At 39.6% G+C, this 54,579-nt stretch carries 46 protein-coding genes; 21 read left to right on the forward strand and 25 right to left on the reverse strand.

The annotated features are described in order from the left end of the window. Positions 1-120: 120 nt before the first annotated feature. The 3 genes from ACQ93I_RS15260 to ACQ93I_RS15270 form a co-directional block, all read right to left on the reverse strand. Positions 121-774, reverse strand: a complete 654-nt coding sequence (locus ACQ93I_RS15260; RefSeq protein WP_431699267.1) for a hypothetical protein — start codon at positions 772-774, stop codon at positions 121-123. Positions 775-946: 172 nt separating this feature from the next. Continuing rightward, positions 947-1,252: a hypothetical protein gene (locus ACQ93I_RS15265; protein WP_431699268.1), complete on the reverse strand. Its 306-nt coding sequence runs from the start codon at positions 1,250-1,252 to the stop codon at positions 947-949. Positions 1,253-1,566: 314 nt separating this feature from the next. Next, complete coding sequence (locus ACQ93I_RS15270; protein ID WP_431699270.1) at positions 1,567-2,433, reverse strand: AraC family transcriptional regulator; 867 nt, start codon at positions 2,431-2,433, stop codon at positions 1,567-1,569. A gap of 241 nt (positions 2,434-2,674) precedes the next feature. Between ACQ93I_RS15270 and ACQ93I_RS15275 the strand changes: the two genes are divergently transcribed. The 11 genes from ACQ93I_RS15275 to ACQ93I_RS15325 are packed head-to-tail and all read left to right on the forward strand — an operon-like array spanning position 2,675 to position 19,743. Continuing rightward, positions 2,675-5,746, forward strand: coding sequence for a SusC/RagA family TonB-linked outer membrane protein (locus ACQ93I_RS15275; protein WP_431699271.1), 3,072 nt, complete (start codon positions 2,675-2,677; stop codon positions 5,744-5,746). Positions 5,747-5,757: 11 nt separating this feature from the next. Then, entirely contained in the window at positions 5,758-7,251 is a 1,494-nt protein-coding gene (locus tag ACQ93I_RS15280) for a RagB/SusD family nutrient uptake outer membrane protein (protein WP_431699272.1), read from the forward strand. 14 nt (positions 7,252-7,265) lie between these two features. Next, the gene (locus ACQ93I_RS15285) at positions 7,266-8,204 is read left to right on the forward strand and encodes a hypothetical protein (RefSeq protein WP_431699274.1); all 939 of its coding nucleotides are present in this window, start codon (positions 7,266-7,268) and stop codon (positions 8,202-8,204) included. 18 nt (positions 8,205-8,222) lie between these two features. Then, positions 8,223-9,746: a hypothetical protein gene (locus ACQ93I_RS15290; RefSeq protein WP_431699275.1), complete on the forward strand. Its 1,524-nt coding sequence runs from the start codon at positions 8,223-8,225 to the stop codon at positions 9,744-9,746. 6 nt (positions 9,747-9,752) lie between these two features. After that, positions 9,753-10,946 carry a glycoside hydrolase family 26 protein gene (locus ACQ93I_RS15295; RefSeq protein WP_431699276.1) on the forward strand — a complete coding sequence of 398 codons (1,194 nt, stop codon included), beginning with the start codon at positions 9,753-9,755 and terminating at the stop codon, positions 10,944-10,946. Between the two features lie 25 nt (positions 10,947-10,971). Further along, entirely contained in the window at positions 10,972-12,024 is a 1,053-nt protein-coding gene (locus tag ACQ93I_RS15300) for a glycoside hydrolase family 130 protein (RefSeq protein WP_266069110.1), read from the forward strand. Next, positions 12,014-13,567: a hypothetical protein gene (locus ACQ93I_RS15305; RefSeq protein ID WP_431699277.1), complete on the forward strand. Its 1,554-nt coding sequence runs from the start codon at positions 12,014-12,016 to the stop codon at positions 13,565-13,567. Before ACQ93I_RS15300 ends, ACQ93I_RS15305 begins: the two co-directional genes overlap by 11 nt. Positions 13,568-13,578: 11 nt before the next feature. Beyond that, the gene (locus tag ACQ93I_RS15310) at positions 13,579-15,216 is read left to right on the forward strand and encodes a sodium:solute symporter (protein WP_431699278.1); all 1,638 of its coding nucleotides are present in this window, start codon (positions 13,579-13,581) and stop codon (positions 15,214-15,216) included. Positions 15,217-15,273: 57 nt separating this feature from the next. Continuing rightward, the gene (gene bglX / locus ACQ93I_RS15315; protein ID WP_431699279.1) at positions 15,274-17,457 is read left to right on the forward strand and encodes a beta-glucosidase BglX; all 2,184 of its coding nucleotides are present in this window, start codon (positions 15,274-15,276) and stop codon (positions 17,455-17,457) included. A gap of 7 nt (positions 17,458-17,464) precedes the next feature. Continuing rightward, positions 17,465-18,760 carry a glycoside hydrolase 5 family protein gene (locus tag ACQ93I_RS15320; RefSeq protein WP_431699280.1) on the forward strand — a complete coding sequence of 432 codons (1,296 nt, stop codon included), beginning with the start codon at positions 17,465-17,467 and terminating at the stop codon, positions 18,758-18,760. Positions 18,761-18,771: 11 nt separating this feature from the next. Further along, entirely contained in the window at positions 18,772-19,743 is a 972-nt protein-coding gene (locus ACQ93I_RS15325) for a type I phosphomannose isomerase catalytic subunit (protein WP_431699281.1), read from the forward strand. A gap of 242 nt (positions 19,744-19,985) precedes the next feature. Here ACQ93I_RS15325 and ACQ93I_RS15330 read toward each other — a convergent pair whose 3' ends face one another. The 6 genes from ACQ93I_RS15330 to ACQ93I_RS15355 all read right to left on the reverse strand — a co-directional run bounded on the left by ACQ93I_RS15330 (position 19,986) and on the right by ACQ93I_RS15355 (position 24,185). After that, complete coding sequence (locus ACQ93I_RS15330; RefSeq protein ID WP_431699282.1) at positions 19,986-20,294, reverse strand: DUF6730 family protein; 309 nt, start codon at positions 20,292-20,294, stop codon at positions 19,986-19,988. An 11-nt stretch (positions 20,295-20,305) separates the two neighbouring features. Beyond that, complete coding sequence (locus ACQ93I_RS15335; RefSeq protein WP_431699283.1) at positions 20,306-21,163, reverse strand: relaxase/mobilization nuclease domain-containing protein; 858 nt, start codon at positions 21,161-21,163, stop codon at positions 20,306-20,308. Next, positions 21,160-21,663 carry a mobilization protein MbpA gene (gene mbpA, locus ACQ93I_RS15340; protein WP_266069102.1) on the reverse strand — a complete coding sequence of 168 codons (504 nt, stop codon included), beginning with the start codon at positions 21,661-21,663 and terminating at the stop codon, positions 21,160-21,162. The genes ACQ93I_RS15335 and mbpA overlap by 4 nt, the downstream gene beginning before the upstream one ends. After that, positions 21,644-22,504, reverse strand: coding sequence for a toprim domain-containing protein (locus ACQ93I_RS15345; RefSeq protein ID WP_266069101.1), 861 nt, complete (start codon positions 22,502-22,504; stop codon positions 21,644-21,646). Before ACQ93I_RS15345 ends, mbpA begins: the two co-directional genes overlap by 20 nt. 182 nt (positions 22,505-22,686) lie before the next feature. Beyond that, positions 22,687-23,871, reverse strand: coding sequence for a VapE domain-containing protein (locus ACQ93I_RS15350; protein WP_431699284.1), 1,185 nt, complete (start codon positions 23,869-23,871; stop codon positions 22,687-22,689). A gap of 20 nt (positions 23,872-23,891) precedes the next feature. Beyond that, positions 23,892-24,185 (reverse strand): helix-turn-helix domain-containing protein, encoded by a 294-nt coding sequence (locus tag ACQ93I_RS15355; protein ID WP_431699285.1) that lies wholly within the window; start codon positions 24,183-24,185, stop codon positions 23,892-23,894. 306 nt (positions 24,186-24,491) lie between these two features. On the opposite strand from ACQ93I_RS15355, the gene ACQ93I_RS15360 reads away from it, so the two are divergent. The 4 genes from ACQ93I_RS15360 (at position 24,492) to ACQ93I_RS15375 (ending at position 26,500) form a co-directional block, all read left to right on the forward strand. Further along, entirely contained in the window at positions 24,492-24,698 is a 207-nt protein-coding gene (locus ACQ93I_RS15360; protein WP_431699286.1) for a type II toxin-antitoxin system Y4mF family antitoxin, read from the forward strand. Between the two features lie 3 nt (positions 24,699-24,701). After that, positions 24,702-25,037 carry a HipA N-terminal domain-containing protein gene (locus ACQ93I_RS15365; RefSeq protein ID WP_431699287.1) on the forward strand — a complete coding sequence of 112 codons (336 nt, stop codon included), beginning with the start codon at positions 24,702-24,704 and terminating at the stop codon, positions 25,035-25,037. Further along, positions 25,027-25,971 (forward strand): HipA domain-containing protein, encoded by a 945-nt coding sequence (locus ACQ93I_RS15370; protein ID WP_431699288.1) that lies wholly within the window; start codon positions 25,027-25,029, stop codon positions 25,969-25,971. Before ACQ93I_RS15365 ends, ACQ93I_RS15370 begins: the two co-directional genes overlap by 11 nt. Before the next feature lie 241 nt (positions 25,972-26,212). After that, positions 26,213-26,500, forward strand: coding sequence for a helix-turn-helix domain-containing protein (locus tag ACQ93I_RS15375; RefSeq protein WP_266069095.1), 288 nt, complete (start codon positions 26,213-26,215; stop codon positions 26,498-26,500). A gap of 333 nt (positions 26,501-26,833) precedes the next feature. Here the strand turns inward: ACQ93I_RS15375 and ACQ93I_RS15380 are convergent, their stop codons facing one another. Both ACQ93I_RS15380 and ACQ93I_RS15385 read right to left on the reverse strand, forming a co-directional pair. Beyond that, positions 26,834-27,553, reverse strand: a complete 720-nt coding sequence (locus tag ACQ93I_RS15380) for a hypothetical protein (protein ID WP_431699289.1) — start codon at positions 27,551-27,553, stop codon at positions 26,834-26,836. Continuing rightward, entirely contained in the window at positions 27,543-28,685 is a 1,143-nt protein-coding gene (locus tag ACQ93I_RS15385; protein WP_431699290.1) for a site-specific integrase, read from the reverse strand. Before ACQ93I_RS15385 ends, ACQ93I_RS15380 begins: the two co-directional genes overlap by 11 nt. Positions 28,686-29,023: 338 nt before the next feature. Here ACQ93I_RS15385 and ACQ93I_RS15390 point away from each other — a divergent pair, with 338 nt between their 5' ends. Continuing rightward, positions 29,024-33,601 carry a hypothetical protein gene (locus tag ACQ93I_RS15390; RefSeq protein WP_431699291.1) on the forward strand — a complete coding sequence of 1,526 codons (4,578 nt, stop codon included), beginning with the start codon at positions 29,024-29,026 and terminating at the stop codon, positions 33,599-33,601. 189 nt (positions 33,602-33,790) lie between these two features. Here the strand turns inward: ACQ93I_RS15390 and ACQ93I_RS15395 are convergent, their stop codons facing one another. Beyond that, complete coding sequence (locus tag ACQ93I_RS15395; protein ID WP_266069092.1) at positions 33,791-34,147, reverse strand: helix-turn-helix transcriptional regulator; 357 nt, start codon at positions 34,145-34,147, stop codon at positions 33,791-33,793. Between the two features lie 460 nt (positions 34,148-34,607). After that, a complete protein-coding gene (gene mnmE, locus ACQ93I_RS15400) occupies positions 34,608-36,056 on the reverse strand; it encodes a tRNA uridine-5-carboxymethylaminomethyl(34) synthesis GTPase MnmE (RefSeq protein WP_431699292.1) in 1,449 nt (482 codons plus the stop codon). A 347-nt stretch (positions 36,057-36,403) separates the two neighbouring features. On the opposite strand from mnmE, the gene ACQ93I_RS15405 reads away from it, so the two are divergent. Beyond that, positions 36,404-36,742 carry a DUF4870 domain-containing protein gene (locus ACQ93I_RS15405; protein ID WP_266069090.1) on the forward strand — a complete coding sequence of 113 codons (339 nt, stop codon included), beginning with the start codon at positions 36,404-36,406 and terminating at the stop codon, positions 36,740-36,742. A gap of 292 nt (positions 36,743-37,034) precedes the next feature. Here the strand turns inward: ACQ93I_RS15405 and dnaN are convergent, their stop codons facing one another. The 5 genes from dnaN to ACQ93I_RS15430 form a co-directional block, all read right to left on the reverse strand. After that, positions 37,035-38,153: a DNA polymerase III subunit beta gene (gene dnaN / locus ACQ93I_RS15410; protein WP_266069089.1), complete on the reverse strand. Its 1,119-nt coding sequence runs from the start codon at positions 38,151-38,153 to the stop codon at positions 37,035-37,037. A gap of 185 nt (positions 38,154-38,338) precedes the next feature. After that, positions 38,339-40,012, reverse strand: a complete 1,674-nt coding sequence (gene gldG, locus ACQ93I_RS15415; protein WP_431699293.1) for a gliding motility-associated ABC transporter substrate-binding protein GldG — start codon at positions 40,010-40,012, stop codon at positions 38,339-38,341. Between the two features lie 2 nt (positions 40,013-40,014). Continuing rightward, a complete protein-coding gene (gene gldF / locus ACQ93I_RS15420; RefSeq protein WP_431699294.1) occupies positions 40,015-40,749 on the reverse strand; it encodes a gliding motility-associated ABC transporter permease subunit GldF in 735 nt (244 codons plus the stop codon). 123 nt (positions 40,750-40,872) lie between these two features. Further along, positions 40,873-41,190: a putative quinol monooxygenase gene (locus ACQ93I_RS15425; protein WP_431699295.1), complete on the reverse strand. Its 318-nt coding sequence runs from the start codon at positions 41,188-41,190 to the stop codon at positions 40,873-40,875. Between the two features lie 153 nt (positions 41,191-41,343). Beyond that, positions 41,344-42,171, reverse strand: a complete 828-nt coding sequence (locus ACQ93I_RS15430) for an SAM hydrolase/SAM-dependent halogenase family protein (protein WP_431699296.1) — start codon at positions 42,169-42,171, stop codon at positions 41,344-41,346. 107 nt (positions 42,172-42,278) lie between these two features. On the opposite strand from ACQ93I_RS15430, the gene ACQ93I_RS15435 reads away from it, so the two are divergent. Then, the gene (locus tag ACQ93I_RS15435) at positions 42,279-43,232 is read left to right on the forward strand and encodes a PhoH family protein (protein WP_431699297.1); all 954 of its coding nucleotides are present in this window, start codon (positions 42,279-42,281) and stop codon (positions 43,230-43,232) included. 58 nt (positions 43,233-43,290) lie between these two features. After that, positions 43,291-44,238, forward strand: a complete 948-nt coding sequence (locus ACQ93I_RS15440; protein ID WP_431699298.1) for a phosphoribosylaminoimidazolesuccinocarboxamide synthase — start codon at positions 43,291-43,293, stop codon at positions 44,236-44,238. Positions 44,239-44,605: 367 nt separating this feature from the next. On the opposite strand, the gene ACQ93I_RS15445 is transcribed toward ACQ93I_RS15440, so the two are convergent. From ACQ93I_RS15445 to ACQ93I_RS15455, 3 genes are read right to left on the reverse strand one after another with little or no spacing between them, the layout of a single operon-like run. Beyond that, positions 44,606-44,941: a hypothetical protein gene (locus ACQ93I_RS15445; RefSeq protein WP_431699299.1), complete on the reverse strand. Its 336-nt coding sequence runs from the start codon at positions 44,939-44,941 to the stop codon at positions 44,606-44,608. Positions 44,942-44,963: 22 nt separating this feature from the next. Then, complete coding sequence (locus tag ACQ93I_RS15450) at positions 44,964-45,254, reverse strand: chaperone modulator CbpM (protein WP_431699300.1); 291 nt, start codon at positions 45,252-45,254, stop codon at positions 44,964-44,966. Then, on the reverse strand, positions 45,247-46,182 hold the full coding sequence (locus tag ACQ93I_RS15455) for a DnaJ C-terminal domain-containing protein (RefSeq protein ID WP_431699301.1): 936 nt from the start codon (positions 46,180-46,182) through the stop codon (positions 45,247-45,249). Before ACQ93I_RS15455 ends, ACQ93I_RS15450 begins: the two co-directional genes overlap by 8 nt. 174 nt (positions 46,183-46,356) lie before the next feature. Here ACQ93I_RS15455 and acs point away from each other — a divergent pair, with 174 nt between their 5' ends. Continuing rightward, entirely contained in the window at positions 46,357-48,261 is a 1,905-nt protein-coding gene (gene acs / locus ACQ93I_RS15460) for an acetate--CoA ligase (RefSeq protein ID WP_431699302.1), read from the forward strand. Positions 48,262-48,303: 42 nt separating this feature from the next. On the opposite strand, the gene ACQ93I_RS15465 is transcribed toward acs, so the two are convergent. The 4 genes from ACQ93I_RS15465 to ACQ93I_RS15480 all read right to left on the reverse strand — a co-directional run bounded on the left by ACQ93I_RS15465 (position 48,304) and on the right by ACQ93I_RS15480 (position 53,287). Then, entirely contained in the window at positions 48,304-48,966 is a 663-nt protein-coding gene (locus ACQ93I_RS15465; RefSeq protein WP_431699303.1) for a 3'-5' exonuclease, read from the reverse strand. Then, on the reverse strand, positions 48,959-50,878 hold the full coding sequence (locus ACQ93I_RS15470) for a DUF294 nucleotidyltransferase-like domain-containing protein (RefSeq protein ID WP_431699304.1): 1,920 nt from the start codon (positions 50,876-50,878) through the stop codon (positions 48,959-48,961). Before ACQ93I_RS15470 ends, ACQ93I_RS15465 begins: the two co-directional genes overlap by 8 nt. 98 nt (positions 50,879-50,976) lie before the next feature. Next, complete coding sequence (locus ACQ93I_RS15475) at positions 50,977-52,077, reverse strand: DNA topoisomerase IB (protein ID WP_431699305.1); 1,101 nt, start codon at positions 52,075-52,077, stop codon at positions 50,977-50,979. A gap of 121 nt (positions 52,078-52,198) precedes the next feature. Continuing rightward, on the reverse strand, positions 52,199-53,287 hold the full coding sequence (locus ACQ93I_RS15480) for a M42 family metallopeptidase (RefSeq protein ID WP_431699306.1): 1,089 nt from the start codon (positions 53,285-53,287) through the stop codon (positions 52,199-52,201). A gap of 103 nt (positions 53,288-53,390) precedes the next feature. Between ACQ93I_RS15480 and ACQ93I_RS15485 the strand changes: the two genes are divergently transcribed. Further along, entirely contained in the window at positions 53,391-54,080 is a 690-nt protein-coding gene (locus tag ACQ93I_RS15485; protein WP_431699307.1) for a DUF4294 domain-containing protein, read from the forward strand. The last annotated feature ends 499 nt before the right edge of the window (positions 54,081-54,579 follow it).

The raw sequence follows: 54,579 nt of genomic DNA on the forward strand, positions 1-54,579 counted from the left end.
AAGGCAGGTATTGAAGTTATTATAGAATAAATGAATTAGTCATGAGGGTGCTTGTACACCCGCAGGGTGAGGTATAGAATTACACTCACTAAATGCATACAGCATATACAACGCGTGGGCTCACTTATTTAAATTTTTCAGGAGGTTATAAGGGTCTAAATCAGAAAATAGATCATCTTCACTTGTGGTAAAGGGATCCAACCAATCAGCTTTTTGAAAACCAAAGTGAAGCATTTCGATATTTTCTTTGGTCAATTGATCATCCACTTCGAATTGCTCTTCGAATTTTCTTAGATATTTCCTCAATTTTTGAGCTTCGTGCCATAGCTGTGACTTCTTGTAGAGGTCATTAAAAGCTTTCAATTCCTGTTGAAAAAGTTCCTGCTTTTCCCTTTCGATCCTTTCTTGCTTCTTTCGCTCTTCCTCTCGAATTTTTCTTTTAATTTCACGTTGCCTCTCGTCTTCAGCTTCAATTTCCAACCATGCTATTATTGTAGAAAGTTTACTATCAAGTTTAACTGTCTTAGCGTCATTCCAGGCTTTACTGTAAAAATTTTCTCCGGCCTGAATGGAAAGCATACCGGTAGGTTCAGATTTATAGTCACTTCCATACTTCCCTTGAATCTTAATTCTTTTCTTTTTCTCTGAAATACTTAATTCAAATTCAATTCCGTACAACTTGACAAAGGAATGGTATCTTCCAAAAGTAAAATCATGTCCCCGGGCCTTAATGTTCTTTACCAGAACAGAAAGAATGATGAGAGAACGTTTCAACTGTTTTTCCGACACCCAACAGCGAATTGGACCTGGAGAATATCGATCATAGTAGTCCAGATTCTCGGGAACCTTAATTTCCTTCTTAAACCATTTTTTTGTTGCTTTTATAATCGGATCTACTTTTGGTGGTAGTTTTTCCGGAATAGTCAAATTCACCTTTGGATCTGCTTCAATCTCCAGGATTTTTTTTATCCATTTTGGTTAGGTAGCCGAAATCACGATTGTCTCCCTCAAGGCGGAGGTAAAGAACGATTTCTTTCTCGTTTTTTAATTTAGAATATTCAGGCTGTAAACCTTCTTTTCCAAATTTCTTTTTTGACCAGTACCCTCCTGGAGGTAAAGGAATATCATTTTCTTTGCAGATATTCTTAAAGCTCGGGTATGAAACCATATACCTGTTTGTAAAATAGGAGAGAGGATGTTCCCAAACTAGAGAATAAAGTTCCTGACGGGAGAAGGTAATTTGCTCTATCATCACTACATGTTTATGAGGATGAAAATTTAAGGTTTTCCCTAGATTCCTGTGCGCTTTCTAAGCAGTAACACGAGAAAGTTTTATAGTTTCTATCTTTTGGTGATCAAGCGAGAGATGAGGAAAGTTCTGTTGAAAGAGCCCGAGACTTTTCCCAGTGATTGTTTGCTACCTACACTTATACTATTTTGGAATGAATAGCTTAAGAATGATATAGGTAGATTTTTTTGAGTGGATTTATTCAACCTTGAACAGTTGGGCTGGGTATAGATGCCTAAATCAGGAAATAAAGTAGTCTCTAAATCTCACTGCAGCTATTAATGTTTGGTAATTAGCTTTTGTTGTGCTCTAAATCCTGTAGGGGTAAAGCCAATTTTTCTTTTAAATGTCCTGTTAAAATTAGATACATTATTAAATCCGCTATCGAAACATATTTCATTTATAGTCAGTTCTGTTTCGGTGAGGAGTCTTGCTGCGTGACCCAGGCGCAAGTCATTCACGTAGTCAGTAAAGGAGGTATTTGTAGATTTTCTAAAAAAATGGCTAAAGGCGGTTTCTGACATATTTATCAGGTTAGCTACATCTTTAAGATTGATTTTTTGATTAAGATTTTCTTGGACGAAATTATTCACCTTTTCAATTCTTCTGCTTTTTGAAATACGATAATAATCCACATAAGAATGAGAGGCAAGCATCTTAGTATTTCTTGCGATAGACAAATCGTAAAGAATGGATAAAAACTTCAGGAGAGAATCAAAATCTTGTGTTTCTGATAACTCAAGAATTCTTGGCTTCAATTTTTCAATGGTTTCTTCTGAAAATAATATTCCTCGCTTTGAACGTTCCAGCAATTCTTTAATAGATAGCATCAGCTTTCGGTTTAGAGATTCCGGTGCTAAGAAATGCTGGTGGAACTGGATTGTTACCACATGAGCTTCGCCTTCTGTTCCTATCCAGGTGTGGGGAGTATTGGCTCCAACTAGTACCAGATCAGAACCTTGATATTCCAAAATTGAATCTCCAATAATTCGTTTACCGGAGGAATTTAGCACCAGGTTCAACTCCAGTTCTGGGTGAAAGTGCAAAGGGAAGTCAAATTTAGCATTACGATGGTTAAGGACAATGAAAAAATCATCTTCAGAAATAGGCACTAATTCCCGCATTATCCGTTTGTGTTCATTCATAATAATACAAATTTTATAGTTTTATTAGGATTAGCGTTTTTCCTCTATATACTAAATGATTATGGTCACAAATATAAAGTAAATAAATAAAATTGAAGAGAACATAAGGTAAAATAGGCTTTAAGAACTTCATTTTTTTCATTAAAGTATCATTATGAGGCATAATTTACAAAAGTGGGTAGAAGTAAATGTTATTACTTTGTGAAATATGATATTACAAACCTTCTAAAATTAATACCAAATGAAATACGTGTTAAGTAAATATGCACTCTTACTTGGCTTCTTTGTCTTCAGCCTACCGGTACTTGCGCAAATGTCTGTGAGTGGTACCGTGGTCTCTGAGGATGGAATGCCATTGCCGGGTGTAAATATTTTTGAAAAGAATACTCCAGATAACGGTGCAGTGACCGATTTTGATGGAAACTTCACATTAGAGGTGGAAAACCCTGATGGAGAACTTGTGTTTTCTAGTATAGGTTTTATTACTAAAACGATTTCGATTCCTCGAGATGGGCAAATGACTGTTACTCTTATGAATAACATGCAAGAGTTGTCTGAGGTAGTTGTTGTTGGTTATGGTGAAGTCAGGAGAAAGGATCTAACGGGCTCTGTTAGTACAATTGATGTGGGCGAAATTGAAGATATTCCTGCTAATTCGATAGAGCGTGTCCTTCAGGGGCGAGTGGCAGGTCTGCAGGTCGCTACTCCATCTCAGGATCCAGGAGCTGGGGCTACGATTCGTATTAGAGGGGGAAGCTCCTTGCGTGGTTCCAATGCACCTTTAATTGTGGTGGATGGATTTCCACTTGGGGATGCTGGGAATTTAAAACAAATTAACCCGTCGGACATCCAAAGTGTAGATGTTTTGAAAGATGCTTCTGCTTCGGCAATTTATGGTTCCAGAGGTGCTAATGGAGTAATTATTATAACTACTAAAATGGCCAAAGAAGGGAAAACGCAGGTGAGAATTCAGCAACAATCTACCGTATCTGCTTTTACTTCAAAGGTTGATTTATGGCGAGATCCATTATTGATGGCTCAGTTGAATAATGAATCAAGAAGGAATGGTGGTTTCGAACCACTCTATATAGGAGCTGAGAATTCTACAGGAGTTTACTATCCCTCTATTTGGGAACTGCAGTCAGGGGAATGGCCTCATTTTACAGAGTGGGATGATATTGTATTTCGTGATAACCCCATGTCCAACAATACTACTATTAGTGTTAATAGTGGAACTGAAAAGACTAGTTTCAATCTAAGTGCAAATTACTATACCGATATGGGGGTCTACATCGATGATGACTATAGCAAATATGGATATAACTTAAGGGTGAAGCATGATCTTCTAGACAATTTATCTATCAGGGTATCTAATATACTCTCGAAAGGAATGAGGGAGTACAATGGAGGTTTAGCGTATTGGAGGAATCCTATTTTTCCAGTCTACAACTCCCAAGGTGAATACAATCTTATAGGAACTAATGATTACTCACATCCTTTGGCTATCTCAGAAAACAGATTGGATGAGACCGAAATGTTAGACTTAATTACTTCAGCTGCTTTAGAATGGAGGATTATAGCCCCTTTAAAGCTTACTAGCAGGCTTAATTATAAGCATGGCAAATCTATTAATGATCAATATTTTCCAGATGTATATACGGAAACCGGAGATTTTAATGATGGAGCGGGATGGATCCGTAATTGGGAAGATCATAATTACGTTTCGGAAACCTTTGCTAATTATAATGACTGGTTCGGAAAGCACAATTTAGGGATAACAGCCGGTTTTACATATGAAAATTATTCTTCAAGGAGCTCAAATCTTGGAGCTTTTGATTTCGTGAATGAAACCCTGGGGAATGAGAACATGGAGGCCGGTAATCCAGAATTAAATCAGGTTCAGAATGGTCGTGTAGAAACCGAGCTGGTTTCAGGTATTTTTAGGATCAACTATGGATATGACGACAGGTACCTGGCAACCTTTACTGCCAGAGCAGACGGCTCTTCGAAATTTGGACAAAATAACAAGTGGGCTTATTTTCCTTCGGGAGCACTAAGTTGGAAGGTGCACGAAGAAGAATTTATGGCTGACTTTGATGAACTTGATCAATTTAAGCTTCGGGCCAGCTACGGAATTTCAGGAAATCAGGGGATAAGTCCTTATCAGACCCTTAGCCGGTATGGAGTCAGTAATTATTATAACAATGGAAGTTGGGTTACTGCCGTTGGTCCGGGGTATATTGTTGGAAGAGCGGGTCAGGGAGGAATTGAAGCGTTATGGGGAGGAATTCCCAATCCTGATCTAAAATGGGAAACTACATCTCAATGGAATTTAGGAGCAGATCTTTCCTTCTTTGAAGAGCGATTGAACCTTACGTTCGATTACTACCAGAAGCATACTAGTGATCTACTAAGGGAACGCATTTTGCCTCTTTCATCTGGGTATGACAGACTTTGGGTGAACGACGGTGAAATTAAAAATCGTGGTTTTGAATTAAGTCTGGACGCAGGGTTAATCCAATCTGATAATTTGACTCTAAATACCACCTTAATTTTTTCAAGGAATCAGAATGAAGTGGTAAGTCTCGGAAATACTGCTGAATCCGGTTTAACCATTGATCCAAACACTGGAATGCAGTTCGAATATTGGGGAAATAGTATAGAGCAATTCCGTCAATATCCAAATCTTCTTGCTGTCGGTCAGCCAATTAATATCTTTTACGGTTACAAAACAGACGGTATTATTCAAAACTTGCAGGAAGGAATTGAAGCAGGTTTGGATGGAAGTCTGGCACAGCCTGGAGAATTCAAATATGTTGATATAAATGGTGATGGTATCATAAATACTGAAGACCGTACAATTATTGGAGATCCAAACCCTGATTTTCATGCCAGTCTTGGATTTGATTTGAATTATGCCAATTTTGATTTTAACCTGTTTCTTAACGGTGCTTTTGGGCAGGATGTTCTTAATACACAAGCCTTTAATCAGCCGAGCAATCAGCCTTTACGATGGACACCTGATAATCCAACTAATGCTTATCCGAGTCTCAGGGATGGACGTCTGACTAACCTATCTGACTGGTGGCTGGAAGATGGTTCTTTTGTGCGGGTCCAGAATGTAACTGTTGGTTATACATTCAATCTTTCTACACAAAACACTAGTTCGGCACGTGTATATATTAACGGTAACAACTTATATACTTTTACTGACTTCAGTGGTTATGATCCTGAAGTAGGAGGTGATGGGATTTATTGGGGTGGATATCCTCGACTGAGGCAATTGACTTTAGGACTGGATTTAACTTTTTAAAAAAAATTACGATGAAATCAACTTATAAGTATTTATTATTTCTTTTTACTCTCGGCCTTGTCTCGTGCGAATTGGAGGAAGAGCCTTATGGATTCTATTCTGAGGACAATTTCTATCAAACGGCAGAAGATGCCGATGCTGCAGTAAATTATGCATATGATGCTTTAACATACTTAGAATACTCCAGGGCTTATTTTTATCTTGGAGATCTTCCAACAGATGAAGCCTTTCCAAAATCGGATGAAGGTGCAGATGTTCAGGATCTGCACAATTGGACAGTCTCTAATTTTAGTACAAATGGGATTCTATCAAACTATTTTAAGTATAGCTATATCATAATCAATCGTTCTAACGCAGTAATAAAGAATATTCCTAACGGGGATTTCGACCAGGGGATCAAAGATCGATTAATGGGTGAAGCGTACTTTTTACGAGCCTGGAGTTATTTTAACTTAGTGAAGGCGTATGGAAACGTACCTATGCAAACTGAGCTTGTGGAGAGTATTGACCGCACTACCAGCCCTCTTTCTGCCAATCTCGATGAAGTGTATGACCTTGTCATATCAGATTTACAACAAGCGATAGGTCTAATGGGGCTTGAGCAGAGGTTGGGAAGAGTGGATAAAGTCGCTGCACAGGCACTACTTTCCAAAGTGTACCTACAAATTGCCTCCTCAAAAGAACATGGGGTTTCTCTTTACACGGAAATGAATAAGGATGTGGACGAAATGTATAATCTTGCTGCACAACGTGCCAAGGAAGTATTGGAAGGTCAGTCTGTGTACGGATTTGAGGAAGATCTGATTGAAATCTATGATGTCGACCAACCATTAGGTAGAGAGAATATTTTTCTTTTGTCAATGGATCGATCTGGAGAAATTGAGGGGGATTATTCAAAAATCTCAAAGTTGTTTATCCCTTATATAGATGGGGCTACTGTTTACTTAGAAAACCCCGATGGTAGTCTGGTCCCTACACATGATGGTTGGAGTGTCTTTCAGACTACTACAGAGTTCTACAATAGTTTTGCTGATAATGACAGAAGAAAAACAGAATTAATTGTAGATACTGTTTATAATGCAGCAGGGGAAGTCGTTGCGACGTACCCGGGAGCTATTGTTTATCCTTTTACCCGAAAATATATTGATCCCGATTTTATTGGGGATAAAACCAGTACTAAGCCTTTCCTACTTCGTTTTTCAGATATCGCCCTGGTATATGCCGAAGCTGCCGGACCAACTGCCGAAGCTTATTCATATGTTAATTTTATTCGCAATAGAGCTGGACTGGAAGATTTGCCATCTGGAATGGGGGTAAACGAATTCCGTGAAGCCATTCTGAATGAAAGGAAGTGGGAACTTTCCTGGGAAGGAAACAGGTTGTTTGATTTGAGGAGATTCAACAGAGTCACAGAAGTAGTTCCTGAAGCTTCAGGTCTATCAGAAACCGAGGCAAATTTCTATCCAATTCCCCAAACCGAAATAGATCTTAATCCGAATTTATAATATCAAATAATAAGATGATGAAGAAAATAGCCATAGTAATAACAGCCTTTGTCAGTTTAGCGTTGACAGGTTGTCAAACTGATCCATGGGAAGACATTGAGGAAGGAAACTGGAATAATGAAAGAAGTATTCTTTCATTAAAATTTGAAAACCAGATAGGACAACCAGTTATAACCAGAACTGATGAGAACGCAGGTGAAATAGAGGTTTCTATCAATGCAGATGCTGTCCCTGATTTAAGTAGTATTACACTTGAACAACTGGTTCTTTCTTATAATGCGAAAAGCACTGTTGTTGAAGGTGAGAGTCTTAATTTTGAAAATGAAAACAATACATCAAGCCTTGTCGTTACTTCTCCAACAGGTAAAACCAGAGAGTATACTATTAAGGTAAATCCGTTTCAGGAAACTATTCTAGGTACTTATCAAATTCAGGATCTAGTACTCTACGGGGGGACGGGTCCAGAATATGGAGGTGGAGGCGTGTTGTCTTTGACCTCTAAACCATGGGTATGGCCGGAGAATGGTCCCGAAAAGGAGCTTGACAATTATCTTGTTTTTGATCTTTCGGGAATTACTGAGGAGGGAAATACCTACGGTACAGTGACTAATTATGCCGGGGAGGACGAAACCTATGCCGAATTTACCTTTGTGGCCGAACCTACAACCGATGTAAATCATTTTTACAGAAAAATACCTAAAGGTCAGGCGGAATGGTCCCGAAATTACACGAATGGAACCATAACCTTCACCTTCGAAGATGGTCGGACCACAACCGGTACTTTTGAAGGTCCGGGAACAGAGGATCTAGGCAACGGGTTATCCAAAACCATCGAGAATTATGCATTTGCCTTTAATTTAAATGGGACTGATGACTGGGACAATATTTATTCTGACTATGACAAGTTCGTTAAAAAACCGCGTAGGTACTGGATAGATGTAGTGAAGGAGTAACCTCTAAAACAGAAAATCATGTTGCAAAAAGCTACAGGTTCAAGGATGATCTTGGGTCTCATTATGTTTTTTATTATTTCCTCCTGTGTTATAAAACCAGGTGATACTTCAGATCCCGAAGGTTCTCCAAGACCTGTAGTAGATGCCAATATTATTATTGATGGAGCTCGCATAATTACCCAATCCTACTTAGGAAATGGAGCCCAATGGGACCCTTATCAACTAGACTATGGGAAAGTGCAACTATCCATATCGGAGGCCGACTGGAAGAAAATTTATGACCGTCTGGATTTTATGAGACCCCAGGTAATGCGTGTGATGATCAATACGGCCTCAGCCATGGAGGGGGACACTCTTAACGTTCAAAAGGGTCTTGAGCAACTGCTGCCCATCTTGGAGTATTGCCAGTCCAGAGATGTTACTGTCACCTTTGGAGATTGGGGAGGAAGAATGGTGGATTCTAAAGCGGATACTATTTCAGAAAGGCATCTGGAGTATGCAGCGAAATATTTGGATTTTTTGGTTAACGACAAGGGTTTCTCTTGTATTAAGTACTACAACATGATCAATGAGCCCAATGGCTTCTGGTCAGTGACAGATGAGAGCTACACCCTATGGAGAGATGCTACGGCCTACTTTCAGGAACAACTGGAATCTCGTGGCCTTACAAATAAAGTGAGTATCATGGGTCCGGATATCGCTATTTGGGACACTGATGAAACGGACTGGATTAGTAGGACCGAAAGAGATTTGGGGGAAGCGGTAGGACTTTACGATATCCATACTTATCCTTCCAAATCCACCGTAAATTCTGGCGAATATTCTGAGATAATCAGGGCTTATAAAGAAGAAGCTCCAGATGATGTGCCTATAATTATGGGTGAGATCGGATTCAAGTTTGTGGCGGAAGAAGATAAACATCTGAATGAGGAAAACATTGCCAGGGCAGAGGCTAAGCCCTACGCTTCTGTAGAGGATTCACAAATGTTTGTTTATGATCATGTCTACGGTACGGATATGGCCGATGCGCTTTTCCAGACGGTGAATGAAGGTTACTCGGGGTGTGTAGTTTGGATGCTCGACGATGCTATGCATTCCAAAGAAGAAAGACATAAACTAAAAGTATGGGGTTTCTGGAATATTCTCGGAGAGGAATTTTTTGGTGCGGAAGAGGAAGCGGTTCGACCATGGTTCTATGCATGGTCATTACTAACAAAATATATGCCTTCCGGGTCTCGCATAATAGAGACTGTTCGGGAAGGAGATGAATCTGTTAAAGCCATTTCCCTGGAGAAAGATGGAAGCCATATGCTCGCTATAGTAAATGTAGGCAAAGAAAAAAAGCACATTAAAATTAGTTTTGAAAATTTGCCGAACCTTGAAGGAATGAAAAAATTCATTTATTCAGAGGACTTAATCATAACTGAAGGGGATCACAAGATCTTACCCAATGAGACAGGTCTTAAGATTAATTCCGCTGATAGCCTGGAGATGGAAATTACCCCTGAAACTCTGATCGTACTGACAAATTTTACTTATTAATTATATATGAAAAAGATAACTGCATATTTATCCTTAATATTTTTTTTAAACCTGGGTTGTTCTACAGATGATAACCATGATGGCGGAGGTGAAAAACCTCAGCCAGGGGAAAATACAGCCCTTTCACTCGTGGATAAACAGGCAACGGAGGAAACCAAGGCTCTGTATTCCAATTTGTGGAGCATACAGGAGCAGGGGGTCATGTTTGGGCATCACGACGCTTTACTTTATGGAAGAAACTGGTATGTCGAACACGGACGATCTGACATTAAGGACGTAGTAGGTGATTACCCTGCAGTATTTAGTGTGGACTTCGCTGAATTGATGGACGATCGCTATGCCACTGCGGAATTAAATGAGCATCGGGTGAGAACCATAAAAGAAGCCAGAAGAAGAGGAGAGGTAATTTTGGCTAATGCACATTTAAACAATCCTTTAACGGGTGGTGATTCCTGGGATAACTCCAGAAATGATGTGGTTAAGGAAATATTGATTGAGGGAAGTACAACTAATCAAAAATATCTTGATTGGTTAGATAGATTGGCAGCAGTGGCCCATAGTTTGGTAGATGATAATGGAAAGCCTATTCCTGTTATTTTTCGCCCTTATCATGAACATAACCAAACCTGGTCCTGGTGGGGTAGAAGTGCTACAACCCAACAGGAATTCATTGATTTATGGAGGTTTACTATCGATTATCTAAAAAATGAAAAGGAAGTTCACAACTTCATTTATGCTATTTCCCCCCAGCTTGATCAACTTGGTAGCAAGGAAAACTTGCTATTCAGGTGGCCGGGTGATAATTATGTAGATTTTTTAGGAATGGACAGTTACCATGGTACTAATACAGCTGCTTTTAGCAGTAACTTAAGGAACCTGGCTATTCTTTCACAGGAGAAAAACAAACCTTCAGGAGTTACTGAAACTGGAATTGAAGGTATTTTAGGTTCGGACGGGGAAACTTATGAAGAATATTGGACCCGGGAAATTGGAACTCCTTTAGCTGGAAAGAAAATATCTATGGTTGTGATGTGGAGAAACAAATATGATCCGTCCAATACAGGGTTTCATTTTTTCGCTCCATTTGAAGGACATAGTTCAGCTCCTGATTTTCAGAAATTTTTTGCAATGGACCACATACTTTTCAGCAGTGACCTTCCTGAGATGTATGAAATGGTCAACGGGATAGATTTTAATTAAATATAAACATAGAATCGTGAATAAGATGCAGCAACAAGCAGCAAGCAATAAGGCAGTGAAATTTAAATTTAAAAAAAGTGAGGCTAATCCAATTTTAAAACCAAATCCGGAGAATTATTGGGAGAGTCTGGTAGTTTGTAATCCAGGAGTATGGTATGAAAATGGAACCTTTTATATGCTTTATCGAGCCGCTGGGGATGATGAGGATCATGTAATCCGCTTTGGTCTGGCCACTAGTAAAAATGGAGTGGATTTTCAGAGAGCTTACCGAGAGCCCGTTTTTTCTCCTAGTGTAGACGGACCTGACATGGGTGCTGTAGAAGACCCGAGAATCGTAAAGTTCGAAGATGAATACTATATCACTTATGCTTATAGGCCTTATCCTCCAGGTCAGTACTGGAAATTTGGTCATGACGAAATCAATCTGCCAGAGTGTGGTCCAGATGCGCCCGAGGTACTGAAAAATAATATAGCCAATTCCGGTCTTGCTCTTACCACTGATTTTAAGAATTACCGGAGGCTGGGCAGGATTACCCAGAGCAATTTAGATGATAGAGATGTTATCCTATTTCCAGAGAAAATTAACGGAAGGTATGCTATGTTGCATCGGCCAAAGGAGTGGGTGGGAAAAGAATATGGATGTGAGCATCCATCAATTTGGCTGCGGTATTCAGATGATTTGATGGTTTGGGATGAGCCTAGTACACTGCTTTTGGCCGGGAAGAAAAATTCTTGGGAAGAGAAAATTGGAGGTAGCACCCCTCCTTTGAAAACTAAAGACGGATGGCTCATTATTTATCACGGAGTGGAAAATGGAGGGCAGGGATATTATCGTGTAGGTGTGGCTTTGCTTGACCTGGAGGATCCCTCTATCGTAAAATGCAGACTTGATGACTGGGTGATGGAACCGGAGCACGATTATGAGATTGACGGTTTCTATAAAGGCTGTGTGTTCCCTACAGGGAATATGATAATCGACGGTACCTTGTACGTATATTACGGAGCAGCAGATCGATTTGTGGGGCTTGCTACCTGTGACCTGGATGAACTTTTAAATTTGTTAAAAAATGAAAAATAAAAATATCAGCTTCTTCATATTTCTTTCACTGGCGGCGGGGTTTTTCACCTCCTGTCAGAATACACAGGAGAAGGAAAATGAACTGGTAAGAATTGAAATGGACAATGTCATTTCATCTGAGTTCATTGGAAACGGGGTGGAGTGGTCTGCCTATCCACATGCCGATTCACCAGATGCTGAATGGGGGCTTTTGATGACCGAGGACAAGTGGCAACAAGTATTTGATCGATTGGATTATATGAAGCCCCAAATTGTAAGGGTGCTAGATCAGGCAAACTGGAGATATTTAAAAGGGATGGATGACGACGGGAATCCCATAGTCGAATTTGACAATCCCGAAATGGAAGCCCTTTTCAAATTACTTGATTACTGTCAGGAGAATAATGTGAAAGTAATTCTCGGAGAATGGGGACAACCCTATAAAGTTCATGATACAAATCTAAACATGCAGGATGCTTTCACCGGGACGAATGACCCCCGGTGGATTTCTATAATTGCCGATCATGTGGAGTTTCTCATCAAAGAAAAAGGCTATACCACTATCGATTACTACAACCTGGTCAACGAGCCTAACGGATATTGGTCTACTGTTGATGGTAACTGGGAAGAATGGAAGGAAGGTATTTTGATGCTCGACAGTGCCTTTGTCGCCAGAGGCTTGAAAGAGGAGATTCAAATTATCGGACCCGATGCCACGCCTTACAATAATGAAGCCTCTGCTTACACAGGGGAGGAGTGGGCAAGAGAAGCCGTATTGCAGCTAAGTGACGTACTGGGAGCTTATGATGTACACGACTATCCTACAAAGGATTTTGTGAGGTCAGGTGAATTCGGAGCCCACTATGGGTCTCTAGTTTCCTTTGCTGACAGTGTGGCTAGAAAGCCTTTCATATTGGGAGAAATAGGTTTTGAAAAATATGTTGAAGAAAATATTGAGCGATACGAAGCTGATGAATTTGCAAGCCCTGATAGTCAGATGTCAATATATGATTTTGATTATGGTGTAGACATGACCGATGTGTTGGTGCAATCAATGAATAGTGGCTTTGATGCAGTGATAGCTTGGGGCTTGGATGATGCAATGCATACCAATGGAGATACTGGTGATAAGACTCAACTAAAGAAATGGGGGATGTGGAATATACTAGGGAAAGAGCTTACTGGAGATTCTACAGAGGAAGACATTCGACCATGGTTCTATACCTGGTCCATAATGACGCGCTATTTTCCCGGAGAAATGATTATAGTTAAGAATTCTGGTTTAAACATGCAAGGGGTTAGGATGGTCGCGGGTCGTACAGAGGAAGAGCAAATCACTTTTGCTGTTGTAAATAATAGTGTCAGTGATGCCACGTTTCAGCTTGATACTGAAATATATCAGGATCAGGTCTTCAGGAAATTCATATATAGTGAAGATTTAAGGCCGGTCGATAGCAATAATTTTCCGGTTCCGCACGAAGAAAATTTGACCTTTAAAGACAAAACCAGCACAATAAATATTCCTTCTAAAAGTGTGGTTTTATATACCACCTATAAATATTAAAGATCAATTTAATGGCTCAATTATCCACTATAGATTTAATCGTTCTTGTCTTATATATTGTTTTTATTATCTGGTGGGCGTTAAAGCACGGAAAAGCTAAAGACTCGGATTCCTATTTCCTTGCAGGACGCGATCTAACATGGCCTGTAGTGGGCCTCTCTTTATTTGCTGCCAGTGTCTCTAGTTCCACGTTAATGGGACATTCGGGAGAAGGATTTATAAGTGGCATCGCCGTTTTTAATTACAACTGGATTTCGGTCCTGGTGATGGTCTTCTTTGCTCTTTTTTTCCTGCCATTTTACATCCGTTCCGGAATTTTTACAATGCCTGAATTTCTGGAGAAGCGATTCGACGGAAAATCCAGAACTTATTTTTCATTTATAACGATTATAGGAAATGTTTTTTTGGATGCTTCTGCAACACTTTATACCGGGGCATTAATTATTAAGATGATCTTTCCAGAAGCAGAGGTAATGTGGATTATTATAGGAATGGCTGCTGTAGCTGGAAGTTATACTATTATAGGGGGACTCTCCTCTGCAATTAATGCCGATGTAATACAGGCAAGCGTTCTAATTGTTGGTTCCACCATATTGGCCTTTTTTGCTATGAATGAAATAGGTGGATGGGAAACCTTCATAGACCGCTTTAACGAGGGTTTTTGGCTCAAATTGACTCGCCCCATGGATGATCCTACTGTGCCCTGGCTGGGCATGTGGGTTGGGATTCCAATCCTTGGCTTTTATTTCTGGGCTAACAACCAGGTGATGGTTCAAAGGGTGCTTTCTGCACGGTCTGTTGATCATGGTAGAAAAGGGGTACTGTTGGTAGGTTTCCTCTATCTGTTTACAATTTTCATTTTTATAATGCCTGGTCTGATAGCCAGAGGTATAAATCTATTCGGAGTAGAAAACTTGCCCGATAGTATTATTAGTGGGAGCACTTTAAAGACAGATTACGGTGTGAATACTGATGAAGTTTATCCTCGACTGATAGTTGAACTGCTTCCAATCGGGCTTATCGGAATTATTCTTTCAGCTATGATTTCAGCACTGACATCAACTTTAAGTGCGACTTTAAGTTCAGTCTCCACTCTCTTTACAATGGATTTTTACAGCAAATGGAATAAAAATGCTTCTAGTAAGGAAAAAGTCAGGGTGGGTAAAATTACAGCGGTGGTGGCATTAATAGTTTCAGTGGTTTGGGCCCCCTTCATCGAGGAGTTTGATTCTTTAATAGCTTATTACCAGGAGATCGTAAGTTATCTCGCTCCCCCGGTAGTAGCGACCTTTTTCCTTGGACTCTTCTGGAAACGTTCCAATGCAGTAGGAGCCTTTAGCGGACTCATGTCCGGACTTGTAATGGCAGCTGCAATTATGTTTACAAAGTATGTACTGGAGATTGAAATAGGTTTACACTTCCTTTTACTGGCGCCTATAGTAATGCTTCTTAGTTTAATTGTCAATGTACTGGTAAGTCTTATGACGGCTCCTCCGGAACTGGAAAAGGTGGAAAAGAACACATGGACGGTACAGATCTGGAAGGACGAAACCAAGGAATTGGAAGGAACTGTTTGGTATAAGAATTTTAGGTTTCAAGCCCTCTTGCTGGTAATAACTTGTTTTGGAATGTATTACTTCTTTTTCTAAAAATTTGGCATGAAAAATATATTGTTTTGTTTTCTGCTTATACAAATTTACACCCCTATGACAGCACAGCATTTCTCTGAGGAGATTGAGCAGCAGATTGACCGGCTCCTTAAAGAGATGACAATACAGGAAAAACTAGGGCAGATGAACCAGCTTTCCGCCGATAATATGGAGGTTAATTATAACTTGATTCGGAGGGGAATGGCCGGTTCTGTTCTAAGTATAACAGATCCTGCCGTGGCCAACAAGGCTCAGCAGATAGCCATGGAGGAGTCTAGAATGGGAATTCCCATCATCATTGGCCGGGATGTGATCCATGGTTTCAAAACTATTTTTCCTATTCCTTTAGGTCAGGCTGCAAGTTTTGATCCTGATATCGTGGAAGAAGCGGCAAGAGCGGCAGCAGTGGAGGCATCGGAAGTAGGAATACGCTGGACCTTTGCACCCATGGTAGATATCACCCGTGACCCACGTTGGGGTAGAGTAGCTGAAAGTCCCGGGGAGGACCCGTTTTTGGCCTCCCGAATGGCTGTGGCTATGGTGAAAGGTTTCCAAGGAAAAGATCTTTCCAATCCTACCTCCCTTGCCGCCTCTGCCAAGCATTTTGCGGGATATGGTGCTGCGGAAGGAGGAAGAGATTATAATTCTACATATATCCCCGAAAGGCAAATGAGGAACCTTTACTTAAAGCCCTTCGAAGCTGCTGTAAAGGAGGCTGGTCTGGCCACCATAATGTCGGCCTTTCATGCCAATGACGGAATTCCGGCTACGGGTGACAAGCATCTTTTGAAGAGTATTCTCAGAGAGGAGTGGGGCTTTGACGGTTTTGTGGTTTCCGACTGGGCTTCGGTAGATGAAATGGTGGTACACGGTTATAGTCAAAATCGTTCACAGGCTGCAAATCAGGCCATAGAGGCCGGTATTGACATGGAAATGGTCAGTGGCACCTTTGTAGAACATGGGGAAAAGCTTGTGCGTCAGGGCAGCCTTTCCATGGAGGATCTTAATAATGCGGTTAGGAATATTTTAAGGGTTAAATTCCGACTAGGTTTGTTTGAGAATCCTTACGTAGAGGAGGACAGGGATAGTAAATTTTACCACACAGAGCACTTGGCCCTGGCTAAGAAGGCAGCAGAAGAATCCTTCGTACTTCTAAAAAACCAGGAGGAGACACTCCCTTTGAAAAACATAAAGACTCTGGCTGTTTTTGGACCTCTTTCCGATGCCCCTCATGAACAACTTGGCACATGGGTATTCGACGGGGAGAAAGACTACACCATAACGCCTTTAGATGCCTTAAAAACAATGTACGGCGAAGAGGTGGAGATTCTTCATCACCCAGTACTGAAATTCTCGAGGGATAAAGATACCACCAGCTTTGTGAAAATGAGGAAGCTTGCTGCAGCGGCTGATGCGATAGTTGTATTTTTGGGAGAGGAATCAATTCTTTCGGGGGAAGCACACAGTTTATCCAACCTTCGGCTCCAGGGAGCACAAACTAAAATGTTAAAAGAGCTTGCCGCACTTAATAAGCCATTGGTTTCGGTTTTTCTGGCCGGTAGGCCACTTGAGATTGAAAAGGAGGTGGAACTTTCCGATGCGGTAATATATGCCTGGCATCCAGGTACCATGGGAGGGCCTGCTATAGCCGATGTGCTGTTCGGAAAATCGGGCCCTTCTGGAAAATTACCCATGACTTTTCCCAAAAATGTAGGGCAGATTCCCATTTATTACAGCCATGAAAATACAGGAAGGCCGGCCACTGACAATGAGATGCTAATAGATGAAATTCCTGTAGAAGCTTCCCAGACCTCCCTGGGGAACAGATCCTTCTATCTTGATAGCGGACATGAGCCCCTCTTTCCATTTGGTTACGGCCTCACTTATACCACTTTTGAATATGGGCGTATTGAGCTCCTTGAGGATGTACTGCAAAGGGACGGTATACTAAAAGTTGGAGTGACTCTAAAAAATACGGGTAAAGCAATGGCAACAGAGGTGGTGCAGTTGTACACTCGTGATCTGTATGCCAGTGTGATCCGGCCGGTGAAGGAACTTAAGGATTTTAAAAGAATCACCTTGGGACCGGGGGAGCAAACAGTAGTGCATTTTGAACTTAATATAAGGAGCCTGGCATTCTGGAATCGCGATATGGAGGAAGTAGTGGAGCCGGGGGAATATGAGCTGTGGCTGGGAGGTAGCAGTGACACAACAGAAAAAGTAAGCTTTCAGGTTAAATAACGTAAAGATGAAAAGAGAGATTGTTTATTACTTATTGTTTTTGTGTGTGTTAACCACAGAGGCAGTAGGTCAGAAATTTGTGCAGGTAGAGCATGGTGGCTTTGTTCATCAGGGTAAACCTTACCATTTTTTGGGTACCAATTTCTGGTACGGGATGAACCTGGGCCATGAAGATAAAGAAAGGCTCGTCCGCGAATTAGACAGGTTAGAGGATCTTGGGGTGAAGAACCTGAGAATAATGGCAGGCTCTGAAGGAGCAGAGGGTACCCCCTGGCGTATGCAGCCCACCGTACAGGAATTCCCCGGGAATTATAATGAAGATCTTCTACAAGGGCTGGATTTTTTGTTGGCGGAAATGAAGAAGAGGAATATGCTGGCAGTTGTTTGCCTCAATAACTTTTGGCCCTGGTCAGGAGGTTTTTCACAATATGTCTCCTGGGCCAACGATAATGAAGTCATTCCATATCCCCCTCCTGCAGAAGGAGGAGACTGGGGTACTTATCAGGCTTATGCTTCTCAGTTCTACACCAACGAAACAGCTAAAGAATGGTTTCGAAATTTTATTCGGACAATTATAGAAAGAGAGAATAGCCTTACAGGTGTTGCCTACAAAGAGGACACTACGATTATGGCCTGGCAGCTTACCAATGAACCTCAGGGGGGAGCCTATGAAGAAGCTTATAGGAATTGGCTTCACAATACCGCGAAATTTATTAAGGAACTCGATGGGCAGCATCTGGTAAGCATTGGGAGCGAAGGGAACACACCTTCTCCTCAAAACGGGACACATTTCCGAAAGGATCATGACTCACCATATATCGATTATGCTACATTTCACGTGTGGATCCAGAACTGGGGCTGGTATGATCCGGAGAGAGCAGAGGAAACTTTCGACGATGCTATTTTGAAAGCCAGTGCTTATATTCAGGACCATTTTCAGGTGGCCAATGAACTAAATATACCTATTGTTCTGGAGGAATTTGGTATCTCCAGGGATGCCAACAGCCATCATTTTGATGCGTCGGTGAGCTATCGAAACAGGTATTTTGATTTTATTTTCAGTACCTTTTTTACTTACGCCAAAAGTATTCCACAGGTTTCCGGAGTGAATTTCTGGGCCTGGGGGGGTGAAGGTCGGCCGCGAAAGGCGGGTGCCATTTGGCGACCAGGAGATGATTTCATCGGAGATCCGCCACATGAATTCCAAGGTTGGTATTCAATATACGACCACGATGCCACAACTCTGAAGCTAATATCAAGGTATAGCTCTAAGTTTTCTAAATTATCTAACGAATTAAAATAGATTACCACAACATGATAAATTACCCATTAAAATTTCATCCTATACTTAAAGAAAAAATCTGGGGAGGTAATAAGTTAAAAGAAATTTTAAATAAAAAAACAACCCAAAAAAATATTGGAGAAAGCTGGGAAATATCGAGTGTAAAGGATAATACTTCTATTGTTGAAAATGGCCCTTTGAAAGGAAAAGCATTATCGGATCTTATTGAGGAATATCAACATGATCTTGTTGGCAAGAAAAATTTTGAGGTATTTGGAACAAGTTTTCCCCTACTTATAAAATTTATAGATGCCAATAAAGATTTATCTGTTCAGGTGCATCCTCACGATGAAGTGGCCAGGGAGCGCCATGATTCCTTCGGAAAAAATGAAATGTGGTATGTTGTTCAGGCTGACGAAGGATCAAAAATCAACATAGGGTTTTCAAAAAATATTTCTAAATCTGAATATTTACAATGTCTTGAGGCGGGGAAAATTTTATCACTCCTAAATTTTGAGGAAGTAAAAAAGGGAGATTCATTTTTTATAAAAACCGGAAAGGTACATGCCATTGGATCCGGTGTCCTTCTCGCAGAAATCCAGCAAACATCTGATATTACATATCGCATCTATGACTGGGATCGAAAGGATGCCGAAGGAAATTCCAGGGAATTGCATACTGATCTTGCATTAAATGTAATTGATCTTGAAAGAAAAGAAGATTTCAGAATGCTAGTCGATAGACGTCTTAACGAAACTTCAAATATAGTTAGCTGTAAATACTTTACTACTAATTTCATTTTGATAAAGGGTCACATGGTAAAGGATTATTCTCGGTTGGACTCTTTTGTGATTTACATGTGTGTCGGAGGGGAGGCTGTAATTTCTATTGAGGGTAATACTGAAACTATTGCCATAGGTCAGTCCTTCCTTATTCCCGCCAAAAATATGGAAGTGGAAATAACTTCGGAGCGGGTTGAGTTGTTGGAAATATTTGTTGATTGACTTATAGGTATTTCGAACCGGTAAAAGATTAAAACCAAAAGACCAGGTAAAGAATAAAATTTCCAGCGGACATGATAAAACGATATTAATTGATTTTTAGAAGGGTTCTATGAAGTAGCTCTAAATATTTTTTGGTTTCGTTTATAATGGCTACTAAAATTGGTCAAAATATTATCTTTCGACAATAGCACTAGGGTCTATCTTCTTGAAATTAAAAAGAAAGTACCGCTTTAATTGGACAATTATACCACTTTAGCGATGATTATATAGGCCAATATCCCATTAAGAATTAAAGATGCAACAAATAAGGTCAAAGCCCAGACTGGATATGCCTTTGCCTTTTCAAGTGTTTGGCCAAGGTTTTTCATTTCTTGATTGTGCGAGGATAAAGCCTTCTCAAGTCTTTCCTGCTGCAGCCAGATCGTATTTTCTAAGGCTCGGCTATCGATTAAAATTTTTTGCTCCTGAATTTTCTGCAACTTTTCTACAGTCTTTTCAAACTGTTCAATTTCTGAAACGAGCATTTCTGATAATTCCTCCAATTTAGTCATAGTCCCATGTTTTAGTATTCAATTCCCCGGCTAATAATTTGTTTTAGAACATGTTTTGTGATGCTCACGATCATTCGATTTGAGAGCTGTACTGCTTTTCCTGCCATCTTCAACTGTTCATTTTCTTTTAGAAATGGTTTTACACCGACCTGGCTGGCCATGGCTTTTCCGATATTTCCGCCACTCATTGACCTGTGGATTTCGCTTCCTTTGAGGTTGTAACCATCAAACTCAAACCGGAAACCCTGCAACTTGTTAGCTTTATTGATACAGGGAATTACTTTCACCTTATTGGCTTCCATGGCCTTGATGTACTGATCAAAGCTTTTTGGTTTGAAGTTTTTCATGGTGATGTCATGCCGTCGCTTAATTTCTGCCCGTATGTCTTTCAGGTTAAATTCCTTCTCAATTTGTAGGTGCTTTACTGTTGTTAACTGATATTGGTGTGCCACTTTTTCCGCAGCCTGTTGACAACGCTTTCCAATAAAGCTGTCGTTATATGCAGTTCCATTGAAGTCGATCCTGTTCACGTATAGATGTATATGCAGGTGTTGTTTGTCCCGGTGTACAAAAGCAATTGCCTGTCTTTCTCCCAGCTTCATTTTTTCCATAAAAGCTGCACATATTTTTTGAAACTCAGCCTTGTGAAGTTTCTTTCCATCTTCAATTGCAGGACTGAGTACAAAAGACAGCGTATTCTTTTTGCAATTGACATTCTGTTCCTGGATCAGCTGAAATTCCCGGCTGATCTCTTTTGGATTGTCTCCTACGAGATGTTGCCGGTATACCACTTCAGCATTCTTTTCCTGGTTCCATCCGTAAGCCATTGATGCGCGGGTATGGGAAATGGATTTTCCTTTGCCAATCATTTCTGAACCTTTTCAAATTGTTGTTTTATCTCATCTGCCAGGGCATAAACTGCCGCAGTAAGTCGTGGGTCCTTTTTCCGGAACATGTTTCCTATGGACTTAAAGTTGTTATGATATTTGCTAAGGGTCTTAAGGATCTCGATATGATCATCGGAAAGACGTTCTTTGATCTCCAGATTAAAAATGGACCTGCGACAAAACTCGCTAACGCTAAGCCTGCTTCTTTTGGCTTTGATGTACAGCAGCTTCTTTTCATAGACGGAACATCTAAATTTCACGAATTCCCTTTTCGCCTTAAACATCTCTTTTTTATTGCGACCACCGGGAGCAATTATTTTTGTGCCCACAGGCACACATCTTGAATTAGAATTCGGTTCAATAGTAGGATGCTCTTCCAGAGAAGCCTCTATTTCTTCTATAGATAATCCTTCAGAAGCAGGATCCAGTTTAGAAACATCTATTACTATAGGTTTCTTCCTTTCATTTTTCCATTCTTTCATGAGTCAGCATATTATTAAGGTCCTTGTAATCGAAGTAGAATTGACTTTCATCAATGGCATTAGAAAACTTCTTCAGAAGTTGTTGGGTAGCAGTTCTTCCTGCAGGATCATTATCCAGGAGAAGATATATTTCAGAATAGGAGTTCCATACTTCCGGAATAAGTCCAATGTTTCCAAGGGAATTTAGCACGACGATATCCGAGGAAGAAAAGATTTCATTTTTCAGCACTTTTAGGGAAAGGAAATCAAACATACCTTCAGTAATTACCAGTCTTTTAAAGCCTCTTATGAAAGAGGAAATAGTCTTAGGGGAGGTAGAGCATTTAAAGAATTTGTTCCTGAGTTCGTATCCTCCGGCATCATTTCGAAGTCCAATAGAAAAATAGATTTTCTTGTTAAGACTAAACCATACCTCCTGGCAAAAGCGTTGAGCTACCTCCAGTGGAATTTTTCTTGACTTGAGATATTCGACGAGGGCAATATGCTTTATCACCTTCACATTCCTAATTTGAACGGAATTTTTTTTCTGAATGATTTTTTCCGGGCAAAAAGAAAACTGAATCTTTTCCTGCAGGCGGCGTACTGCTTCATGAGCAGAGCAGTTGTTTATGGCCATGACCAGGTCTATGATGTTTCCACCTTTCCCTATTCCGTAGTCATACCACAGGTTCTTAATCAAAGAGACGCTGAAAGATGCTTGGGTTTCTGACCGCAGGGGACTCAGAAACCAAGCTTCTTTCTCCGATTTCCTGGTGGGGTAGTGGCCTGAATTTGCAAGAGTTTTTACGATGCAAATTTGACGGGCACTACTCCACGATAAGTTGATAGAATTTTTATTCATGTTTTTCTATTTTTAATTACCCATCTACCCAGCCCAGTAAATACAAGGGTTTATTTCTTTTTTTGCTGTAATTTCTATCTACCCAATTACCCATGGGTAGATTCTAAAAAATCTAATTACCACATTAGAAGCCCAATGGTTTCAGGGGCTTTAAGGAGTTGGGGTAATTGGGTAAATAGTTTTTATAAAAGTTCTATGGGTGAAGCTTTAAACTTCGGTTTGATTAGATAGCCGTAGCTTCTTGTACTGCCGGATTTCACCCTTTCATATTCCAAAGATTTTAAAGCCCTTCCCATATTATACATGTTGAGACGCGGGTTAATAGGCGACAGCTCAATCACAAGTTCTGATGCTGTTTTAAAATCTGCAGGATCTGAACTGTGAGTGTAAAATTTGGAGATCATTTCCTCTTCCATGTTAGATTCCCGGTATGTTCTATTCCTGATTTCATTTTTATGAATGTCATCCAGTGTAAGTTCAGAACAGAATTGTTCGTCTATATAAGCCAGGTAGTATGCCTGGGCCCAGACCTTGTCTATATCAACCTCCCGGGAATAAGAGAAATCAATTGTTCCTTTGAGTTCAAAGCAGAGCCATCTGACAGATCCCGTTTCATCATTAAGAAAGGTTGCCCGGTTTGTTGATCCAATAAAACTACAGGTTCGGGGGAGTGTAGAATTCTTCCGATCATAAGGCAACCTTTCATTTATCATTGTCTTGGAGAAATAGGCTTTTAGAGCATTTATTTCTTTTTTTGCCAGGATAGATAATTCATCAAGGTTGATGAGGAAATTTCTGGTCAGTTGGATCCTTGCATCCTTATCAGTGGTCATGTCTTCGGCAAAATACCTGGAGAGGGCAGGAGGGTTTAGGAACCTACACCAGGTGGATTTCCCGGAGTTCTGTTGAGAGTGGACCAGAACCAGGCACTGTTTGTTGAAGTACTCCTTTTCAATACCACACCTGACGGTCCGGACCAGCCACTTCCTAAAATGATAGAGAAATAGATCCGGTTCCTTAAGCGGAAGATATGATGCGATTTCTTTAATGGGATCTCCGTTGTATGACTTCGGCAGCAATCGGAAGTATTCTTCTATGGGATTAAACTTCGGGACGAATTTGGATCTGAGGAAAATTTCAAGTTTTGCAGGAGTAACTTCTATGTTAGATTGTGCAAGTTCAATCATGAAAGAGTTCACATCCAGAATTTCCCATTCATTCTGATCTTTTAAAGAGATTTGAAAGTCATGTCCCAGTTCATCATACCTGATATCATACTTTTCACTGGTGTATTCAAAGATGAAGTCATACACCGTTTTTTTCTTCTGTTCCTTTACCCCATAAAGCTTTTCAGGTTTGCCATCCATAGCACAAAACTTTAGAGGTTCTATAAAAAGCTTTTCTTATTCCTGAAGGCGTAGTCAATAGCTTCAGTCTTTACTTCTCTTCCTGATTTCCGAGAATTAGAAAGCAACCATTCATCCAGTTTCTCTTTGGAGAAGTAGATCATTTTTCCTCTTGGTTTGGAAAAGGGAATTTCACCCTTGGCTGTCAGCTTGTAGAGATAGCTTCGGGAGATACCTGAATATTCACTTGCTTCCTCTAAAGACATTACTGTCTTACCTGCTCTTAACAACTTTTCGATACGATCCAGTTGTTCCATAATTTTAAATTCGTTCATTTTTAAATGTTTTAAGGTTGATTAATGAACAAAAGCGCTTTTGTTGGTAGAATTCTGGAGCTAAGCTAAAAAGGGAAACAGTTGAAAATGGATACATTACATGCCTGGTATGGAAAATTGTCGATCATGTATGTGTTTTGGGAAAATAATCTTGAGTGTCAAGTACTAAGATTAATGGCATATACCGGAAAAATGTTCTGAAGCAAGTAAAGTATATGTTTTAGCATATAATACTTGTTCTTATTTTTTATATGTCATAACATATAATATCGTATATTTGGTTAAATTTATATCAGATCACATATAATGAAGAAACTTTCGCAGTTTTTAAAAGAAAAGAGAAAAGAGAATAATCTTACTCAGGAAGAGTTTGCGGAAAGAGCAGGAGTGGCTTTAACCGTTATACGGAAGATTGAGCAAGGGAAAGAAAATCTGAATTTGGAAAAAGTAAACCATGTTCTAAAAATGTTTGGTCATGTATTGGCACCGGTGGAGCAAAAAGAAATTTCTTAAGTTATGAGACAGGCAGAAATTTTCTATGGCAATACTTTAGCGGGGATCTTAACAGAAACCGACGAGGGAGAATACAAATTTGTATATAATAAAACTTATATGAAGGAAAATCCTGACAAGTTTCTAACATTCACAATGCCAGTAAGAGAAGAACCCTATGTAGAAAAATACCTTTTTCCTTTTTTCGAAGGTCTTATTCCTGAAGGCTGGTTACTTGATATTGCCTCCAGGAACTGGAAAATAAATAAAAGGGATCGTATGGGGCTGCTTTTAGCCTGTTGTCAAAACTGTATAGGTGCAGTTAGTGTTCATCCAATAGCTGAGGGAAATGAAGAATAGATGTCTTTACTGTTACCAGGAACTACAAAAAAATGATTTTGAGGATTTCCACAGGAGTTGTGTAAAAACCTTTTTTGGTACAGAAGAACCTCCAGAACTGGAATATTCGCTAAACCAAATGGTGGATCTGGCCAGAAATGTAGTTGAAAGACGTATTGCAGTTCCGGGAGTTCAGCCAAAATTATCCCTTTCTCTGGTGGAAGGTTCTTTAAATGAAGAAGGGCAGAGGCTGACAGTGGTTGGAGCTCTGGGAGGAAAATACATTTTAAAACCACCTTCCGAAGCCTTTCCTCAGATGCCGGAGAACGAACATGTGACCATGAGGATTGCCGAAGCATTTGGAATCAAAACTGTGCTCTCAAGTTTAATTCGGCTTCAGAGCGGCGAGTTGTCTTACATTACAAGAAGAGTAGATCGCACTGATGAAGATGAGAAAATTCATATGCTCGACATGTTCCAGATCCTGGAAGCTACAGACAAGTACAAAGGCTCAATGGAAAGAGTAGGAAAGGCAATTGGAAAATATTCCAGTAACACCTTGTTGGATAAGCTCTATTTTTTTGAGTTAGCTGTTTTCAGTTTCCTAACAGGAAATAATGATATGCATCTCAAAAATTTTTCCCTCATTAAAAGGGGAAGTTTATGGACACTTTCACCTGCCTATGATTTGTTGAACGTTTCTATTGTTAATCTGGATGACGATGAAGAACTTGCACTGACCCTGGAGGGTAAGAAGAGAAAGCTTAGCAGAGAGCACTTTGAAAGCTTAGGTCTGAATTTAAATTTGAACACTAAACAGATTAGTGGAGTTTTTAGAAGGTTTAACCGTAACAAGAAAGTTGCTTTAGACTGGATCCGGAAATCCTTTCTTTCTGAAGAATATCAAAAAAAATATTTACACCTTTTAGAGGAGCGTTACACCAAAATCAATTAAAATTAGAGGTTGGTAATACTAAATATACATGTCATTACGGGCTGCTCAATTTGAAATTTCGTGAGGCATAGTCAAGTAATTATGTCTGGATTTTTTTGATTTAGGAGAATTAGAAGGAGCCATTTTTCAAGTTTCTCTTAGTAGAAGTGGATCATATCCCATGGGCTTAGAGAAAGCACTTCTATAAAAGTGTCGTTTATTAATGTCAATAAGGGTATTTTTGATGTAAATAAGCGACATTGTGAAATCCAAAAAGGCGATAATCCTACCCAAGTACCAAAAAATATTTGATAAAATAGGAGAAAACATTAAGCTCGCCCGAAAGCGCAGGAAACTCACTGCCGCCCAGGTTGCAGAACGTGCCGGTATCCATCGCGCCACTTTGCACCGGGTCGAAAAGGGAGACGTTGCTGTTGCTATGGGAATTTATTTCAATGTACTTAAGGTTTTAAATTTGGAGAAGGACTTTTATCATATTGCTGAAGATGATCAACTGGGGCGCAAGCTTCAAGATCTAAATCTACTTTAGGAAATAGCAGAAGGAAAATTTTGTAAGCTTCCCCTAATTAGAACTCCTTGATGGTATAATAAAAGAAGTTTTGTCCGTTGTTGGGCAATGGAAAGCTGTTGCAAAACAAATTGCCTGAGCAATGGTCAACAACTCTTAATGGCACCAGCTTTTAAAACGGAATTTTAAATTTTTAGAACAGATTTTTTGGTGTACAAATTAACAAAACCAGCCTCAGGGAATAGAAAGGGCATAATTTAAATTTAAGCCAATTCTCAATTCTCAATTCGCGATTCGCGAATCGCGAATTGCAAGATGAAAACTCAATGGAATAAAAAAGATTTCTCATTGACCCTAATTGATTTTACTAAAAATTTGTCTCAATTCGAAATGTTTTTTGGATTGGCTACTTCTGGTAGGAGCATTTTTTATAGTGTTATATTTATATCTCTTGCCGTCTGGCCTTACAATTAATTTCGAGCGGTCAAAAAAGTCTATAAGAGAAAGAGAATTATTGGGGAAGGTCTGAGCCAGTTGTTCAAAAAATTCCCGGCCACTTGGTCCGTCCATTTTTAAGTGAAGTTTAGAATTGTGTTCCTTCCAATCCTTTAGCAAAACATTTCTGAAATCCTCTAAGGCAGTCAAATCCTGGTTTAATAGATCAAATCTTACCAGTTCATTGTAAAGTTGAATCAGCTGAAGATCAGATATAGAAATATTAAAATTTTGAGAAGATTCGGCAGTAGACCTCGTAACCTTTGGTACAAAAGTATTTTGAAATTTCTCAGTCCAGGTAAATTGACAAAAAAGGAATCCAAGAATAAATGTAAGCCATATTATTACCTGAATTAGAATTCCTTTATTTTCTAGTGATGAATTGGAGTAGACCATAAGATGCATAAAGCTAAGTCCCGTCAGGTGTAGAAATATTCTGGGTTTTTCTACCTGCTTTTGCCAGTCAAAGGGTTCAACTAGAAAATAGTGAAAGATTGGTATGGCTATGTGAATCACAAATCGCCCATATACATAAATAAGGGCTATACTAGCGAGGTATATAAAAAGGTCAAAACTCATGATTTATTCCAAGCTCCGGGATCAAATAGGCAGCTTCCTTCTTTTTCTTATCTACTATTTTTGCATAAACCTGCGTAGTTCTAATTTCTCTGTGTCCTAAAACTTTAGACACTGTATATATATCAGCACCATTTTCTAATAAGAGAACCGCGTGGGTATGTCTGGCACTGTGAAAAGTTATGTGCTTCGTGATACCCGCCCTCATACACCATCTTAGGATTTCGGCATTAAAGTGAGCTCCATATTTAAGTCCTTGAAATACACGGTCCTTTTCCTGCTTTCTTTTTCCCATTAAGTTCCGTGCCTGAGGAGAAATAAATTGGTACTCTTGTCCTGCAGTTTTCTTTTGCTTAAATACCAGTTGTGTCTCATCACCAGCTTCTCGAACTTCGGACCAGGTAAGTTTGTTGATGTCGCTCCATCTTAGTCCTGTAAGGCAACTAAATAAAAAAGCAGATTTGAGTATAGGATGTTTACATTCAGCTTTTGCCATTGCCTGGAGTTCCTCGTGGGTTAAGTATTCTCTTGAAGTCTCTCCCTGGGCAAAACCTTTAACCGTAGTTGCATAATTTTTACTCGTATATCCCTCTTCAAAGGCCTTTCTCAAGCATGCTTTAAATTTATTATAGTAGGTGAATCTGGTGTTTTGGGATAAGGGAGTGCTTGATTTGGTTCTGGCATTAATTGCAAGATACTTTTTAAACCCTTGCACAAATTCTTCATCTATATCTTCAAAAGTGATTATTCTTTTTTTGCAGTAATTTTCAATATGCTTCTGAGCGGCATCCCAGTTGTCATAGTTTCCTTTAGTCTCATATCGTTCTTCCTTCAATTTATCATAGTAGGTAAGAAATTGCAATTTATTTTTGGACCTGTCTTTAATACCATATTTACCTTGAGCATATTCAGCGCGACGGATGGCCAGTATTTGTTCTGCTTTAGTCTGTACTTCCTCATTAGCTTTTCTCTCCTGAGGTGTCTGAGGATCCATTATTAGGTATTCTTTCAGGTATTCAAATTGACGTGCATGTTCTGTTTTTCCCTGGTCGTTTTGACTTGAACCCTTGTAATATTCGATGTACAGACTGTACTTTCCGGTCGTAAGCTTCTTTTTTCTCAGTGTAATTTTCATGGCTTTATTATTTTTTACAGAAACAAGAAATTTATGGTATAAAAAGAGAAAGGAAAGATAAGTAAACTTGCTGAAAATCAGAATAGTTAAAAGAATATCATTTGGTTTTAAATGATATTATAATTTAAACATCTTGCGGATTCGCTTGTTGAAATATTCTTATGGGTAAAAAGTTATCAATTATTGTTTTATTTATGGATCCTTGCTCGGGTAGTCATAACAAGCGTGGAGATTTTTTGTTCGTAAGCAGGTGGATTAAATGTCATTTCTGCAAAACAGATTAAACAAATTTTTAAAACCAAATTCGTAAACCTATCTTTAGACCTAAAGTTTTGAATGTGTCTGAAATCCTGTTTAATAAACCTAAAATTACCGGAAAACATTCGGCTCCGGTAGCTCTTGAAAATAAAGGCTTTCCTTATAATGAACTAGCAGATCATAGAAGATATGAAGAGCTGGTTTATTCTATTTTTCAGGAAAAAATAAGAAGTAAAGATTTTCTAGCTTTTGATGAGATAAGTTTGATGAGCGGAGTTAGAGATAAGGGAAGAGACTGCACATTATACACGAGATCCAGTTTTACAGGGCTTATTCAGTGTAAAAAATATGCATCTCCTCTTGGTAAAAACCGATTTGGTGAAGAGCTGATAAAGTTCTTGCTATATACTTTGGTTTATGAGGAGGTGAAGTTTGATATAAATCGGTTTACGTACTACATAGCAGCTTCCAGTGGTTTCGCTGATTCCTGTAGTGACTTTATAGATAAGATTAAAGTTGAGATCAGGAATGACCAGGCTGTAATTCAATGGATTCAAAAGCATCTGAAAAATGAATTATTTTCAGAGATTAAAATTGATAATGCTCTTTCTTATGTCATTTTGGTACTTGAGAATATAAATGTTAAAAAGATTAACCCTCAGGACCTTGATCGCTATTTAAGTCAAAGAGAATGCAAAGAACTCATTCCGTTATTTTTTCAGGTAAGAAGTGTGGTTGATAACGAAGAAGTAAAAAATTTGGCTGTGCAATTAGAAGAAATGGTAGGGAGCCAGCTTAATGAGGAACAGATAAGGCACCAATTATCATTAGGATCTAATAGCTTAAAGCTGGAAAAGAACGAGTTTGATGAAATACCGAACTCACATATTCCCCGAGAAGAAACCCAAAGGCTTTTAAAATGGATTCATGAACCCTTAGAAGTCAATAGCGAAAATAAACCATTAAACATCTGTATTTTAGCTGGTGATGCTGGAATGGGTAAAACAGTGATATTAAAGGATCTTTATGAGGCTTTATCCCAAGATTCTATTCCGGTACTTGGTTTAAAGACAGATAAGATATATGTCTCCTCAATCAATGAATTCCAACATATGGTGGGGTTGAGTATTCCCATAATTGACTTCCTAAATAAATGTGAGGAGAAGTTTACGAAAACTGTTTTAATTCTGGATCAATTAGATGCTTTATCTCAATCTATGTCGAGTGAGCGAAATTACCTAATGGTATTTAAGTCACTTATCGATTACTTCACACATCGTCCTAAAATTCGTCTTGTTCTGTCCATTCGGTTAAAAGATCTATTTTATGATCCAACTCTAAAGTCTTATCGGGCTATCGAACATATTAAAGTCGGCCTTTTGAGCGAAGACCAGGTTCTCAGTCAACTAAAAAAACTGGATATAACCCATGAACGGCTTCCTGCCAAGCTAATTTATCTACTAAGGGTTCCTCATCACCTAAACATATTTTCTCGTATTGCTAAGGGTAAAAGCAACTTTACGGGCTTACTATCCATTCATGACCTTTATAGTGAATTATGGAAGCAACAAGTAATTTTGAAACCGGAAAATCTGGGGTTAAAATCAAAAAGAATCAGGAAATTGCTATATAAAATTGTCCAGTATTTTTTTGAGAATCAACGAACAGAGGTGCACTTAAACAGATTTGAAAAATTCTCAAGGGAGTTATCTTATCTGGAAAGTGAACATCTTATTAAGCGAGAAAAGGATCAACTTCAGCTTTTTCATCAGACATTTTATGATTTCATTTTTGCTAAGAAATTTGTCGAGGACCAGAAGGACCTTTTAAGTTACATACTTGAACAGGAGCAATCATTACTGATTCGTTCTGCCGTAAAAATGATTGTCAGTTATTTAAGAGAGTTTGATCCCCATAAGTATTACGCAACTAACAAAATTTTATTAAAGGATAGCAGAGTTTTATTTCATATCAAGCATATGTTGATATCCCTTTTGGCTTTCCAGGAAGAACCGACAAAAGAAGAATCAGCTTTACTTCTAGATTGCTTAAAGCACTCAATAGCTTTAAAAATTTTGTTTTTCGAATTAGCTCGGTCAGATAGCTGGTTCAAGGTAATAGTAGAGGAAGATAAATTTAAATTTTTAAATGATCCGCCTCAAGATTCCGTACCTGAGAATGAAGGAAAGGAAGAACGTAATACCAGATACCTGTGGAATACTGGGATTAATTTTCTGAGTTATTATGTGAATAAAAATAATATTGATGCTTGGAGTTTTGTAGAAAATGAAACTGTGCCGGAAGTCAAGAAGGAAATATTGTTAAGGAGGGAAGATTGGTCGCACCCAAAGACCTATGCGCTTTATAAGGACTGTCCTCCTTTGGAATTTACCTCTTTCCATTATCAAACTATAATGGCGAATCTGGTGAAGTTTAAACCAGCTTTTGTATGGGAAGAGCTGAAAGACTACTTTCTTTCTAATTCTTACCTTCAGAAGGCTTATCCACATGATTACACTTTAATCAACACTTTACAGGTCTTAGTTAAGAAAATTCCGGAAGTTCTTATTCCTGATTTAATGGAAAAGGTTATTTATGATCTTGATAATCCTGAGAAGGAAAGCGAGCAAATGGATTTTTCTTCTTCTAACCCATATGAGGGAGTGGACTTGGAAACTGAGGAAGATCCAGGAGGAAAGGATGTTGTTTATCAAATACTGGCTAAAGGACTTAGGTCGGCAGCAGAGGCTGGTTCACCAGTGTATTTAAAGTTTTTAAAGCAATATAATTGTTCAGAGTACTTTCCAGTATTAAGGCTCATCGTCTTTAGTCTGCAAGGGAATGAAAGGCAGTATTTCGATTCGGTATTTCATTTATTACAATTATTTAACAAACTAGGTCTTTTGGGGTTTTATGATAAACCTGGCCGAGAGTTCCGGAATCTGTTAGGTGAGGCTTTTCATTATTTTACTGATTTTCAAAAGGAAGAGAGTTTAAATATTATAAGGGAACTTAGAGTTCCTAGTGAAGCGTTTGTTATTAAACGGCGAAATAAATCTTATTATATAAAATCTTGGGGGTTGAGTAAACTGGGATTATTACGCTGTATCCCAATGGCCATTATTTGCGGAAATGCAGATTTACTAAAGCAATATCTTGAGCTTCAACGTAAATTTCCGGATTTTGATGACATTTCTTCTAATCGCGCTATGGCGGGAATAGTTCAGCGCCCTTTGCAAGATACGGCTTATGAACTAATGTCAAAACGACAATGGTTGCGTTCATTCATAAAATATAACAAAGACCGGACACAGTTTCAGAAGGAATTTTTGAAAGGCGGTTTACATGAGCACTCTTGGGCGTTTCAAGAGGCAGTAAAGAAGGATCCAAGTCCTGAAAAAATAAGTATTATAAAAGAGAGTATTGGGCATCACCAAATCGATAGTTCTTACCCTATTCTTGGACTTAGTGGCTTATGTGAAGCAAAAGGAGATCCTAAAAAAGTGGAAGCCTTATTCAAAAAGATTCTGGCGGATGTTAATTTTGAGAGTCAGCTTATGGCTTGCATTAGGATAGCAGAATTTCTTATTAAAAACGAACAAGCAGATCGAACAATTTTTAATTTTTTGTTAGATACGAGTAAAAAGACTCCTATAAATAAACACCAACAGTTAAGGGATCCTTCAGCAAAAACCTCTATTAATGGTTTGGTTACTCAAGGTATTAATTCTGTTCATGGTTCCATTGCACAAGCTCTCGCTTTTTGTTCCAGTACAGAGATGGAGGTGGAGGTTTTTGATTTTATTGGCCACTTATTTACTTCTCATAGTGCGTCCACAAAGGCGGTATTGTTGTTCAGATATGCCTATTTGATGAGTCTCAATAAAGAGAAGGCATTCAGGCTGTTTATAGAATATATGACAATGGAGGAAGATGTTTTCGTGTTGGCATCTTCTTTAGAAGCCTTGAATTATTTAACAAACCATAATTTTGAGGCTACTATACCCATCCTATCCAAAATGGTTCGTTCTGACAGATTGGGAAGTGAGGATACACGACTGTTGTTTAGTATTTTATATAGGGGAACTATACATGAGAAAAGTGGGGCGGAAGACTTGCTCTATAAACTTCTAAAACATAGCCCGGATGCAAGAAACACGTCTTTTAATCAAATAATAAAACATTATCAAGAACCTTTTATACCTAGCGAACTATCGAACAAGGTGTTGTTGTACGCTTTAAAAAATATTCAGCCAAATGAGTTTTCCCAGAGGCGCAGATTTTTCTTTAATAAAATGGAGGGTATTCCTTTAGAAAATATTTACCCTTTTTTAAAGGAGTATGTGGAGTCTCCTGAATTTAGTCCTTCGGATAACTTTGTTTCTTACTTATTGCATCAGTGTCATCACTCCCCTGAAAAGGCAATTTCTCTCTTTGAATCTTTGTTAAAGCAGACTCAAAAAATCAACACTAACAATATAATGTACGGGAACCATGCCTTGGTAACTCGTTTTATTGTTGGTGCTTTTCATGCGTTGAACACCTCGAGTCCGGCGGTAAAAGATCTACGTAAAACTCTTCTAGTAATGTTGGATATGGTTTTGCAGGATGTAAGATTCTGGCATAAAAATCTGAAGTTATTGGAGGAGTTGACCTAATATCCAATAGTATTACCACCAGTGCACCTATAACCGACCGGATAAATCGCATAGTGGATAGTTCCTCACTTTCCACCTCGGCAAATAGCTATTTTTAAGAGTTCAGTAGATCCGGCTTGATTAAAAAGTTTAGGGTTGTAATCTGAAGTACAATTTTTTGCGGTTTAACAAACCAATACATGGCCTATGTTAGGAGATAATTTTGTCCAAAGATTTTTTATTAATTCTAGTTAACCGCTTTGAAAGATTCACACCTTTTATCGTTCCATCATTCAATAGTCTATATATAGTTTTTGTAGAGCAGCCTACTATGATTGCTGCATCCTGGGCCGACAAATACTCCTTGTGTTTTAGTGCTTCCAGGTCCTTACTGATCTTGTTGTCTTTCCGACTTTTTACTTCTCCTCTTAGCTTCTTATTCTTCAATTTCATTTTATAGTCTCTGCTATTACATGTGTGTGAACAATATCTTGTTTTTAATGTCTTAGCTATAAAATTTTTACCACAGAAATCACAGGTTGATTCTACCCTAATATTAGTGCTCATGATCTGGATTTTTAACTTACATAAACAAAGATAAGGAGATTTAAGGGTATATAAGGGTAAATAAGAAGAAATAAGGATAAATAAGGGTAATTAAGGGGAAATAAGGGACATAATCTCGCCGAATAATTTTCCAAATCTTGTGTTGTTAAATAGGAGTTTATTTACAATAACCTATTTAATAACAGGGGTTTATGTATATATTAGTCTCTGAGTAAAATTCTTTACTCAGAGATGAAAAGTATGGATTAATTGGCGAAATTATTACAATGGATGCCATGAGGTGTAAATTTTTACACCTCGTTTATCACAATTATGGACGAGGTGTAAACTAGGTGTAAATATATTCTAAACATGGGTGAAAATGGGAAAAGATAGAAGTGACGAAAATGTCCAGTATTACCGGGTTTTATTAGGTTTTATTGGGATTTATGATCAAATAATACCAAATTAAATTTCCTGTTTATTTGCCAATACAAAAATTAGCAAAAATATTCCCTAGCAGGTCGTCATTGGTGATCTCGCCGGTGATCTCGCCGAAATTGTGCAAGGCTTCCCTGATGTCGATTGCCAGCAGGTCTCCTGAAAGGTTGTGGTTGAGTCCATCCTGAACCTTGTTAATTTCTTCCAGGGCTGAAAGCAGGGCATTATAATGTCGACTGTTGGTTACTATGGTATTATTGTTACGCAGCTCGCCGGTGTTCACAAATTGCAGAAGTTTTTGTTGGAGTTCTTCCACGCCTGTTCCACTTTTAGCGGAAATTGGCAAATAGTGAGAGCCTTCTACTGAGCTCAGGGTGACATTTAGTTCTGCGATTTCGGACTCAGATGATTGATCTATTTTATTGGCAACAATGATTAAAGGCTTCTGCGGAAACCTATTTTTGATCTTTTCGATCTCCCTTAGGAGTTCCGAAAATTCTCCCCCTTGGGGGGAGATACCGCAGGCAGAGGGGGATGAACCTTGGACCTTGAACTTTTCGGCGTCTAGCAGAAAAATTACTACCTGCGCCTGACTTATTTTTTCAAAGGTTCTTTTGATCCCAATGCTTTCTACTACATCTTCGGTTTCACGAATTCCGGCAGTGTCAATAAATCTGAAGCCAATTCCTCCAATGGAGATCTCATCTTCAATGGTATCACGCGTGGTACCGGCAATTTCAGAAACTATCGCTCTTTCCTCGTTTAAAAGGGCATTTAGAAGTGTCGATTTTCCTACGTTAGGTTCACCCACGATAGCTACGGGTATTCCATTTTTTAACACGTTTCCTACAGCAAAGGAATCGATAAGCTTTTTAAGTACATTTTGGATGCGGCTTACCAGTTGTTTGAATTCATCGCGATTGGCAAATTCCACATCCTCTTCAGCGAAATCAAGCTCTAATTCTATTAGGGAAGCAAAATCAAGAAGTTCCTGTCGTAGTTTCTGAATTTCGTTTGAAAATCCTCCGCGCATTTGCTGCATCGCCATTTGATGGCTGGCAGCATTTTCCGAAGAAATAAGATCGGCCACAGCTTCTGCCTGGCTTAGGTCCATTTTTCCGTTAAGGAAGGCACGTAAGGTAAATTCGCCGGCTTCGGCAGAACGACAACCCCTGCGGATCAACAACTGAATGATCTCCTGCTGTATATACGGGCTGCCATGGCAGGAAATCTCGATAGTATTCTCTCCGGTATAAGATTTAGGACCATGAAAAACTGAAACCAGTACCTCGTCTATAATCCTTTCTCCTTCAATAATATTTCCGAGGTGCAGCGTATGAGAAGGCTGCTCTAAAAGTTCTTTATTGCTCTTTGCTTTAAAAGCCGGAGCTACCAGCTTCACTGCATCGGGTCCTGAAACTCTTATCACTGCTATAGCTCCGGCTCCCGAAGGAGTGGCAAGCGCTACGATGTTGTCGTTCAATTTCATGATGCAAAAGTAGCGAAATGAAGTTAAAAGTTAGAAGTACTTAAATGTTGTAAAACTGAGATCTATTCATGGATTTTAAATAGGAATGTTTCTGGTCGTTTTACAAGCCAATTCTGATTTTGACATTTATGAAGAGAAAAGGGGAACGGGAAAAACCCCTGGAATAAGAGAACTTACTTCCAAACCTATTTTTCCTATTCCTTTAAATTTTGGGAATAGCAAAAGAATGGAGGCTGTAAGTTAAAATAAAAAAACACTATCTTTTATAACATAGTACTATATTAAATCGTATATTTGAAGTATAATCATCAATCAAATCAAAAATGGAATATTCAAACGCAACAATCATGAGAGAAGACAGACAGTTATTAATGCTTACGCACTTGAGTCAATTACTGGACCTGGTAACGGGGATTGGCGGATTTCTAGTTCCGCTGGTCATTTGGCTTACGCAAAAAGAAAAGGTTCTGGGGATGGATGCCCATGGGAAAATGATCCTGAATTTCCAGATCTCCCTTTTTATCTATTCTATTATTGCTATACCACTCATCTTTTTGTTCGGACTTGGAATTCTCATCCTCATTGGTATCGGCATTATTGCAATAGTTTTTCCGATACTTAATGCAATAAAAGTCAACAATGGAGAAATCCCGTCTTATCCAATGAGCATAAATATCTTAAAATAATATGCACTGGGCGTTTAAAGAGATAGTTTCTGCTTGAGGTAACACTAATAAAATTAGAAGCACAATTAAATAAAACGAACCTGCAAGTTGATTTTTCACTCTGTAGGTTTTTTTCTGAAGTATTGTCAAGCGTAGTGTATTCCCCACTCCGGCCAAAATAAATATACTTTCAAAAAAAAGAATGATATAAAGTAAAATACCCTCTGAAAAATGTCATTTTCAGAGGGTATTTTTTTATCTAACAGCCTCCGCAGGAGGCGATCTAAAATCTAAAATCTAACAGCGCAGCGGTCTAATTGTTCAACATTACCGGCATCACAAGCATTGTTACCTGCTCTCCATCATCCAACCCGTCTACAGGAGTAAGTATTCCGGCGCGGTTTGGAAGGCTCATTTCAAGCTGCACTTCATTAGCGTTCAGGTTAGAAAGCATTTCGGTAAGAAAACGGGAATTAAATCCAATTTGCATATCGTCTCCCTGGTAAGAACATGTAAGACGCTCCTCGGCCTTGTTGCTGTAATCTACATCTTCCGCAGAAATATTTAGTTCAGCCCCTGCAATCTTCAGGCGAACCTGGTGTGTTGTTTTATTAGAGAAAATAGAGACCCTTTTTACTGAGCTAAGGAATTGCCCGCGGTCAATGACCAGTTTATTCGGGTTTTCCTTAGGGATTACCGCTTCATAATTCGGATATTTCCCGTCAATAAGTCGGCAAACCAAAGTGGTGTCTTCAAAAGTAAAACGTGCGTTTGACTCGTTGTATTCAATAATAACTTCAGAATCTGAACCCGAAAGAATTCCTTTCAACAGGTTCAGGGGTTTTTTCGGCATAATAAATTCTGCCGTTTGAGAAGCCGCAATATCGTTTCGTGAATATTTTACCAGTTTATGAGCATCTGTAGCTACAAAAGTAAGGCTGTCCTGGGTGAACTGGAAAAATACCCCACTCATTACAGGTCTCAGGTCATCATTTCCCGAAGCAAAAATGGTTTTGCTAATGGCCGTTGCCAAAATATCTCCTACAATAGCAGTACTGCTTGGCTCTTCAAGGCTCACAGCCTTTGGGAATTCTTCCCCGCCGGCATAAGCCAGGGCATACTTCCCGTGGTTAGAACTTAGCTCAATGGTATTGTTATCTTCCACTACAAAAGTCAGCGGCTGTTCTGGAAAGGTCTTTAAAGTTTCCAGTAACAGGCGGGCAGGCACTGCAATTTTTCCTTCAGAATCAGATTCTACAGAAAGTTTCGCAGACATTGTAGTCTCCAAATCTGATGCAGAAACGGTAAGTTCATCTTGATTTAATTCGAAAAGGAAGTTATCCAGAATAGGCAGAGTGTTGTTATTGTTAATCACACCCCCCAGTATTTGTAGCTGTTTTAGCAAATATGTGCTCGATACAATAAATTTCATTGGCTTCGTAATAAGTTAATCTTGATACAAATATATCCTAATCCTTCAAAAGGCATGAAAGCAGGAGTCATTTTTTATTAACAGTAAATCCTCTAAAATACCTCTCAAAAATTTCATTTTCAGCACCTTATATTTTTTATATTCTAAAATTGTTAATAAACAAAGGCTTTCCTGAAGGTGTGCTGCTATTTTACGTATTTATTTCTCCTTATTGCCCTAAACAATCCTGCAAACAGTGCCAGCAGGCCAATTGGGAGTGCAATATTCATCATTTGCCAGAAGGTTCTTTCCTCTTCAACTTTTTCGGGGTCAAGAAATGCTATTTTCACCTCTTTACTCCGAATGTTGATGAGTCCGCGGTCATCCAGGAGATAATTGACTGCATTGAGTAAAAATTCCCTGTTGCCGTATGTTGTGCCCGTATAACGATCATAGCCCAACTCAAGCGGCTCCCCTCGCTGTAACTGATTTTTAATGACATCACCATCACTTATCACCAGCATTTTTGTCTCTTCACTTTTACTTCGGAAGTTATTAAGCTCAAATGGCAAAATTCGGTTGTCATAAACTGAACTGAAATTTCCTTCAAAAAGAACGGCTAAAGGCAGTTCACCTGAAGTAAATTCTGATGGGTCAGGTTTTGCCGTGATCTCTTCCAAACTTATTTCCCTTGGGAGTCCCACAACTGCAGATCGGGGAGAAGTAGCTAAGAGTACCGTTTTATCAATGTTATTTTTGAGGATGTCAATGGGGCTGGCGTATTCAAATTTTACTGCCTCCAGGTTGTTAACCACAGGATGAGTGGAAGGGGAGGAAGAAAGCGGAAAATAAAACCAGGGATAAGGATTGAACTGGGCGTTGCTGCCCGAGCCAGTAGCCAAAACTATAGGAGCCGAGTAAAGATCTTTGACCAGTGCCGGATTAATTCTTAAGCCGTACTTAAAGAAATAATCTCCTAAGTTCAGGTCGCGGGGTAGGGCAAAGGCAGTTGCTGCAGGCGTGAAAAGGCTGTCGGTTTCCATCGCAGCATGTTCTATCAGCCATAATTGTTTTCCGCCGTTCATGAGGTATTGATCTAACACCAATTTTTCGGCTTCTGTGTAAGGTTCAGTGGGTTTAGCTTCTATCACCAAATCATACTCCTTAAGCTGCGCCAGGGTTCCCTGAGGATCTACAGTAACAGAATCTAAAGTAAAGGGAGCTATGTAATAATACTCCTGAATTTTTCTTATAAAGTCGGCTATATACCTGTCTTCAAGCTCGCCGTTACCTCGCATTACCGCCACTTTTTTACGCTTTGGCTCCAGTAATTTTGAGAAAGCATCGGCAAAGGCATATTCCAGTTGTTGTACCGATGCTGCCACACGATCTTCGGTGGTTGCTCCCAACTGGTTTTTCAGTAAAGGAATGGCAACCGATTTATTTCCGAAGTTGGCCATGGCCCAGGGAAATACTATGGCTTCACTAGTCCGGCCGTTTTCCACTACATTGATACGTGCCGGGGTCATCCCCATCTCATAGAACTGTGTAGCGATATCATTGGCATTTCCGCCTTCCTCAAGGGGATTGGTAAACCGGTATTTGATTTGAGGGTTTACAGCTGCAAATTCTTCCAGTAGTTGCCTGGTCTCTACCTGTAACCTCCTGAATTCGGGTGGAAATTCTCCTTCCAAGAACACGTCTATAACTACAGGCGCTTCGGCTTTGGAAATGATTTCTTCTGAAGCTTCAGATAATGTATAACGTTTATCGGCAGTGAGATCAATTCTTCCGAAGAAATTATAGGAAAGCACGTTAATCCCGATGATTGCGAGCAGCAACAAAAATACCTTCCAAAAATGCGATTTTTGAGAGTTCATTTTCAGGATTGTTTTTTCTTGTTAAGAATAAAACTGGTGAGTGCGAGGAAAAGAAATATGAAACTTAAAAAATAGATGACATCCCGGGTGTCAATAATCCCCCGACTAATACTCTCGTAATGTGCGTTGAGACCCAGATCTTCTACACCAAATGTTCCGCTGCCAAATATATTCAGGGTTGCCAGGGCTTCAAAAGCAAAGTAAGCGATGAAGCAAAGAAAAATGGCGAGTATAAAGGATACTATTTGGTTTGGGGAAAGTATTGAAGCAAAAATCCCCACGGCGGCATAGGAGGCGCCAAGAAAGATGAGCCCTAAATAGGAACCAAGTATGACGCCGCTGTCCAGGTTTCCGCCCGGACTCATTAAATACCAGATAGCCACAATGTACAGCAGCGTTGGTAAAATGGCAAGAAGTATTAAAACAAGTGCACTCAGGTATTTCCCAAGCACCAGCTCTATTGTGGTTAAAGGTTTGGTAAGTAGCAATTCTAATGTGCCTTGCTTTATTTCTTCGGAAAAGCTCTTCATGGTAATAGCCGGAATAAGAAATAAAAAGACCCATGGTGCAAGTGTAAAAAAAGGCTCTAAATTGGCAAAGCCGCTGTCCATGATATTATACTCGCTTTTAAAAACCCAAAGAAAAAGCCCGTTCACCACCAGAAATAGCCCAATGACCAGGTATCCGGTGGGAGAGGCGAAAAATGCGTTAATTTCTTTCTTTAAAACTGCTAACACTTTTTAATTTATAATGTATATTGAATATTGTTTAATGTAAAAAAATTCCAAATTCCAATCCATTTTAAACCTTAAACCTTAAACCTTAAACCTTGAACCTTGAACCCGAAACCCACTGCCTACTTAAAACTGCACACTGCCTACTGAACCTGAGGTCCACATTTTATCCACGCTCCATGCTTCAGGTTTATCAGCAAACATCTTTTTGGTCTGGCTCCATACTCCTTTAAAAAGGGAAGAGACACGATAATTTTCCAATGCCTCTTCACTTTTCCAGTAACTGTACGTAAAAAATATATTTTTATTGTGCTTATCACGATAAAGCTCCAGGAACTCACATCCTTCAAAGCCTCTTATTTTCTCTTTATGCTGCTGAAATAACTTCTGAAAATCTTCAGTTTCTGAAGCTTCAAAAGTCATTTTTACGATTCGAATTAACATATTATTTTCAACTTATATTTTAAAATTTTCATTAAAGAAAAAGATGACCGTGGAAAGAGAGTAGATAAATTCTAATCAACTATTCACTGTAACTAATTAACCAATAACAAAAACGGACAACTGAGAACAGAAAACTGAAAACCGCCTTTGGCGCTACTCAAAATTCACGGTCACCGTATCCCGATATTCAAGTCCGAAGAGGGTAGAGGCACTGCCCACCGTACTCGGATTACTCTTGTAGATCGCCAGTTCAATATAACCTCCCGAATTAAATATGGCCAGTTTCTTGCCATCTTCGCGGTTGATCATATCGGTGTCAAAATTGATGGCTTCGCTATAGGTGTTATAGATATCGGTAAAAGTAGCGGTCCTGGCACGCATACTAAACTTTCGGCCTTTTCCAATTTTCTCAAACAGCTTCTTCGGAATATTTGTCACCACATTGCCGTAATTGTCAATGTAGATCACATTTCCTTTGATCTGGTCCATTTCAGGATTGATAAGGGGTTCCATTTCCCGAAGCTGTTTTATTCCAGGGATGGTCTTTCCTATAACTTCCAGGGTACCACCTCTTGAAAGGTGTCCGGCTACTTTTACAAATACATCCAGCACCGGAAAATTGCTTTGTACTTTATCGTGAATATTGATCTCTACAATTTTTTCGGGAACATATTCCGAAGCTATCAAAGAGAGTATCCCGTTATTGGCGCAAATAAAATAATGCCCGTCAAGTTTTAGTGCAATATGTTTATTTTCGGGGGTTAGTTCAGAGTCAACTCCTATGATGTGAATGCTTCCTTCAGGAAAACTTCTGTAGGCATTTTTGATGATGTAAGAGGCTTCAGTAATATGAAACGGGGCTATGGAGTGGGAGATATCTACAATCTTAGCCGATGGTACCTCGGTGTAGATTGCTCCTTTAACTGCCCCTGCAAAATGATCTTTTTCCCCAAAATCTGTCGTTAAGGTAATTATGGCCATGGGCAATTTCTAATAATATTTTTCCTAACTTAAACCTTTATTTAGCTAAGTTTGTAATGCAAATCTAAAGATAATTAAGTCATTTTTTAAATTTAATCCGGTCGCTTTTGAACGAACTTATCATTGAACTTTCTGAAATAAGTCCCAGGGATTTTTTTGGGGAACAAAATTCACATATCGAGCTTTTAAAAAGGTATTTTCCAAAGCTGAAAATTGTAGCAAGAGGCAATAAACTTCGCATCTATGGTGATGAAGAGATGCTTGAAGAATTTGACAGGAGGTTCAATATGTTGATTGATCACTACGGAAAATTTAATCGTTTAGACGAAAACGCTATTGAACGGGTACTTACCAGTGAAAGTAAAGAAGATTATGAATCTTCAAACGAAAGCGGGGAAGTGCTGGTACATGGGGTGAGTGGTAGGATGATCAAGCCTCAAACGGCAAATCAACGCCGACTTGTAGAGCTGATGCGTAAAAATGATATGGTTTTTGCCATTGGGCCTGCCGGAACCGGGAAAACTTATACGGGAGTGGCTTTGGCTGTCAAAGCTTTAAAGGAAAAACAGGTAAAGAGGATCATTCTTACCAGACCTGCTGTAGAGGCAGGTGAGAACCTCGGATTTTTACCAGGAGACCTTAAAGAAAAACTTGATCCTTACATGCAGCCACTCTATGATGCACTACGTGATATGATTCCTCATGAAAAACTGGAAAGCTATATAGAGAAAGGGGTTATTCAAATTGCTCCTCTGGCATTTATGCGTGGACGGACGCTAGACCATGCATTTGTAATTCTTGATGAAGCACAAAACACGACCCATGCTCAAATGAAAATGTTCTTAACCCGAATGGGGAAGAGTGCGAAATTCATGGTTACAGGAGATCCCGGGCAAATTGACCTTCCAAAAAGGGTGACTTCAGGACTCAAAGAAGCTATCCTCGTATTGCAGGATGTAGACGGGGTGGGAATTATCCACCTTGATGATAAGGATGTTATTCGCCATAAACTCGTGAAGAAGATCATCGCTGCTTATAAAAGAATAGAAAACGCCGAATAAAAATGTCATTTTTGAGATCCTGCGCCAGCGGGATCTTTTCATATAACCTCATATTTTAATGAACACTATTACCTCTACCAATTTCAATTTTCCCGGTCAAAAAGCTGTTTACAAAGGGAAAGTACGGGATGTCTATACTCTTGAATATAACCGGCTGGTCATGATCGTGACCGACAGGCTTTCGGCTTTTGATGTTGTGATGCCTAAAGGAATTCCGTATAAAGGACAAATCCTCAACCAGCTCGCTACCAAAATGATGAAAGCTACAGAAGATATTGTGCCCAACTGGCTGCAGGCCACGCCCGATCCAAATGTGGCAGTAGGGGAGAGCTGCGAGCCCTTTAAGGTTGAGATGGTAATTAGAGGCTACCTTACCGGACACGCCGCAAGGGAATATGCCAGCGGGAAGCGAAGTCTTTGCGGAGTACATTTACCCGAAGATATGAAGGAAAATGAAGCTTTTGCCGCACCTATTATTACCCCAACAACCAAAGCCGACTCCGGTGAACATGACATGGACATTTCCAGAGATGAGATTCTAAAAAGAGGAATTGTTTCTGAAGCCGACTATCACAAGCTGGAAATATATACACAACAGCTCTTTCTACGCGGAACGGAACTTGCAAAAAAGAACGGCCTCATTTTGGTCGATACCAAGTATGAGTTTGGTAAAACTAAAGATGGCGAAATAGTACTTATTGATGAGATCCACACGCCCGATTCTTCCCGCTATTTTTATGCTGAAGGTTATCTGGAAAGACTGGAATCTGGAGAACCACAAAAGCAGCTGTCTAAAGAATTTGTAAGACAGTGGCTTATTCAGAATGACTTTCAGGGAAAAGAAGGACAGCAAATTCCGGAGATGAGCGAGGAGTACATCAATTCAGTTTCCGAACGTTATATTGAACTCTACGAACAAATTACCGGCGAACAATTCATAAAAGCCGACATCTCAAGGATCGAAGAGCGGATTGAGAAAAATGTGCTGGAGTTTCTTAGGAGTTAGGATTGAAGAAGTTAGATTTTAGAAATACGAAGTTAGAAGTCTGTTTAACAGATTGCCAGGTTGAGCTTTTTTCATTATTGGTAGGGCGTGAAAAAATGGTCGAACCCGCTATTTGAACAATGTCTCCCAGAAGATAAATTGCCCCGACTTTTAAGTCGGGGACTAATGAAATTCAGTTAAACAGGGCTCTAGCCCAACCTGTGTTCCAGATAAGCGCCTATTATGTCACCTGAGATATTTTTAAATCGATAGGGCCACACCCAGCAACTATCTAAAAAAAAATATAGTCTTACTTTTCTTACCACTGCCTGCTAAACCTTGCGCACTGCCAACTGAAATTCGTATTTCTACCTTCGTAAATTTACCTTCACTTAACCTCTAACACCAAAAGATATTCGGGGCCTCCTGAAAGAGGGTAGCCTTCAATTTTTTCAGCAACCAAAGTGACCTTTTCCTCTACATAATCATCCAGGTCTACTGCATCACTTTTGAGAGCATAGAACTTGTCGTCTGAAGTGGTAATGGTATGGGTGCCGTATTGGTAAGAGGTTATTCCCTGTTCCCGAATGGTGCCGGTCAATTCCATGGTTTTTTCGTTTACTTCAGCCGCAGGAGTGGTATCTTCCTGGATTTGGCTGTTGTTGCAGGTTTGTGCAGATAATAATAAAGTAATTACTGTAAAAAGGGTCAGTGCTGATTTCATAGGGTAGTTTAGGGTTTAAATATTAGTCTTCATAGCGTCTTAGGCGATTTTGCAACAGCCTAACTTCATTTTGTAAAAGGGAAACACGGCCCAGTAAATGGTTTATGGCTTCTATTCCCTCAAAATTTATCTCCAGGTCATAGTGTAGCCTTACAATTCGCTCCAGTTCTCTCACCTGTTCCTGCTCAATATACTCATTTTCTTCTATAATTAGGGTTTGTATCAGCCCGTGTTCTGTAAGCTGGTGAATAAATGAATACTCGAGTTGGTGGCAGTCACAAAATTCTATAATTGAGATATATTGATCATCCATTTTTCCGCAGTTTTTTTAATTCCTGTAAAAGTTCCTTTTCACGCACACTCAGTTTGGTTGGAATTTTCAGTTTGTAAGTAACAAGAAGATCCCCAAAACTTCCTTCTTTCTTGTACACAGGGAATCCTTTCCCTTTAAGTTTTACGGTAGTGCCATTTTGTGTCTCCGGCTTTACTGTAAGTTTTGCCTTTCCGTCAAAGGTGTCGATCAAAAGATCTCCACCTAAAATTGCTGTAAATATGTCGAGCTCAACATCCTTGTAAAGTTGTTTTCCTTCCCTTTTAAAAGTAGTATTGTTATTAATGGCAAAAGTAAGGAGCAGGTCCCCATTCGGCCCGCCATTCACCCCTTCTCCACCATAGCCTTTGATCCTAATGGTTTGTCCATTTTCAACTCCGGCAGGAATGGTGAGCCTTATGTTTTTATTGTTAACTGTAAGGGTTTGTTTGTGGGTTTTATAAACATCGGTGAGGTTAAGATGCAGTTCGGCGTTAAAATCCTGTCCTCTAAAACGAGTGGTTCTTTGTCTGCCACCTGCAGCTCCTCCAAACATAGATTCGAAAAAATCTGAAAAATCCCCACCTTCAAATCCGCCACCGCTAAAACCTTCAGCACCACCAAATCCTCCGGTTCTTCCGTCAAAACCGCTACCAGACTGCCGCTGATACTGTTGCTGGGCTTTTGCTTTTTCAAATTCTTCAGCGTGCTGCCAGTCTTTGCCGTATTGGTCGTATTTTTTCCTTTTTTCGGGATCTATGAGCACTTCGTGAGCCTCATTTATCTGCTGAAATTTTTTCTGGGCAGCGGTGTCGTTTGGATTGAGATCGGGGTGGTATTTGCGGGCCAACTTCCGGTAAGCCTTCTTTATATCACTTTTAGTAGCATTCTTATCCAGCTCTAAAACCTTGTAATAGTCGATAAATTCCATAGGTTTTTCTGAAGTTTAAAAAATCCTGTACTTACTTAAAGATACATATTTCAGAAAAAATAACGAACGTGGGTAATATTTATTCCTTCGGAAAAATACCTCTCAAAAATGTCATTTTTGAGCACCCACTGAAAATTTATTTGTTTTTGAAGAAGCTTTTCCTAATTTTAAAAAATGGAAAATCTACAATTACGCACTTTTGCCGACTATAAGAAGGCTTACAAAAAAAGCATAAAAGATCCTGAAGCTTTTTGGGATGAAGTAGCATCTACTTTTACCTGGCAGAAAAAGTGGGATAAAACCCTGGAATGGGATTTTAAAAAACCAGAAGTAAAATGGTTTCAGGGCGGAAAGTTGAATATCACAGAAAACTGCCTTGACCGTCACCTGGACACCCTGGGGAATAAAACTGCCATAATTTGGGAACCTAACGACCCTGATGAGGAATCCCGGTATATTACTTACCGGCAGCTTTTCGTAAAAGTTTCCCGATTTGCCAACGTACTTAAGAACAATGGCATTAAAAAGGGAGACAGAGTTTGTCTTTATATGCCCATGATCCCCGAATTGGCTATCGCCATGCTGGCTTGTGCGAGAATTGGAGCTGTTCACTCTATTGTTTTTGCAGGATTTTCCAGTTCGGCCATAGCTCGGCGAATCAACGATTCAGATTGTAAGATGCTTATCACGGCAAATGAGGTGTACAGAGGTTCCAAAAAGGTGAATTTAAAGGAGATGTGCGATAAGGCCCTTGAGGAAACACCGGGTGTAGAAACGGTGATCGTATATCGTCGCACGGTTGAACCTACACCTATGAAGGAAGGAAGGGATAAGTTCTGGTTTGATGAACTTCAAAAAGCCGAAAAAGAATGTCCTCCAGAAGTTATGGATGCCGAAGATATGTTGTTTATACTTTATACTTCAGGCTCAACAGGAAAACCCAAGGGTATGGTGCACACCGTGGGAGGTTATCTCGTGGGTACCACTTATTCCTTTCAAAACGTGTTTCAGCTCGAGAAAAATGATGTTTACTGGTGTACTGCCGATATTGGCTGGATCACCGGTCACTCCTATATTATTTACGGACCTCTGGCTTCTGGTGCTACAACCGTAATGTTTGAAGGTATTCCAAGTTATCCCGACTACGGAAGGTTTTGGGATATTGTAGATAAATTAAAGGTCACACATTTTTATACTGCTCCTACAGCAATAAGATCACTTGCTAAACAACCCCTGAGTTTTGTAGAAAACCATGACCTGTCTTCACTCAAAGTCCTTGGAAGTGTAGGCGAGCCTATCAATGAAGAGGCATGGCACTGGTATAATGATAATGTAGGGAAAGGAAATTGTCCTGTGGTAGATACCTGGTGGCAGACTGAAACAGGAGCTATAATGATATCGCCCCTGGCAGGGATCACACCCACCAGACCAACTTTTGCAACATTACCACTACCTGGTGTTCAACCTGTACTTATGGATAGTGAGGGAGAGGAAATACCAAATACAAGTGAACCTGTAGAAGGAAGACTGGCCATTAAATTTCCATGGCCATCTATTGCGCGTACTATTTACGGTGACCATCAACGTTATAAAGAAGTCTATTTCTCTACTTTTGAAAACAAATATTTTACAGGCGATGGGGCATATCGCGATGCGACAGGTAACTACCGAATTACAGGAAGGGTAGACGATATTGTTATAGTCTCTGGACACAACCTGGGAACTGCTGCTATAGAAAATGCCATTGATGAACATGAACACGTGGTAGAGAGTGCGGTAGTAGGTTTCCCACATGAAGTAAAAGGGAATGCACTTTATGCCTATGTGATATTATATGATAAAGTTGAACCTTCCGAAGAACTGGTGAAGGAAATAAAAGATATTGTTTCTCAAACCCTGGGCCCAATTGCAAAACCTGAAAAAATCCAGTTTGTAAGCGGACTTCCAAAAACGAGAAGCGGTAAAATTATGAGGAGGATTCTAAGAAAGATCGCCTCTAATGATACCGATAATCTTGGAGACACTTCAACGCTGCTAAACCCTGAAATAGTGGATGAGATTATGGCTGAAGCAAAATAATATAGAACATAAGGTAAGTTAAATGAGGAGATGAAATTAAGATTAGAGCTTTAATAGTTCCTTTAATTTCATCTCCTTTTTCTTGTCGAGCTTTCCGAGGATCTTTAGGAAAGCTATTGCAGTAATGAATGCATCGCCAATTGCGGTATGCCGGTCTTTTACATCAATAATAAAAGCTTCGGCAATTTCATCCAGGGAATAATTTTTCTCCTTGTCTACGAGGTTGGAGTTTAACAGCGTCCTCCTGTAAAGATATCCTGTATCCAAAACCGGATTCTTCAATTTTGGCAATCCCCTTCTTTTCAAAGCTGAATTGACCATCTTAATATCAAAAACTGCGTGATGGGCAACCAGGACAGCGTTCCCTATGTACTCTAAAAATGCACGGATAGCTTCTTCTTCGGAAAGGCTTTCTTTTTTTTCCTCTTTAAGTATACCGTGAATTTTTACCGATTCGGGATTAAATCTTTCCTGCTGTAAATAATGCTCGAAAGTTTGAGAAACATTTAATTCATTAGACTTTACTTTCACAGCGCCAATACTCAGGATTCTGTCATTTTTATAATTAAAGCCCGTGGTCTCTGTGTCGAAAACAACAAAAGGTGTTTGTGAAACTAATGAAGGTAGTTCCTCCTGAAATTTCGCTTCGTAAGCGTTCCAGAATTCCGGAAATTCCGGGGTTTTCTTCTTTAAAAAATTAAACATGATATCCCGGAATTTCGAATCTAATCTTTACAAGATCCTGCACTTCTTTTAAGCTTCTAAAGCACCTTTTCAACTTCATTTTTTCCTCCTTACTTAGCTCTTCGAGTTTGATGAACCTGCCGTTATTACGTTCTTTGATGCCCTGCTTTGTTCTAAATTTCAAAAGAGCTTTAGATGCAAATGAGCAAGCGAGATAAAGCTCCCTGTTTGATGGCTCCAGTTGTGCCAGTTTATCAAATCTTTCGGAAGTATTGCTCAAATTTTTAACCTCGTGGGAGAGGATCAAAAGCCTTCCTGCATCTGTGAGGGGAGTTATGGCTCTCTTTTTAATGTCGAAAGTGTCTTTGTTTTCCCCATCATGTTCTACTACGAATTGCCGGAAAAATCCAAGAGGCGGCGGATTTCTTAATGTAACTGCAGCCAGGGCAGAAGTGAACCTTCTGTTGTTTCGGGTTAATTCAAAAATGTGGTCAGATAGTACGTTGGATAATTTTACATTTCCATAAGAGATATCAAAATCAAAGAATATTGAACTTAGCAGCAATTCATCATTTCCTGCATTAGTGATCCATAGTGCCACCTGTTCTTTCCATTCCGAAAGACTTTTACACCATTGCTCATTTTTTGCCATGGTATTTACCGGGCAATATTCATAACCAATTATACTCAGACGTTTATTTACCTTTTTTGCCAGTTCAAGAAAGTAAGCTTTGGTAGCAACATGATGTTCGGGTGCAACATCATCAAAAATAATTGCATTGTCCTGGTCGGTTTGCAGTAGTTGCTCTTTCCGGCCCTGGCTCCCTAAAGACAACCAGGCAAATTCGGCTGGGGGAGGAGCAGGCATTTTTTTTATACATCTATCAATAATCCTTTTAATAGAGGCATCATTAAGCTCAAAAATGATCTTCGAGATGAGGTTGAGAGGAATATTACTTTCCAGATAACCTCTTAGTAACAAAGTAATTTTATTCCGGATCTTCTTCAGTTCATTGGTGCTGTTGGACCGCTGAATCGCCTTCATCAGAATCGAAGGGTTATTCCCTTCAGACAGCATGATGTTATGAGCAGAAAGAATCCCGATGACCTGGGAATTTGGAGTGCCATCTTCGGTAATACAAATATGGTCAATCCCATGTTTCATCATAGTGAGTTGGGCCTGCGAAATTGTAATGCCTTTTGAGTAACAAATCACAGGAGAACTCATGATTTCTGAAACAGGAACCGCTTCAAGGGCAATTCCGTTAGCAACAAGGTCTCTAAAGTTTTCATCGGTAACTATACCCACCGGAATATTGTCTTCTACAACAACCAGAGAACCTACCATTCTGGATTTCATTTTCTGTGCTGCTTTTTGAACAGTGGTGGCAGGAGAAATGGTGATTACTTTACGGGTAATGGGTGCCGGTTGTAATTCAAAAAGATTTTGAGCTGCAACTACGGGTGAAGTTGAGGTGAGAAGTTTTCCTTTGTCTCCCGAAGCATAGGGGTTTCGGGTATTGGAAGCAAAACTCTGCAACAGGAATTCTCTTACCCTGGGGTGATTTTCTGCAATTGGTTTAAAGATATCAATAGGAATCCCATACAGTATAGACTCTTCATCGGCGAGTGTTTGCAGCAGGTAATTTTCTTTTGCAAACAAGGGCCGCAAACCAAAAATATCGCCTTCATCACATTTATCAACGGTCTCTAAAATCTCATTTTCAGGCTTTAATACTGAAACAGCTCCTTTATTGACCACGTAAAAATACTGATGCTGTTCTTCCCCTGCTTTAAAGATGCTTCTTCCCTTTTCTATGTAAACAACTTTGACTTCGCTGGCCAGGGTAAAAAGTTGTTCTTGCTGAAGCAGATCAAACGGCGGAAAATTCTTCAGGAAGTCCGCTATTCTTGCTGCAATAGTGTTTTTCATACAGCTAATTTAGGCAAAAGAACTTTTCTTAATTTCTATGACAGAACCTTTTTTAAGAAATTTCAGAAGATGACTTTCAGAAGAGATGTCAGCTAAAATTAATCTTTTGATTTAACTTCTTTTTCTTCCAGTTCTATTTCAAAATCCTTGAGTATTTCCAGCAGCACTTCTTCAGTTTGTGAGAAGTTGGGTTTTGAGGTGCGTTTTCTTTCTACCTTTTTAAAATATGGAACTATGCCTCCTGTTTCATACAAGTCTACCACGTGAGGATGCACGTAGTAGCTGCGGCATACACTGCGGGTGTTGTTCAAAGCTTCGGCAGCAGCGTCATAAGCCTCGAGGATATTCTTTTTATTCTGCTTTTCTTCTTCGACATAACCAATTTCTCGCAATTTCTCGAAAAAGATCTTGGTGGCACTCCAGGTCCTGAAATCTTTAGCCGAGAAAAGTGAGCCACTAAGGTCCTGAATGTATTCGTTGACCATCCCGCTATCAATACTGTGTTTTTTCCCATCTTCTCCAATATATTTGAAGACCTCCCAACCCGGAATTTCCTCGCATTGATTCACCAGCTTAATGAGTTTCTTGTCGCGAATAGAAACGGTATTTTCAATTCCGCGTTTCCCAAAAAAATTGAATTTCATTTCCCCTTTTGAGATCTTTACATGCCGACTTCTAAGTGTGGAAAGTCCGTAAGATTTGTTTTGTTTGGCGTAAGTTTCATTACCAATGCGAATATGGGTCTCCTCCATAAGCCTTATTATTAGGGCCAGTACTTTTTCCTGTGGCATTCCCTTTTTATCGAGATCTTTGTCTACTTGCGCCCGAATTTTGGGTAAAACTTTTCCGAAGGAGATCATCTTGTAAAACTTGGTGAGATTTCTAAGCTTCCTCCAGTCGGGGTGGTACATGTACTGCTTGCGTTGCTTGGCATCAAGCCCCACAACCTGTAAATGTCCCTTGGAATGAGGGCAGATTCGCACTTTTTCCCACGCTGGTGGGATCACCAGTTTTTTGATCCTTGCCAGGGCCTCTTCATCTTTTAAAGGCTCTCCTTCGTGCAGGTATTGATATCCTTTTCCTCTTTTTCGGCGTTCTATGCACAGGTCGTCTTCAGAAGTATATTGAAGATTTGCCTTTTCGGCGGCAAGGTCTGGGTTAGAGATGAGTGAATTTACTTCATCAGAGGAAAGCACCATGAATTTTTTTCCTAAATATAGTTTTCATCGATATCTCTTCTATGTAAAGAAATGTGAAAACTTCAGAAAAAATAAAGCCTCCTAAAAAAGGAGGCTCAAAAATGGCATTTTTGGATGCTATTTATTCAAAGTAACTAAAGGTATCACCATCCTTTAGTTGCAGTAAACTTTCATAGATCAATTTGATAACGTTCTCCACATCATCGCGGTGCACCATTTCAACAGTGGTGTGCATGTAGCGTAGGGGAAGGGAGATCAAAGCCGATGCCACACCGCCGTTGCTGTAGGCAAAAGCATCAGTATCTGTCCCTGTCATTCTTGAAGAAGCCATACGTTGGAATGGGATCTGTTTGTCTTCAGCAGTTTGGATGAGAAGATTGCGCAGTTTGTTTTGAACGGCCGGTGCATACGAGATTACCGGGCCATTTCCAATTTTGGTAAGACCGTTGGTTTTTTTCTCGATCATTGGAGTAGTGGTATCGTGGGTAACATCGGTCACTATAGCAACATTAGGTTTAATGCGCTGGGTGATCATTTCGGCACCTCTAAGGCCAATTTCTTCCTGTACCGAGTTTGTAATGTAAAGTCCGAAAGGTAATTTCTTCTTATTCTCCTTGAGCATACGCGCAACTTCAGCAATCATAAAACCTCCAATGCGGTTGTCTAGGGCACGGCAAACAAACTTGTCCTTATTCAGAATAAAAAACTCATCGGGGTAGGTAATCACACAGCCCACGTGAACGCCTAGGGCTTCAACTTCCTCTTTTGAAGAGCAGCCAACATCAATAGAAATATTGTCAAGTTTTGGAGCCTGTTCTTTCTCCTTATCGCGGGTGTGAATAGCCGGCCATCCAAAAACCCCTTTTACAATACCATTTTTGGTATGAATGTTTACCCTTTTGGAAGCGGCGATTTGATGATCACTGCCGCCATTGCGAATTACGTAGATCAAACCATCATCGGTAATGTAGTTAACATACCACGAGATTTCATCGGCGTGACCTTCTATTACTACCTTATATTTTGCTTTGGGGTTTATCACTCCCACAGCGGTACCGTAAGTATCTGTAATGAACTCATCAACATAAGGTTCTATGTAATTCATCCACAGCTTTTGGCCTTCCCATTCGTAGCCTGTAGGCGCTGCGTTATTCAAATATTTTTCTAAGAAATCTATCGACTTTTCAGTAAGAATTTTTTCCTGACTCATTATTTTATTCTTTTGCACGAATTTAGGAAGATTTGAAGAGCTGACAATTTATAGATAATGTAATTTTGGAATGATTTTAGCTCCCATGTTGAAAACGAATATTTTGAAGCAGATTTTATTCATTTTTCTGTGTTTGATCCCGGCCGCTGCATTTGCTCAGGTCAAAGAGCCCGTGCAGGATAGTGTGGAATATGAATATTACATCATCGAGGGAGATACCATTGCACGTTCACATATAGACCTCGACGAGGTACTTATTTTGAGCCGGCTAAAGTTTGATAATGATCTTGAAAGACGTAAATATCTTATTCTTCGCCGCAAGACGATAAAAGTTTATCCTTATGCCAAACTGGCTTCAGAGCGGTTGGTAGAGCTCAATAGCAGGCTTGATCAAATAAAATCCAGGCGGGACCAAAAACGCTACACAAAAATAGTCCAGAATTATATTGAAAATCAGTTCTCGGCCGAATTAAAGAAATTGACACGCACCGAGGGGCAGATCCTTGTAAAATTGATTCACAGGCAAACCGGGATTACGGCTTTTGATCTTGTAAAAGATCTCAAGAGTGGTTGGCGGGCTTTTTGGTATAACACCACAGCCAGTTTCTTTGATATTTCGCTAAAAGAAGAATTCGATCCTGCAAAAAACCAGGAAGACTATTATATAGAAGACATTTTACAAAGGGCCTTTCAGGGAAGACAGCTGGAAAGACAACCCTCTGCGCTCGACTATGATTTTCTCGAACTTACAGACAAATGGTCTTCCCCTGCAAAACGAGACCGAAAATCCTGATAATTTTAATCATTTAGACGTTCCCCGCCTTCGCTACCGCTCATGCGGGTCGGGCTATCCGCTTCAATCTTTTTGCTCATACTTCACAAAAAGGATTTCCGCTGCTATCCCTAACGCGGGTACACATCTTCGATTCATTATTATGTAATGGTTTTCTATTTTGCGTTTTCAATTCATGTTATATTAAATCGGATTGGATTGTTTGTTTTGATTCCTATTAATGTAATTCGATGGATATTTCGTTTATCTATAAACATTTGACCCCTTCGGGGTCACCCCCTGCCGAAGTTGAATACGAAATGTTGGATCCTTTGGATCCTGATGGTCAGACCCCGACGGAGTCTTATATTTTGACGGGAACACGTCACAAGCCCAAGACCCCGGAGGGGTCTCATATTTATAACTCCTGAACTCCTCAACCCAAGACCCCGAAGGGGTCACATGTATATAACACCTGAAGCCCTCAACCATACGACCCCGACGGGGTCATAGGTTTTTA

The organism is Salinimicrobium sp. WS361, assembly GCF_050750585.1.
Lineage (GTDB): Bacteria > Bacteroidota > Bacteroidia > Flavobacteriales > Flavobacteriaceae > Salinimicrobium.

Coding starts and splice junctions, on each gene's coding strand:
- ACQ93I_RS15280 (WP_431699272.1), top strand. CDS start 5,758: ATGAAATCAACTTATAAGTATTTATTATTTCTTTTTACTCTCGGCCTT.
- ACQ93I_RS15300 (WP_266069110.1), top strand. CDS start 10,972: ATGCAGCAACAAGCAGCAAGCAATAAGGCAGTGAAATTTAAATTTAAA.
- ACQ93I_RS15285 (WP_431699274.1), top strand. CDS start 7,266: ATGATGAAGAAAATAGCCATAGTAATAACAGCCTTTGTCAGTTTAGCG.
- ACQ93I_RS15355 (WP_431699285.1), bottom strand. CDS start 24,185: ATGAACGAATTTAAAATTATGGAACAACTGGATCGTATCGAAAAGTTG.
- ACQ93I_RS15345 (WP_266069101.1), bottom strand. CDS start 22,504: ATGAATAAAAATTCTATCAACTTATCGTGGAGTAGTGCCCGTCAAATT.
- ACQ93I_RS15295 (WP_431699276.1), top strand. CDS start 9,753: ATGAAAAAGATAACTGCATATTTATCCTTAATATTTTTTTTAAACCTG.
- ACQ93I_RS15450 (WP_431699300.1), bottom strand. CDS start 45,254: ATGGATGATCAATATATCTCAATTATAGAATTTTGTGACTGCCACCAA.
- acs (WP_431699302.1), top strand. CDS start 46,357: ATGGAAAATCTACAATTACGCACTTTTGCCGACTATAAGAAGGCTTAC.
- ACQ93I_RS15335 (WP_431699283.1), bottom strand. CDS start 21,163: ATGATTGGCAAAGGAAAATCCATTTCCCATACCCGCGCATCAATGGCT.
- ACQ93I_RS15440 (WP_431699298.1), top strand. CDS start 43,291: ATGAACACTATTACCTCTACCAATTTCAATTTTCCCGGTCAAAAAGCT.
- ACQ93I_RS15320 (WP_431699280.1), top strand. CDS start 17,465: ATGAAAAGAGAGATTGTTTATTACTTATTGTTTTTGTGTGTGTTAACC.
- ACQ93I_RS15385 (WP_431699290.1), bottom strand. CDS start 28,685: ATGAAAATTACACTGAGAAAAAAGAAGCTTACGACCGGAAAGTACAGT.
- gldG (WP_431699293.1), bottom strand. CDS start 40,012: ATGAACTCTCAAAAATCGCATTTTTGGAAGGTATTTTTGTTGCTGCTC.
- ACQ93I_RS15350 (WP_431699284.1), bottom strand. CDS start 23,871: ATGGATGGCAAACCTGAAAAGCTTTATGGGGTAAAGGAACAGAAGAAA.
- ACQ93I_RS15405 (WP_266069090.1), top strand. CDS start 36,404: ATGAGAGAAGACAGACAGTTATTAATGCTTACGCACTTGAGTCAATTA.
- mbpA (WP_266069102.1), bottom strand. CDS start 21,663: ATGAAAGAATGGAAAAATGAAAGGAAGAAACCTATAGTAATAGATGTT.
- ACQ93I_RS15275 (WP_431699271.1), top strand. CDS start 2,675: ATGAAATACGTGTTAAGTAAATATGCACTCTTACTTGGCTTCTTTGTC.
- ACQ93I_RS15330 (WP_431699282.1), bottom strand. CDS start 20,294: ATGACTAAATTGGAGGAATTATCAGAAATGCTCGTTTCAGAAATTGAA.
- ACQ93I_RS15360 (WP_431699286.1), top strand. CDS start 24,492: ATGAAGAAACTTTCGCAGTTTTTAAAAGAAAAGAGAAAAGAGAATAAT.
- ACQ93I_RS15425 (WP_431699295.1), bottom strand. CDS start 41,190: ATGTTAATTCGAATCGTAAAAATGACTTTTGAAGCTTCAGAAACTGAA.
- ACQ93I_RS15365 (WP_431699287.1), top strand. CDS start 24,702: ATGAGACAGGCAGAAATTTTCTATGGCAATACTTTAGCGGGGATCTTA.
- ACQ93I_RS15305 (WP_431699277.1), top strand. CDS start 12,014: ATGAAAAATAAAAATATCAGCTTCTTCATATTTCTTTCACTGGCGGCG.
- ACQ93I_RS15265 (WP_431699268.1), bottom strand. CDS start 1,252: ATGATAGAGCAAATTACCTTCTCCCGTCAGGAACTTTATTCTCTAGTT.
- ACQ93I_RS15475 (WP_431699305.1), bottom strand. CDS start 52,077: ATGGTGCTTTCCTCTGATGAAGTAAATTCACTCATCTCTAACCCAGAC.
- ACQ93I_RS15290 (WP_431699275.1), top strand. CDS start 8,223: ATGTTGCAAAAAGCTACAGGTTCAAGGATGATCTTGGGTCTCATTATG.
- ACQ93I_RS15480 (WP_431699306.1), bottom strand. CDS start 53,287: ATGAGTCAGGAAAAAATTCTTACTGAAAAGTCGATAGATTTCTTAGAA.
- ACQ93I_RS15465 (WP_431699303.1), bottom strand. CDS start 48,966: ATGTTTAATTTTTTAAAGAAGAAAACCCCGGAATTTCCGGAATTCTGG.
- ACQ93I_RS15455 (WP_431699301.1), bottom strand. CDS start 46,182: ATGGAATTTATCGACTATTACAAGGTTTTAGAGCTGGATAAGAATGCT.
- bglX (WP_431699279.1), top strand. CDS start 15,274: ATGACAGCACAGCATTTCTCTGAGGAGATTGAGCAGCAGATTGACCGG.
- ACQ93I_RS15270 (WP_431699270.1), bottom strand. CDS start 2,433: ATGAATGAACACAAACGGATAATGCGGGAATTAGTGCCTATTTCTGAA.
- ACQ93I_RS15445 (WP_431699299.1), bottom strand. CDS start 44,941: ATGAAATCAGCACTGACCCTTTTTACAGTAATTACTTTATTATTATCT.
- mnmE (WP_431699292.1), bottom strand. CDS start 36,056: ATGAAATTGAACGACAACATCGTAGCGCTTGCCACTCCTTCGGGAGCC.
- ACQ93I_RS15380 (WP_431699289.1), bottom strand. CDS start 27,553: ATGAGTTTTGACCTTTTTATATACCTCGCTAGTATAGCCCTTATTTAT.
- ACQ93I_RS15370 (WP_431699288.1), top strand. CDS start 25,027: ATGAAGAATAGATGTCTTTACTGTTACCAGGAACTACAAAAAAATGAT.
- ACQ93I_RS15395 (WP_266069092.1), bottom strand. CDS start 34,147: ATGAGCACTAATATTAGGGTAGAATCAACCTGTGATTTCTGTGGTAAA.
- ACQ93I_RS15430 (WP_431699296.1), bottom strand. CDS start 42,171: ATGGCCATAATTACCTTAACGACAGATTTTGGGGAAAAAGATCATTTT.
- ACQ93I_RS15470 (WP_431699304.1), bottom strand. CDS start 50,878: ATGAAAAACACTATTGCAGCAAGAATAGCGGACTTCCTGAAGAATTTT.
- ACQ93I_RS15310 (WP_431699278.1), top strand. CDS start 13,579: ATGGCTCAATTATCCACTATAGATTTAATCGTTCTTGTCTTATATATT.
- ACQ93I_RS15325 (WP_431699281.1), top strand. CDS start 18,772: ATGATAAATTACCCATTAAAATTTCATCCTATACTTAAAGAAAAAATC.
- dnaN (WP_266069089.1), bottom strand. CDS start 38,153: ATGAAATTTATTGTATCGAGCACATATTTGCTAAAACAGCTACAAATA.